The sequence below is a fragment of the Paracoccus hibiscisoli genome, from assembly GCF_005048265.1.
Classification (GTDB): Bacteria; Pseudomonadota; Alphaproteobacteria; order Rhodobacterales; family Rhodobacteraceae; genus Paracoccus; species Paracoccus hibiscisoli.
In genome coordinates this window covers 1-55,336 of the sequence record NZ_SUNH01000002.1, presented here as the reverse complement: position 1 = coordinate 55,336, position 55,336 = coordinate 1, and the positions used below count along the sequence as shown (strand labels likewise).

The window sequence follows — 55,336 nt, the reverse complement described above, 5'->3', positions numbered from 1 at the left end:
GCCGAGGCGCGGCGTCTTGTCACCGTCGGCACCAAGGCGCTGTCGCAATATGGTGACCGGGCCGGGAACTTGCACGACCTTGCGCGTTTCGTTATCGAGCGCGACACCTGAACGCCCGCCCCGGAGGAGGGCCAGCCATGACCGATCGACCCAAGACGCCGATACTGGACCGCGTGACCCTGCCGTCCGACCTGAAATCCCTCACCGATGCCGAGCTGCGCCAGCTGGCCGATGATGTGCGGGCCGAGACGATCAGCGCCGTCAGCGTGACCGGCGGCCATCTGGGCGCGGGCCTGGGTGTGGTCGAGCTGACCGTGGCGCTGCATGCGGTGTTCGACACGCCGCGCGACAAGCTGATCTGGGACGTGGGCCATCAGTGCTATCCGCACAAGATCCTGACCGGGCGGCGCGACCGCATCCGCACCCTGCGCATGGGCGGCGGTCTGGCGGGCTTTACCAAGCGCGCCGAGAGCCCCTATGACCCGTTCGGGGCGGGACATTCCTCGACCTCGATCAGCGCGGCCCTGGGGTTCGCGATGGCGCGAGAGCTGGGCGGCGATCCGGGCGACGCGATCGCGGTCATCGGCGACGGCGCCATGAGCGCGGGCATGGCCTATGAGGCGCTGAACAATGCGGGCCACGAGGGCAAGCGCCTGTTCGTGATCCTGAACGACAACGAGATGTCGATCGCGCCCCCGGTCGGCGCGATGTCCTCGTATCTGACGCGGCTTTATGCGGGCGGTCCCTTTCAGGAGCTGAAGGCGGTCGCAAAGGGCGCGGTCGGCATGCTGCCCGACGCCCTGCAGGAGGGCGCGCGCCGGGCCAAGGAGATGCTCAAGGGCATGACCGTCGGAGGCACCCTGTTCGAGGAGCTGGGGTTTTCCTATATCGGTCCGGTCGACGGCCATGACATGGAACAGCTGCTGCCCTTGCTGCGCACGGTGCGGGCGCGGGCCGACGGGCCGGTGCTGATCCATGTGGTGACAAAAAAGGGCAAGGGCTATGCCCCCGCCGAAACCGCCGCCGACAAGGGCCATGCCACGGGCAAGTTCGACGTCATCACCGGCGTGCAGGCCAAGGCGAAGTCCAACGCGCCCAGCTATACGGCGGTGTTCGCGCAGGCGCTGATCGATCAGGCCGGGCGCGACGACCGCATTCTGGGGGTTACGGCCGCCATGCCGGATGGGACCGGCCTGAAGCAGTTCGCGCAGCGGTTCCCGCGCCGCTGCTTCGACGTGGGCATCGCCGAACAGCATGCCGTGACCTTTGCGGCCGGTCTGGCGGCGGGGGGCATGAAGCCGTTCGTCGCGATCTATTCGACCTTCCTTCAGCGCGGCTACGACCAGATCGTCCATGATGTGGCGGTGCAGGGGTTGCCCGTGCGCTTTGCCATCGACCGCGCCGGGCTGGTGGGCCAGGACGGGCCGACCCATTCGGGCGCCTATGACATCGGCTTTCTGGCGAACCTCCCCGGCTTCGTGGTCATGGCCGCCGCTGACGAGGCCGAGCTGGTCCATATGGTCGCCACCGCCGCGGCCCATGACAGCGGCCCCATCGCCTTCCGCTTTCCGCGCGGCGAGGGCACCGGGGTCGAGATGCCCGAGCGTGGCCAGGTCCTGCCCATCGGCAAGGGCCGCATGATCGCCGAGGGCAAGGGCGTCGCGATCCTGTCCTTCGGCACCCGCCTGTCCGAGGTCATGACCGCCCGCGAGGCGCTGATGGCGCGTGGCATCACGCCCACGGTCGCCGATGCCCGCTTTGCCAAGCCGCTGGACCGCGACCTGATCCTGGCGCTGGCGCGCGACCACGATGCGCTGATCACCATCGAGGAGGGCGCGGTCGGCGGGTTCGGCAGCCATGTCGCCCATCTGCTGGCCGAGGAGGGCGCCTTTGACACCGGGCTGCGGTTCCGGTCCATGGTGCTGCCGGACGCCTTCGTGGACCATGACGCGCCGCGGGCGATGTATGACAGCTCGGCCCTGAACGCTCAGCATATCGAGGAAAAGGTCCTGTCCGTCATGGGCATCGACGATCTGGCCGCGCGCCGCTCCGACCGGGCCTGAGGGCGCGGTCGGAGGTCACCCCCCGGTATAGTTACGCACCAGCGCGCCGGCGATCATGCCCCATCCGTCGACCACGACGAAAAACGCCAGCTTGAACGGCAGCGACACCACCACCGGGGGCAGCATCATCATGCCCATCGACATCAGCACCGCCGCCACCACCAGGTCGATGATCAGGAAAGGCAGGGCGATCAGGAACCCGATCTCGAAGGCGCGCTGAATCTCGGATAGCATGAAGGACGGGATCTGGACCGACAACCGGTTTTCGGGGCCGGTGCCGGGGGCGATGTCGGACAGGTTGGCCAGGGTGTCGGGGTCGGTGCGCGCCTCCATGAAACCCTGGAAGGGTACGATGCCGCGCTGGAACGCCTCGGCGATGCCGATCTGACCTTGCTGCAGGGGCAGGCCTGCGACCGTCCATGCCTCGCGCAGGACCGGGTCCATGATGAACCAGGTCAGAAAGATCGCCAAGCTGACGATCAGCATGTTGGGCGGCGATTGCTGCAGGCCGATGGACTGGCGCAGGATGGACAGTACCGTCACGATGAACGGAAAAGCGGTGACCATGATCGCGATACCCGGCGCCAGGGACAGCGCCGTCAGCAGCAGCACCAGCATGACCGCGTTTTCGCCCAGGCCCGCGCCAAGCGCGTCGCCCAGACCCTGCGCCATCACCGCAGATGGCAGCAGGGTCAGGACCAGGGCCGATGTCAGGATGCGCGTCACGATGCCTCTGTCGCCCCCAGGACGCGGACGCACAGCCGGTCCTCGGCGGTGCCGTCGCCGGTCAGCTCGCCGCGGGCGATGACCTTGTCGCCGACGCAGATCTCGACCCCGTCCTCGATCGACTGGTCCAGCATCAGCACGTCGTCGGGGCGCAGCGACGACAGCTGGGCCACGGTCTGGCGCGTCCGGCCAAGGCGGATGGTCACCTCGACCTGGATGGTGTCGGTGTCGATCAGATGCTTCAATGCGTCCATGTGCTGTCCTCCTGGGTGATTTCCGCGATCAGCGCGCGGATGTCGCCGGCGATGCTGTCGGGTGTGAAGTCGATCCGGCCGCCTTGCAGCGTCACGGTGATGATGTCCTCGGCGCGGTCGGACAGGTCGATCCCCTGCAGGCCCGCCTCGGCCAGGCAGCGCGCAACCATATCGCGCAGACGCGCGCTGCATGCGATCTGGACCCCCACGGGGCTGGCGCGTTGGGCCAGATGGGTCAGCTCGGAGCGCAGCGCCTCCTCAAGGCGGCGCGAGGTTAGCGGGGGCGCCATCAGGTCCAGGATCTGATGCAGGATCGGTGAGAGGGCATCCACCGCCTCCTGCCGCAACTGCTTGCGCCGGGCCTCGTCCGCCGCCAGGCTGGCGGCGATCTCCTCCAGGCTGGATTGCAGCTGGCCCAGCTGCTGATCCTCCAGTTCGGCGCGGGCCTGCGCCCTCCCGTCCGCATGGGCCTGGTCAAGATCCGCCTGGGTGAAGGTCGCCTCGACCGGGCGGGCGGCCACCGCATTAGAGAAAGATTCCAGTTTGAACATGGCTAGGCTCAATTCACCTTCTCCTTGTTGTCGATCCAGCCGGACAGGATCTTGACGCTTTCCTCATGCCGCTCCTTCATCATGGCCTTCAGGCGCTCCACGGGGTCTGCGGGCGGCAGCGACAGCTGCTCCAGGCCCGGGAACTCGATCGGGACGATGCGCGGGCTGTCGGGAGACGGTTCGTCGTCGATAAAGCCGTTCAGGCCCGACATCATCGGCGGCATCGGCGGCAGGCTGGTATCCAGGGCCGGGACCGCGGGGGCGGCGGCACGGTTGCGCATCATCGGGCGCAGCACCATCAGGATCACGGCGATCGCGAACAGCCCGATCAGGGCGATCCGCGCCAGATCGTTCAGCGCCAGCCTGTCCATGAAGCCGGGGGTCGCCAGCGTCCCGTTCTCACCCAGCAGGGCGAAGGGCAGGGATTTGACCGTCAGCTGGTCGCCCCGCGCCTCGTCAAAGCCCACGGCCGAGGCGACCAGCTCGCGCAGCGTCTGCAATTCGGCTTCGGACCGGGGGGCCAGGGTGGTGGTGCCGTCGGCGCCTGCCTGCGGCACGCCGTTGACCAGCACGGCCACGGTCAGGCGGCGGGTGGCGCCCGGCTGGCGCTGGACCTCGCGGGTCACGCGGCTGACCTCGTAGTTGGACTGGCTGCGGTTCTCGGCGCGGTTGCTCTGGCTGGTGTCGCCGGGCTGCTCCTGCGCGTCGGGCAGGTTCGAGGCGGCAGTCACCGCACCCGTCCCGGTCGAGTTGCTCTGATCGGTGGTCTCCTCGGTGACGGTCGAAATCAGCGCCCTCTGCTCGGGGTCGAACCGCTGTTCGGTAAACAGCTCTGTTTCGGTCAGCAGGTCCAGGTTCAGCTCGACGATGGCGTTGCCCACGCCGACATGCGGCTCCAGGATGCGTTCGACGTTGCGCTTCATCTCTGCGGCGCGATCGGCGCCGGTCTGATCCTCGGTTGCCGCGATGATGCCGCGCTGCGTGTCGATGACGGTGACCCGCTCCGGCTGCATGCCGGGCACGCCGGAGGAGACCAGGTATTTCAGCGCCGCCGCCTGATCCCGGGTGATCACCCCGCCATTCGTGGTCAACGTCACCGAGGCGGTGCCGTTCTGATCGCGCCGATAGCCGCGCCCCGTCTCGATCGCCAGGTGGACGCGGGCGGTCTGGACATTGGGCAGCGCCAGGATGGTGCGGGCCAGCTCGCCCTCCTTGGCGCGCCAATAGGCGGCGTCGAACATCTGCGATGTCGTGCCGAAGCCCGACATCCCGTCCAGCAGTTCATAGCCGGTGCTGGTGGCGGCAGGCAGCCCCTGCGCCGCCAGGTCCATCCGCAGCCGGTCGCGCTGATCGGAGGCGACCCAGATGGCGTCGCCCCGCACCTCGTAGGGAATGCCCGCGCGCTCAATCCCGGCGATGACCTCGCCGGCCTGCGCGCTGTCCAGTCCGCCATAGATCAGGGCCATGCTGGGCCGGCTGGCCAGCCAGCCGAACCCCGCGATCACCAGGAAGGTCCCAAGGAAAGCCGCCCCCAGGATCATCCGCTGTTGAGAGCTTCGCTCGTTCCAGTAGTCCTGCAGTTTTTGCAAAACCGTTCCCCTTCGAATCATCGCGTCATGGTCGTCTAACCCTGAAATGACATGGGCGATGTTAAGATTTGGTTAGTCGCAAGCTGATATTTCGGTCTGGTCAGGACGGAGAATCACGATGACCGACATAGTTGCAGCAGCCCCCGAAAAGGCATCCCGCAAGAAGGGCCTGCTGGTGCCACTGGTGGCGACGCTTGTGCTGGGCGGGGGCGGTTTCGCGTCCAGCTATCTTGGGTTCTGGTCGCCCTCGGGGCTGTTCGCCGGTGGCGAGAAGGCCCCCGTCTCGACCGAGCATATGAGCGTCGAGTTCATCGACATCCCCACGATCGAGATCGTGATTCCCGGAGGACGATCCCGCTCTCTGGTCCTGTCCGCCACGATCGAGACCGACACCGCGCACAAGGGCGAGGTGACTCACCTGATGCCGCGGGTGTCGGATGCCTTCACGACCTTCCTCTCGGGCGTCGATCCGGCGGCCTATGACAAGCGCGGCGTCCTTGAGGTGATCCGCGCCGAACTGGTCACGCGCACCCGCTTCGTCCTGGGCGAGGAGCCGGTCAAGGACCTTCTGATCACGGAGTTTCGATTCAAATGACCCTGGAACAACTGATGCAGATCCTGCTGCTGGTGGCCTGCGTCGGGCTGGGCGTCTTCTGCCTGACCCTGGCGCGCCGCCTGCGCAAGATGAACAACCTCGAAAGCGGTCTGGGCGGCGCGATTGCCGTGATGGCCGCCGAGGTCGACCGCCTGGAGCGCGCCATCCGCGCCGCCCGCGACGAGGCGACGGCTGCCAGCGAACGTCTGGCCGACGAGATCGAGACCGCCCGCCGCGAGCGCGCCATCTGGGATCTGCGCCAGCGGATCGGGGCCGCCGCCGCCGAGGCCCCGCAACCCTCCGGCGTGTCGCGCCGTCTGCGCAAGCGCGAGGTCAATCATGGCTAAGCACCTGTTGCCCGCGCTGACGCTGCTTTTCGCCCTGCCGGCGGGGGCGATGCTGTGGCAGGGCCAGGACCTGTCGCGCATCTTTGCCGCCGTGGCGGCGCCCGCCGATCTGCTGGACGGGTGCGGCGACGTCCCCGAGGCCGTCGCCCTGGCAGAGGAGCTGCGCGACCGCGCCCTGCGGATCGAGCGCTACATGGAATCGATCGACGCCCGCAAGGTGGCGCTGGAGCAGGCCGAAAGCACGCTGCGCGAACGCCTGGCCGAGCTGCGCGCCCGTCAGGGCAGCATCACCGCCCGCCAGAACGGGTCGACCGAGGCCGTGCGCACCGACATCGAACGCCTGATCGCGCTTTACGACCAGATGAAGCCGGCCGAGGCCGCCGCCATCCTGACCAACCTTCCCGCCGATTTCGCGGCCGAGATCCTGATGCGCGTCAAACCCGAGACCGGCGCCAAGATCATCGCCGCAGTCGAACCCCGCCAGGCCGCATTGCTGACCGCCCAGATGGGCGCGCGCAGTGTCCGCAACCCATAAGGACCCAACGCAATGTTCGGATTCGTCGGAATTATTCTTACGCTGGTCATGGTCTTCGGCGGCTATCTTCTGGCCGGGGGCAAGATGGGTGTCATCCTGCACGCCCTGCCGTTCGAGATGATGATGATCATGGGCGCCGCTGTCGGTGCCTATCTGCTGGGCAATGACACCCATGTCCTCAAGGCCACGGTGGGCGGGCTGGTCCGCGCCTTCAAGGGCCCGAAATGGACGGCCCAGGATCACCAGGACGTCCTGTGCCTGATGTTCCAGCTGCTGAAGATCGCGCGCGAGAACCCCGTCGCGCTGGAACAGCATATCGAGAACCCGTCGGAATCGCCGATCTTCACGGCCTATCCCCGGCTGGCGGCCGATCACAACGTGGTCTCGCTGATCTCGGATACGCTGCGCTCGGCCAGTCTGAACTATGACGATCCCTATCAGGTCGAGGACATGCTCTCGCGCCGCATCGCCGTGATGCGCGAGGAGGAGATGCACGTCCCCCACGCGCTCCAGACCATGGCCGACGCGCTGCCGGCCCTGGGCATCGTCGCCGCCGTGCTGGGGATCATCAAGACCATGAGCTCAATCGATCAGCCGCCGGTCATCCTGGGCAAGATGATCGGCGGCGCGCTGGTCGGGACCTTTCTGGGCGTGTTCCTGTCCTATGGCTTCGTCGCGCCGCTGGCCAACAGGCTGGGCGCGGTGGTCAAGCAGGACCTGGGCTTTTACGAAGTGGTGAAATCGGTCCTGGTCGCCGGGTTGCATCAGCACGCGACGACGCTTTGCGTCGAGGTGGGCCGCCAGACGGTGCCGGAACATGTGCGCCCCAGCTTTGACACGCTGGAAGGCGCGCTGCGCGAGCTGAAGAAGGCCGCCTGATGACCCGGCTTGGCCTTGTGATCGCGATGGCGGTGATGGCGGGGCCAGTCGCGGCCCAGGACGCGGCGGGCTCTGATCTGGACAGGTTCAGGCAGACGGCCTCGGACTGGCTGCTGTCGGGGCAGGGTCTGCCCCGCGATTACCGTGTGATGCTGATGCAGATGGACAGTGCCGACCGGCTGCACGCCATCGCCTATCTGCGCCGCCTTGGCCTGCTGACTGAACGACCCTGGTCGCTTGACGACCTTCTGCGCCCCGCGGCCACCAGAACGGAGATCCGCGAATGACACCCATCGCCGGCCTGTCGGGCAAGTCCAACAAATATCTGGATGCGCCCCTGCTTGTCACGGGCGGTCTTGTGCTTGTGGTCATCTCTCTGGTGATTCCTCTGCCCGCGGGGGTGCTGGATTTCGGCATCGCCATCTCGATCGCGTCGGCGGTGCTGGTGCTGGTCATGGCCTCTCTGGTCGAGAAACCGACCGATTTTCAGGCCTTTCCCGTCCTGCTGCTGATCAGCCTGGTGATCCGCCTGTCGCTGAACGTGTCCTCCACCCGGCTGATCCTGACCGAAGGCCAGAGCGGCAAGGAGGCGGCGGGCAAGGTCATCAACGGCTTTGCCGATTTCGTCGCGGGGGGGTCGATCCTGGTCGGCATCACCATCTTTGCGGTGATCTCGGTCGTGAACTTCATGGTCATCACCAAGGGCTCGGGCCGGATGGCCGAGGTCGCCGCACGCTTTGCCCTGGATTCGCTGCCGGGCAAGCAGCTGGCCATCGACGGCGATCTGAACGCGGGCGCCATCGACCATCAGGAGGCCAAGCGCCGCCGCATCCAGGAACAACGCGAGATAAGCTTTTTCGGCTCGCTGGACGGCGCCTCCAAGTTCGTCAAGGGCGACGCGGTCGCGGGCATCGTGATCACGCTGATCAACCTGTGCATCGGTCTGGCGGTAGGCATCACCGTCCACGGCATGCCGATGAGCGAGGCCGTGTCGACCTATTCGCACCTGACCATCGGCGACGGGCTGGTCAGCCAGATCCCCTCGCTGATCACGTCGATGGCGGCCGCGCTGCTGCTGTCGCGGGGCGGCGCGACCGAGACCACCGCCAGCCTGATGTCCAGCGAATTCACCCGCAGCTGGCAGCCCGCCGCGATGGTTGCCGCGGCCATGGTCATGATCTCGCTGGTACCGGGGATGCCCCGGATGCTGTTCTTTGCAATCGCCGGGTCCATGGCCCTGTTGTCCTGGAGCATCGCCCGACGACAGCGCCGCGCCGAGGAGGCTCTGCCCGATCTGCCCGCAGCCGAGGCCGGAACCAAGCCCGCCGCGCGCATCGGCGATGTTCTGGACACCGATGACATCAGCGTCGAGATCGGGTCGGATCTGATCGTCACGGCGCTGGATCAGGCGCGCGGTCTGGGCAGCCGCATCAGCAACCTGCGCATCCATATCGCGCGCAGCTTTGGCCTGATCCTGCCCGATGTGCGCATCACCGATACCGACGATCTGCCGCCGGGCGACTATCAGATCCGCATCCACGGCGTGATCCGCGGTCGCGGAACCCTGCGCCCCTCCGAGATCCTTGCCCTGGGGCCCGAGGGGATGCTGGCCGAGCTGCGCGGCATCGCGGTCCGCGAACCGGTCTATTCCAGCCCGGCACGGTGGATTCTGCCCGCCGATCAGGAGGATGCGGCCACCATGGGGGCCACCGTCGTCACCCCGATGGAAGTCCTGTCCACCCACCTGATGGAGGTGGTCAAGGCCAACCTGCCCTCGCTGCTGACCCTGGGCGCCATGCAGCGCCAGATCGAGGAGCTGAAGACGCTGTCGGATACCGGCCGCGCCGAACGCTATCGCAAATATTTCGACGCGATGATGCCCGACAAGGTCACGCCAGAGACGCTGCTGGCGATCCTGCGCGCCCTGTTGGAGGAGCGGATCTCGATCCGCAACCTGCCGCTGATCGTCGATGCGATCTGCGAGTTCCGCAGCATCGAGCAGCCCGAGATGATCTATGAACTGGTGCGCAAGCGCCTGCGCGGCCAGATCACCCAGCAATATTCCGACGAGGCCGGTCGCATCGCCGCCCTGCAGCTGCACCCCGCATGGGAGGCAGAGTTCGTGCGCGCCGACGCGGAGACCGGTCGCGCAGGCGGCGGCGCCATGACGCCCGCCCTGTCCAAGAAACTGATCGATGCCGTCCGCAGCGCGCTTGCGCTGGCCGAACCGGTGGCCCGGACGGTGCTGGTCGCCCCCGATCACCGCCGGCGCATGGTGCGGGCGGTTCTGGGCGCAAACGGCATGGCCGTTCCCGTCCTGGGCCTGGAGGAGATCGACCCCGCGGCTGAGCTGCGCCTGCTGGGCACCGTCGAGGCCGCATGATGTGGGACCAGCTTCAGGCCATCTATCCGGGTGCCGACTGGGCGCTGGTGCTGGTCTATATCCGCATCCAGGCCTGCGTCCTGGCCCTGCCCGGACTGGGTGAGCGGGTGATCTCGGCGCGGGTCAAGGTCTCACTGGCGCTGGCGCTGACGCCGCTGCTGGCGGGGGTCGCGCCCGGCCCGGACATGCCGACGGACAGCCTGGCCATGGCCGGTCAGGTGGCGGTCGAGATGGTGCTGGGTTTCACCACCGGGATCATGCTGCGTCTGCTGACCCTGGCCATCGACATCGCGACCACCGCGATCGCCGCGACAGCGTCCCTGTCGCAGATCATGGGCATCCAGAACGAGATGTCGCCCCATCCGATCGGCAACATGCTGCATCTTGCGGGACTGGCAATCCTGATGGCGATGGGCCTGCCGATCATGCTGGTCGAGCTGATGGCCGACAGCCTGCGCCTGTGGCCGCCCGCGGCACTGCCTCAGGTCGAGGGGTTGGCGATGGCCGTCGTGCGCATCGTGGCCGACAGCTTCTGGCTGGCGATGATGCTGGCGGCGCCCTTCACGCTTGGCGGGTTTCTGTATCAGGCGCTGTCCGGGGTCATCAACCGGGTGATGCCGGCGCTGCCGGTCATCTTCATCGGGGCGCCCGCCTCGATCCTTCTGGCGCTGATGGGGCTGGCGATCCTGGCGCCGCTGCTGGTCGGGATCTGGGCGAATGCCGTCCTGTCCTTCATGCTGCCCGCGATTCCGTAGGTCAGGCAGATGAGCGAGGACAGCACCGACAAGCAATTCGAGGCCACCGACCAAAAGCTTCAGCGGGCGCGGGAAAAGGGGGATATTCCCCGCTCGACCGAGCTGAACGTGACGATGATGTATCTGGCGGCCTTCCTGGCCTTCGTGGTGCTGTCGGGCTATGCGGCGCGCCACTGGATGGCCATGGCCACCCGCGCCCTGGGCTCCGAGGGGTGGAGTCCGGAGGGGATCGCCCCAGTGGCCCGCGCCATGGGCGCATTTGCCGGGTTCATGACGGTCGGGCTGGCGGCGATTTTGGTCGTGGCGATTCTGGTGGGCCTGATCGCCACGCGCAGCCTGATCTTTTCCCCACAGAAGCTGGCCTTCGATTTCAAGCGCATCAACCCGGTCAAGAATGCCGGGCAGAAATTCGGGTCGGATGGCCTGGTCACCTTCGCCTTTTCCGTGGGCAAGGCGACGCTGGTCTGTCTGGGGGGGTGGTTTCTCTATGTCTCTCTGCTGGACCGGATCGCGGCCTCGGCCATGGCGGACGGGCAGTGGATCACCGCGCTGGTCGTGATTCTGGGGCAGGTGCTGATGCTTGGCCTTGCGGTGTCGGTCCTGTTCACGGTGCCCGACATGCTGTGGAAATGGTTCAGCCACCGCCGCAAGAACCGCATGAGCCGCAAGGAGATGCAGGACGAGTTCAAGGATTCCGAGGGCGATCCGCATCTCAAGGCGGCGCGGCGCCAGCGGGCGGTCGATATCGCGATGAAGCAGATGCTGACCGATGTCCCCAAGGCGGATGTGATCATCGTGAACCCCACGCATTACGCCGTCGCGCTGCAATGGTCGCGGGGGTCGGGGCGGGCGCCGGTCTGCGTGGCCAAGGGCACCGACGAGGTCGCCGCCCGCATCCGCGCCAAGGCGACCGAGGCGGGCGTGCCGATCTGGTCCGATCCGCCCTGTGCCCGCGCGATCCATGCCCAGGTCAAGATTGGTGAGGAAATCGACCGAACCCATTTCGCCGCGGTGGCCGCCGCCATCCGCTTTGCCGAAAAGATGCGACAGAAGGCCAAGGCAGGATGGTAGACCGGATCAAGCAGTTGCAGCAGCTGGAACAGATCGCGCGGTTGAAGGCCGAACGCCAGCTCAAGACCTTTGCGGCCTTCAACGCGCATATGACGGTGGCGCGCCAGCGAGTCGATTCGCTGCAGGCGGCGCTGGCGCAGAGCTATGACAGCACGGCGCCGCTGTCGCTGCCCGAGGCGCGGGTCGCCAACGCCCAGGCCGGCCGCGCCGCGCGGGAGCTGCGCCATGCCGGTGACGAATTGCAGCGCATGACCCCCCGGTTCGAGATTGCCCGCCAGAAGGCCGCGCGCGAGTTCGGACGCGCCGAGGCTCTGCTGGGGCTGGGTCAGCAGGAGGACGCGCGCCGTCGCAAGGACCGGTTCTGACCGTCGCGCGGGATTGGACAGCCCGCAGCCGGGATGCTAGGCAACCCTCAAGCCAAGGGGGAAGCCATGCTGCACAGCGATCCGAACATCGACGGCCACCGCCAGATCTGGACCGCCGAGGCGGCACGCGCGCTGTTCGATCAGCCGTTGATGGACCTGCTGTTTCAGGCCCAGACCGTGCATCGCCAGCATTTCGACCCCAACCGCGTGCAGCTGAGCCGCCTGCTGTCGATCAAGACCGGCGGCTGCCCCGAGGATTGCAGCTATTGCAGCCAGTCCGCGCGCCATGATTCCGGCCTGTCCGCATCCAAGCTGATGGAGGTTCAGCGCGTCCTGGCCGAGGCCCGCCGCGCCCGCGACGCGGGGGCCACGCGCTATTGTATGGGGGCCGCCTGGCGCAGTCCCAAGGCGCGCGACATGCCGCAGATCGTCGCCATGATCGAGGGGGTGAAGGCCTTGGGGATGGAGACCTGCATGACGCTTGGCATGCTGGATGCTGACCAGTCCGCGCAGCTGGCGGAGGCGGGGCTGGATTACTACAACCACAACATCGACACGTCCGAAGCGCATTATTCCAATGTGATCACGACCCGGACCTTTGCCGAGCGCATCGACACGCTGGAGGCGGTGCGCCAGGCCGGGATCAAGGTCTGTTCCGGGGGCATCCTGGGGCTGGGCGAGGGGCGGCAGGACCGCGTGGACATGCTGGTGACGCTGGCGAACCTGCCCTCGCCGCCCGACAGCGTGCCGATCAACATGCTGATCCCGGTCGAGGGCACGCCGCTGGAAAATGCCGCGCCGGTCGATCCGATCGAATTCGTCCGCATGATCGCTACCGCGCGGATCATGATGCCGCAGAGCCATGTCCGCCTGTCCGCAGGACGCACCGCCATGTCGGACGAGATGCAGGCGATGTGCTTTTTCGCCGGGGCCAATTCGATCTTTGTGGGCGACACGCTGCTGACCAAGGACAACCCCGAAGAGGAGAGCGACATGCGTCTGTTCGCCAAGCTGGGCCTGCAGCCGATGGTCGCGCATGAGCACGCCCCGGACGAGGCCCGTCGTGCCGCGTTGCTGGCGGATGATCCGGCGATTCCGATCCTGCGCTGACGGCCGGGGGTTTCACCCCCGGACCCCCAGGATATTTGCATGAAGAAGAAGGGGCACGGCTTGGATCGGCTGGCGGTGTATCGGCGGGATCTGGCGGTTCTGGAGGGGGACGCGCGGTTGCGGTCGCTGTCGGGGCGTCGCGGGATTGATTTTTCGTCGAATGACTACATTGGCTTGGCGCAGGCGCCGCGGATGGTGTCGGCGATGCGACGGGCGCTGGAGCACGGGGTTCCCGTGGGGGCGGCGGGGTCGCGGCTGTTGCGCGGCGAGACTGAGATGCAGGCGCGGTTCGAGGCCGAGGCCGCGCGCTTTTTTGGGGCCGAAGCCTGTCTGGGGTTCGGCGGCGGTTATGTAGCGAATTTCGCTGTGATCACAACGCTGCCGCAGCGGGGGGACCTGCTGCTGATGGATGCGCTGGCGCATGCCAGCACGCATGAGGGGGCACGGGCCGGGCGGGCGGAGGTCGCGACATTTCGGCATGGCGATGTGGGGCACGCCGAGGACGTGATCACAGGATGGCGGGCGCGGGGTGGGCGCGGCGCCGTGTGGATCGCGGTCGAGAGCCTGTACAGCATGGACGGGGACCGCGCGCCGCTGGAGGATCTGATGGTGCTGGCGGATGCACATGGGTTCCTGTTGGTGGACGAGGCGCATGCGACGGGGGTCTATGGGCCGCAGGGGCGGGGTCTGACGCATCATCTGGAGGGGCGCGAGAATGTCGTGACTCTGCATACCTTGGGCAAGGCCCTGGGCGGGTCGGGGGCGCTGATTTGCGGGGCGCGGGTGCTGGTGGATTTCCTGATCAATCGGTGCCGGCCGTTCATCTTTGCCACGGCGCCTTCGCCGCTGATGGCGGCTGTGGGATTGGAATCGCTGGCGATTCTGCGCGATGAGCCGTGGCGGCAGGCGGTTCTGGCGGGGCATGTCGCGGCCTTCGGGGCCGAGATGAGGCGGCGGCTGCCGCAGGTTTCGCTGAGCGGCAGTCAGATCGTCCCGCTGATCGTCGGGCCGAATGCCGGGACGATGGATCTGGCCGCCGCGGTGCAGGCGCGGGGGTTCGATGTGCGCGGGATCAGGCCGCCGACGGTGCCCGAGGGGACGGCGCGGCTGCGGGTGTCGCTGACGCTGAATGCCACGCGGGCGGAGGTGATCCGCCTGGCCGAGACGCTGGAGGAGCTATGGCCCGATTTGTGATCACAAGCACCGGAACCGATGTCGGCAAGACGGTCTTTGCGGCCGGGCTGTGCGGGCTGATCGGGGCCGACTATTGGAAGCCGGTGCAGTCCGGGCTGGCGGGGAATGTCGCGAATGAGGCCCTCACCACCGATGCACCGGGGGGGCACAGCCCGTGCACAGGGCGTACACCGACAACGCACGGTACTGTTGCGCAGCCCGGCACCGACCGCGCCGAGGTCGAGCGGCTGTCGGTCGCGCGCACCCATCCCGAGGCGGTTCTGCTGCGCGACCCTCTATCGCCGCATCGGGCGGCCGAGCTGCAGGGCGTCACGCTGGACCCGGCGTCCTGGGCGATTCCCGAGGCCCGCGATCTGGTGATCGAGGGGGCGGGCGGGGCGCTGGTGCCGGTCACGCGGCAGGTGCTGTTCGCGGATGTCTTTGCGCGCTGGCAGGTGCCGGTGATCGTGGTCTGCGCCACCGGGCTGGGCACGATCAGTCACAGCCTGACCGCGTTGGAGAGCCTGCGCGCGCGGGGCGTGCCGGTGCATGGGGTGGCCTTTGTCGGTCCCGCCAATGACGACAACATGGCGACCATCGGGCAGATCGGTGGGGTCAGGGTGCTGGGGCGGCTGCCGATGCTGGAGCGGCTGGACCGGGACAGTCTGGCCGCCGCCATGCAGGCCGCGTTCCGGGTGGAGGATTTCACATGAGTGCAGTGTGGCATCCCTTCTTTCAGCACGGGACCGAGCCTGCGCCGCCGCGCGCGATCTCCAGCGCGGGGGCGTATGTCCAGACGGATCGCGGGCCGCTTCTGGACGGGATCAGCAGTTGGTGGGTGGTCACGCATGGCCACAACCAGCCCGAGATCGTCGAGGCGATCCGCGAGACCGCCGGGCGGCTGGACCAGGTGATCTTTGCGGGCCTGACCCATGCGCCCGCCGAGGAACTGGCCGAGGCGCTGGTCACGATGACGCCCAAGGGGCTGGACCATGTGTTCTTCAGCGACAGCGGGTCCACGGCGGTCGAGGTCGCGCTGAAGATGGCCCTGGGCTATTGGCGCCACGAGGGCGACGGCCGCCACCGGATCGCGGTGATCGAGGACAGCTATCACGGCGACACCATCGGCACGATGAGCGTGGGCGAGCGCGGCGTGTTCAACGCCGCCTATGACCCGCTGATGTTCGGGGTGGACCGGCTGCCCTTTCCCGAGGGGGGCGGGGCGGCGACGCTGGCGGCGTTCGAGGCGCTGGCCGCGTCAGGCCGCATGGCGGCGATCATCCTGGAGCCGCTGGTGCTGGGCGCGGGGGGGATGCGGATGTATCCGCCCGAGGTTCTGGCCGGGCTGCGGGCGATCTGCGACCGGCATGACGTGCTGATGATCGCGGATGAGGTGATGACCGGTTGGGGGCGGACGGGTCGGCTGTGGGCCTGCGATCATGCAGGCGTCGCGCCGGATATCCTGTGCACCTCCAAGGGGTTGACCGGGGGGGTGGTGCCTCTGGCGGCGACGCTGGCCAGCGGGCGGATCTTTGAGGCGCACCGGTCGACGGACCGGCGGCGAACGTTCTATCACTCCAGCAGCTATACCGCGAACCCGATCGCCTGCGCGGCGGCGCTGGCGCAGGTGCGGCTGTGGCAGGCCAGCCCCATGCAGGCGCGGCTGGATGCGCTGGCCGCGATGCAGGCGGACCGGCTGGCGCGGCTGGACGGGCGCTTCACCAATATCCGGCAATGTGGGACGATTGCGGCGGCGGATCTGGTCGTGCCCGAGGGCGGCTATCTGTCAGAGGTCGGGCCGCGGATGCGGGCGCATTGCCTGGATCAGGGCGTGCTGCTGCGGCCTTTGGGGAACACCGTCTATGTCCTGCCGCCCTATTGCGTGGGGGCCGAGGATCTGGACGCGGCCTGGGGGGCGGTCACCTCATTCGAGGTCTAGATCGACCCAGACCAGCTTGCGATGCGACGCCAGCGCCACGGAGTCCGCCAACGGATCGTCGGTCGCGGGCCACAGCACGCCCGCATCGGTGACGCGCAGCGCGGTCGCGGGCAGGATATAGTCCAGCCGCAGGTTCCCCGGCGCGCGGTCGTATTCGGCGGTGTCCAGCGCCGGGTCTCCGTTTTGGTTCGCATTGGGGCCGGTCTGGGGCGGCTGGAACGCGCCGCGCGGCTGCGGGTCCTGGGTGACGGTCAGCAGCGCCTGCAGCGTGGCGGGGTCGCCGTCGCCGTCCTGGGGGTCGATGTTCAGGTTCCCGATGATCGCGAAGGGGGCGTCGGGCAGGTTCTGCAGCCAGAAGGTCGCCTCGTCACGGTTGCGGGCGGCGTTGCGGGGCTCAAAGGCGGGGGGCGTCGCGGCGAAGGCCAGCAGGTGCAGGGGGCCGTCGGGCGTGGTCAGGGCGACGTCCCAATGGGCGCTGCTGGACAGGCGCTGGATGTCGGCATGGGGGCTTTCGGGCATGCGGTTGCCGGGCAGGTCGCGCCAGAGCGTCGCCGTGTGGTCGGTCACCCCCGCGATGGGCAGGCGCGACAACAGCGCCAGGCCCTTCTGCCCGGTGAAATCGCCATAGCCCTGCGCGTCGCGGGGGCGGCCCGGACGGCCGTCTCCGTCCAGGTCCAGGCCGGTCTGCAAGCCGCGATTGGGCTGGCTGGCGTGGTGGTGGGGCATGGGGTGGCCTTGCGCCTCCAGCAGGTCGGCGAAGGCGGTCAGGGCGCGGTGATCCAGGTCCCAGTCAAAGCCGGTCAGCAGGATCGCGTCAGGCGCCGCATGGGCGATGACGCGGGCCGCGGCCAGCACTTGCGGATCGTCCCGCGCGATGTCGTGCAGCAAAAGCCCCGGCCCGTTTCGCGACAGGCCGGAATCCCAGGTGGCCAGGCGCAGGGTGTCGGCCCCCGCCGGTGTGGCGAGGGCGATCAGGGCAAGTGCCCTCAGATCCAAGGGCGGGCCTGGGCCATGTGCTGTTCGAACGTGTCGATGGCGGGGGCCTTTTCCATCGTCAGGCCGATATCGTCCAACCCGTTCATCAGGCAGTGCTTGCGGAACGGGTCCATGTCGAAGGCATAGGCCGTGCCGTCCGCGCCGGTGACGGTCTGGCTGTCCAGATCGACGGTGATGCGGGCATTGGCGCCCTTTTCGGCGTCGCGCATCAGCGCGTCGACCGCGTCCTGGGGCAGGACCACGGGCAGGATGCCGTTCTTGAAGCAGTTGTTGAAGAAGATGTCGGCAAAGCTGGTCGAGATCACGCAGCGGATGCCGAAATCCAGCAGCGCCCAGGGCGCGTGTTCGCGCGAGCTGCCGCAGCCGAAATTGTCGCCCGCGATCAGGATCTGGGCGTCGCGATAGGCGGGCCGGTTCAGGACGAAATCGGGGATCTCGTTTCCGTCGCGGTCATAGCGCATCTCGTCGAACAGGTTCACGCCCAGGCCGGACCGTTTGATGGTCTTCAGGAACTGCTTGGGGATGATCATGTCGGTGTCGATATTGACCAAGGGCATGGGGGCTGCGATGCCGGTCAGAGTTGTGAACTTGTCCATAGGTGTCGATGCCTTCAGGTCTGGCGCCGGGCGGTCTAGGATGCGACCTGACCTTTGCGCGGAGTGATGTTTTGAGGCTGATGGAACTGCAAGAATGCGTGGCCGGCCGCTGGTCGCCCCAAATCGGTGATCCGGATGTGACGGGCTGGTTGACCGTATTGGCTTATGTGCTCACGGCCATCCTGTCGATTGCGGTCTGGCGCAGGCTGGCCGGGCGCGCCGGTCGGGTCTTCTGGGCCGTTCTGGTCGTCGTGCTGGCCTTTCTGGCCGTCAACAAGCAGTTGGATCTGCAAAGCGCGCTGACCGCCGCGGGAAAATGCCTGGCCACCGCGCAAGGCTGGTATGCCGAGCGCAGAGCCATCCAGGCGGGTTTCATCGCGACGCTTTTGGCCACCGTGGTGTTGGGGCTGGTCGCCACGATGCTGATGCTGCGGAACAGCCTGGGCCGCGACCTGCTGGCGCTGCTGGGACTGGGCATCGTGCTGGCCTTCGTCATGGTCCGGGCGGTCAGCATCCATCGTTTCGACTATCTGATCGGGGCGCAGAGCCTTGGCGTCTCGAACAATTTCCTGTTCGAGAATGCCGGTCTGCTGCTTATCGCCCTGAACGCGGTCCTGCTGCTGCGCCGTTACCGCGGATCGGGCCCGGGCGCCAACAGGCCCTGAGCCCCCTCCGGCATGGGCCATCTGCTTCATGCCGGCTGAGCCGCGAATTCGCGGATGTCCGTCAGGCGGCCGGTGACGCCCGCCGCCGCCGCCATCGCGGGGCTCATCAGATGGGTGCGGCCCTTGTAGCCCTGACGCCCCTCGAAGTTGCGGTTCGAGGTCGCGGCGCAACGCTCGCCCGGCTTCAGCTGGTCGGGGTTCATGCCGAGGCACATCGAACACCCCGCCAGACGCCATTCGAAACCGGCATTGGTGAAGATGACGTCCAGCCCCTCCTCCTCGGCCATGGCGCGCACCAGGCCCGATCCGGGCACGACCATGCCGCGCACGCCAGGCGCCAGTTTGCGGCCGCGCAGCACGTCGGCGGCGGCGCGCAGATCCTCGATCCGGCCATTGGTGCACGATCCGATGAAGACGGCGTCGATGGTGATCTCGGTCAGCGGCGTGCCGGCGGTCAGGCCCATGTAGTCCAGCGACCGGCGCGCGGCATCGACCTTGCCGCCGGTAAAGCTCTCTGGCGCGGGGACGGATGCCGTGATGGGCAGGGCGTCCTCGGGGGATGTGCCCCAGGTGACGGTGGGGGCGATGTCCTCGGCGCGGATTGTCAGGACCTTGTCGAAATGCGCGTCGGGGTCGGAAAACAGCGTCCTCCACCAGGCGACGGCGGCCTCCCACTGCGCACCTTTGGGCGCATGGGGGCGGCCCTTGACGTAATTGAACGTGACCTCGTCCGGGGCGATCAGACCGGCGCGGGCGCCGCCCTCGATCGCCATGTTGCAGATGGTCATGCGGCCTTCCATCGACAGGTTGCGGATCGCCTCGCCGCAATATTCGATGACATGGCCGGTGCCGCCCGCGGTGCCGGTCTCGGCGATGATGCGCAACACGATGTCCTTGGCGGTTACGCCGGGGGCCAGGCGGCCGGTGATCTCGACCTTCATGTTCTTGGACTTGCCCTGGATCAGGGTCTGGGTGGCCAGGACATGTTCGACCTCACTGGTGCCGATGCCGTGGGCCAGCGCGCCGAAGGCGCCGTGGGTCGCCGTGTGGCTGTCGCCGCAGACGACGGTCATGCCGGGCAGGGTCCAGCCCTGCTCGGGGCCGACGATATGCACGATGCCCTGGCGGATGTCGGTCACCGGATAGTAATGCACCCCGAATTCGCGGGCGTTGCGGTCCAGCGCATCGACCTGGATGCGCGATTCCTCGTTGTCGATGCCCTGCTGGCGGTCCAGCGTGGTGGGCACGTTGTGATCGGGCACGGCGATGGTGCGTTCGGGGGCGCGGACCGTGCGGCCGGTCATGCGCAGCCCCTCGAAGGCCTGCGGGCTGGTCACCTCATGGACCAGATGGCGGTCGATATACAGAAGGCAGGTGCCGTCGTCCTGACGATCCACCACATGGGCGTTCCAGATCTTGTCGTAAAGCGTGCGTGCAGAGGTCATGGCTGAGGTCTTTCGGCTGTGATGCAGGGGGGCAGGGACGGACAGCCGTCAGCCCTGCGCGGTCACGCCCAGCATCTCGCCGTAGAAGCGGCCCGGCAGGCGCGCGCGGTCATGAATGTCGAAATAACGCATCATTCGGCCAGATTAGGCCAGCATCCGCCCGCTGGCAAGCGCGTCCGCCTTAAGGAAAATGCCGCGAGAGATTGAGACGGGCCGAAAAGATGCTATGTTGGGGGAACCCCTGCGCCGGGGGTCATCGGCGCGCGGACCGGAGGACTACACCCTGTCACAAGACGCCCCGTCGGCCGGTCGGCCGACTTCGACCCAGCATTCCAGCCAGCACAGCAGCGATGACATGCTGGCTTTGGTGCTGAATTCCCTTGATGACGACAAGGCCGAGGAGGTCATCACCATCGACCTGCGCGGCCGCACGGCCATTGCCGACCACATGGTCATCGCCTCGGGGCGCAGCTCGCGCCAGGTGGGCGCCATCGCGGAAAAGCTGGCCGAGCGCGTGAAGCAGGTCACCGGCCGCAGCCCCCGGATCGAGGGCAAGGATGCCGGCGATTGGGTGCTGATCGACACCGATGACGTGATCGTGCATGTCTTCCGCCCGGAGGTCCGCGATTTCTATCAGCTGGAAAAGATGTGGCTGCCCGCCGATGCGCTGGCCCGCAGCCGCGAACCGGCCGAGCCGTCGACCTATCAGCCGCTGGTCTGATCCGCGCCGATGCGCATCGACATCGCCGCCGTGGGGCGGCTGAAGACCGGCCCCGAGGCGGCGCTGGTCGCAGACTACCTTGACCGTTTCGCCAAGACCGGCCGCAGCCTGGGGCTGCCGGCCGTGTCGGTCCATGAGGTCGAGGACCGCCGCGCCGGCACCATGGCCGCCGAGGCCGCCCTGCTGTCTCGCGCCATCCCGCCCGGCGCGGCGGTGGTGATGATGGACGAACGCGGCGATCAGCCGACCTCGCCCGAATTCGCGGCGCGGCTTGCGGGCTGGCGGGACCAGGCGCGTGATGTGTGCTTCGTGATCGGCGGCGCGGACGGGCTGGACCCCGACCTGCGGACGCGCGCCGATTGGCAGATCAGCCTGGGCCGGATGGTCTGGCCGCATCTGCTGGTCCGCGTCATGCTGGCCGAACAGCTCTATCGCGCCGCCACGATCCTCGCGGGCTCCCCCTACCACCGCGCCTGATCCGGGCCGCCCCTTCTTCTTCACGCAAATATCCCGGGGGTCCGGGGGCTGGCCCCCGGTCGCGTGGTTGCCGCGCGCGCCCGGCGGCGATAGACAGGGTCAAAACCGCGAGGCTCCGATGACCAAACCCGTGATCCTGTGCATCCTTGACGGCTGGGGCCTGTCCGACCGCCCGGACCAAAGCGCGCCCGACCGCGCCGCCACCCCGCATTTCGACCGGCTGATGCGCCAGCATCCGCATGCCACGCTGGTCACGCACGGCCCCGATGTCGGCCTGCCGCGCGGCCAGATGGGCAATTCCGAGGTCGGCCACACCAATATCGGCGCGGGCCGCGTGGTCGCCATGGATCTGGGCGCGATCGACCTGGCGATCGAGGAGGGCAGCTTTGGCCGGAACCCGGCGCTCTTGGCCTTCATCGACCGGCTGAAGGCCACGGGCGGGACGGCGCATCTGCTAGGGGTCATCTCGGATGGCGGCGTGCATGGGCATCTGGTGCATGTGCTGGCCGCCGCGCGGGCCGTGGCGGGCGCGGGCGTGCCGGTGGTGATCCACGCGATCACCGACGGCCGCGACGTGGCCCCCGATTCGGCACCCGCCTTCCTCGGGACGCTGCAGGCCGGCCTGCCCGAGGGCGCGCGCATCGGCACGCTGATCGGGCGCTATTACGCGATGGATCGCGACACCCGGTGGGAGCGGGTCCAGCGTGCCTTTGCCGCCATCGTCGCAGCTCAGGGAGAGGCCGCGCCGGACGTGGCCCAGGCCATCGCCACCGCCCATGCGCGGGGCGAGATGGACGAATTCGTCAGCCCCTTCGTCATCGACGGCTATGCGGGCGCGCGGGACGGGGACGGGGTGTTCTGCCTCAATTTCCGCGCCGACCGCGCGCGCGAGATCCTGTCGGCCCTGGGCGATCCGGAGTTCAACGGCTTTGACGCCGGCGCGCGCCCCGATTGGGCGGCGATGTTGGGCATGGTCGATTATTCGACGCGGCATGACCGCTTCATGCAGGCGGCCTATCCCAAGCGCCAGGTCGAGAACACCCTGGGGGCCTGGGTCGCGGCCCACGGCCTGCGCCAGTTCCGCCTGGCCGAGACCGAGAAATATCCGCATGTGACCTTCTTCCTGAACGGTGGCAAGGAGACCCCCGAACCGGGCGAGGACCGCCACATGCCTCAAAGCCCCAAGGTCGCGACCTATGACCTGGCCCCCGAGATGGCCTCGGCCGAGGTGACCGACACGCTGGTCCGGGTCATCGGCGAGGGGTATGACCTGATCGTCGTGAACTATGCCAATCCCGACATGGTGGGCCATACCGGCGACATCGCCGCCGCCGCCCGCGCCTGCGAGGCGGTGGACCGCGGCCTGGGCCGCATGCTGGAGGCGCTGGATGCCGTGGGCGGGGCGGCGGTGATCTGCGCCGATCACGGCAATTGCGAACAGATGATCGACCCGGTGACCGGCGGGCCGCATACCGCCCATACGCTGAACCCGGTGCCGGTGATCGTCTATGGCGCCCCCGGCGTCACCGCCTTGCGCGACGGGCGGCTGGCCGATCTGGCGCCGACCGTGCTGGACCTGATGGGGCTGCCGCAGCCCGCCGAGATGACCGGGGAAAGCCTGATCGCACGATGAAAATGCGCCTTGCCCTGATGCTGTGTGCCGCGCTGGCGGCGCCCGCCTGGTCGCAGCCCAGCCCCGCCAACCAGGCCGTTGCCGAGGCCGAGGCCGCCGCCGCCCTGCTGCGCGCGGCCATCGGCCAGCTGGCCGATGCGGTGGCGGCCGACGATCAGGTCACCGCCCTGACCGAGGTGATCCGCGGCTATGAGCTGGGCCTGTCGGCGCTGCGCGACGGTCTGCGCCAGGCCACCGCCCGCGAGGCCGAGCTGCGCACCCGGTTCGAGGCGCAGCGCGGCCAGCTGTCGCGCGTGCTGGGCGCGATGACCGCCCTGCAGCAAAGCCCCGAATCGACCATGCTGCTGCATCCGGCGGGGGGGCTGGCCAATGCGCGGTCCGGCATGATCCTGTCGGGCGTCACGCCGGGCCTGCGCGCCCAAGCCGAGGCCCTGCAGGAGGATCTGGACGAGATCGCCACCGTGCGCCAGCTGCAGGCCAATGCCGCCGGCATGCTGGGCAGTGGGCTGGACAGCGTGCAGGAGGCGCGGCGCCTGCTGGCCAGCGCGGTCACCGACCGCAGCTCGATGCCGCTGCGCTATGACGAGGACCCGGCCGAGCTGCAGGCGCTGCGCGACGCGGCCGACAGCCTGGAGGCCTTTGCCACCGGCATCGCGCGGATGGAAAAGGACGTGGGCGCGCCCATGGACGATTTCGAGGGCGCGCAGGGCAGCCTGCCGCTGCCGGTGGTGGGCACCGTGCTGCGCCCCTATGCCGAACCCGACGCCGCCGGGGTCAGCCGGCCTGGATGGGTGATCGCCACCGCGCCCGCCGCCCTGGTCCAGACGCCCTGGCCTGCGACGATCCGCTATCGCGGGCCCTTCCTGGATTACGGCAATGTGATGATCACCGAGCCCGCGCGCGGTTATCTTATGATTTTCGCAGGCCTCAGCCAGGTCTTCGGAGAGGTGGGCGACGTGCTGAAGGCGGGCGATCCGGTGGGCCTGATGGGGGGCGCAGAGGCCCCCGCGCAGGAATTCGGCGCGCAGTTCGTCCTGGATGCCGCCCGCGGGGCCGAGGCCGGGCGCAGCGAATCGCTGTATCTGGAATTGCGCCGCGGCAATGAAACGCTGGACCCCGCCGACTGGTTCGTGCTGAATCCCGTCGTCGACCCGCAACAGGACTGAGGCAGGAAAGACCGCCATGAAACATTATCTGATCGCAGGCCTGGGGGGCGTTCTGGCCGGGGCGCTGGCCACAACCCAGATCGCGGGCCCGCTGCTGGCGCAGGAGGCCGACCGCAGCAACACCTCGATCTATCAGCAGCTGGAGCTGTTCGGGAACATCTTCGAGCGTATCCGCACCGATTATGTCGAGGCGCCCGACGACAAGGAGCTGATCGAGGCGGCCATCAACGGCATGCTGACATCGCTGGACCCGCATTCGGGTTTCCTGTCGGCGGACGATTATTCCGACATGCAGACCCAGACCCGCGGCAGTTTCGGCGGCCTGGGCATCGAGGTCAGCCAGGAGGACGGGCTGGTCAAGGTCGTGGCCCCCATCGACGACACGCCCGCCGCCAATGCGGGCGTAGAGCCGGGCGATTTCATCACCCATGTGAACGGCGAATCGCTGCTGGGCCTGCCGCTGGACAGCGCGGTCGACATGATGCGCGGCCCCATCGGGTCCGAGATCACCATCACCATCCTGCGCGAGGGCGAGAGCGAGCCGTTCGACCTGACCATGGCGCGCGACACGATCAAGCTGACCGTGGTGCGGTCGCGCGTGGAGGGGCATGCGGTCGTGCTGCGCGTGTCGACCTTCAACGACGAGACCTATGACACGCTGCGCGCCGAGCTGGACAAGGCCGTCGAGGAGGCGGGTGGAATCGACCGGGTGACCGGTTTCGTTCTGGATCTGCGCAACAATCCGGGCGGGTTGCTGAACCAGGCGATCAGCGTCTCGGACGCGTTCCTGGACGCCGGAGAGATCGTCAGCACCCGGGGCCGCAACCCCGAAGAGAGCGAGCGCTGGAACGCCGAGACCGGCGATCTGGCCCAGGGCAAGCCGATGGTCGTGCTGATCAACGGCGGTTCGGCCAGCGCGTCGGAAATCGTCGCGGGCGCGTTGCAGGACCACCGCCGCGCCATCGTTGTTGGCGAGAAGTCCTTCGGCAAGGGATCGGTCCAGACCGTGATGCCGGTCACCGCCGACAGTGCCATCCGACTGACCACGGCGCGCTATTTCACGCCGTCGGGGCGGTCGATCCAGGCCTTGGGCGTGCAGCCCGACATCCTGGTGGCCCAGCCCCGGCCCGCGCCGACCTCGGAGGAGGACGAGGCGCGCAGCTCCAGCAACTTCAGCCGCTCGGAGGCCGGTCTGCGCGGTGCCTTGGGCAATGAGGTCAGCGACGAGGAGCGCGAGCAGATGGACCGCGAGGCCGCCGAGCTGGAGGCCACCGCAGCGCTGCGCGACGAGGATTACCAGCTGGCCTATGCGGTCGATGTGCTGAAGGGCCTGGCGGCGGTGAATTTCCGCGCCGATCAGGTGCCTGCCACCGCCACCCCCGCCGTCACCGGCGAGGGTGCGGGCGGCACCGATGCGCCCGATCAGGGATGAGCGAGCGGACCGGGCCGGGCGGCTTGCCCTATCGCCCCTGCGCGGGGGTCGTGCTGATCAACCGCGCGGGGCTGATCTTTGCGGGCGCGCGCATCGACATGCCGGGCGCCTGGCAGATGCCGCAGGGCGGGATCGACGCGGGCGAGACCCCGCGCGAGGCCGCCCTGCGCGAGCTGACCGAGGAGACCGGCGTGCCCGCCGACCGGGTCGAAGTTCTGGCCGAGAGCCTGGACTGGGTGTTCTATGACCTGCCGCCGGACATGGTGGGCCGGATCTGGAAGGGCCGATTCGGCGGGCAGCGGCAGAAATGGCTGCTGCTGCGGTTTCTGGGCGAGGATGCCGAGATCCGGATCGACACCGATCACCCCGAGTTCGACCAGTGGCAATGGATGCAGGCGGACGCCCTGCTGGAGGGGATCGTGCCCTTCAAGCGTGCCGTCTATGCCGAGGTGCTGGAGGCGTTCCGCCCGCATCTGGCCTGACGGTCAGGAGGGCGGCGTGCCCCATGCGTCCTGAAAGATCAGATCGTCCAGCGGCAGGCGGTCGGCCCAGCCCCGCGCCTGCAATTCCGGCTGCTGATACAGTTCGGTGACATGGCCGATGCACAGATAGGCCACCGGCACGACATGGTCTGGCAGGGCCAGGATGCGGCTGAGATCGTCCAGATCGAAGATGCTGACCCAGCCCACGCCGATGCCTTCGGCCCGCGCGGCCAGCCACAGGTTCTGGACCGCGCAGGCCGTGGAATAGAGGTCGGTGGCCGCGTCATGGGTGCGGCCCAGCACATGCGGCCCGCCGCGCGTGCGATCGCAGGTGATGCACAGGTTCACCGGCGCCTCCAGGATGCCCTGCAGCTTCAGCGAGGAGTAAAGCGCCTTGCGGTCGGGAAAGCGGGTGGCGGCCTGGGCATTGGCGGTCTGGAACGCGTCGTGCAGGCGCTGGCGGGTGCCCGGGTCGCGGATCAGGATGAAGTTCCAGGGCTGCGACAGCCCGACCGAGGGCGCGTCATGCGCGGCCTGCAGCAGGCGGCGCAGGGTGGCCGGGTCCACCGGGTCGGGGCGGAACTGGCCGCGCACGTCGCGGCGCTGGCGGATCGCGCGATAGACGGCCGCGCGTTCCTCTGGCGTGAACGGCCCCGCGGGGGCGAGGCCGTCGGTGTCCTCCGTCACCGGCGCAGCTGGTCCAGCAGGATCGAGGTCGGATAGCCATCCGGCGTCACCCCGATCGAGCGCTGGAAGGCCGAGACCGATTCCATCGTGGCCGAGCCGAACAGCCCGTCGATCTCTCCCTGATAGAAGCCGCGTTGGGCCAGGCGACGCTGGATCTCTTCGCGTTCGCTGGTGGACAGGGCGCGGTCGCTGCGCGGCCAGGCGCCCTGGATGCCCGGACGGCCCGCGATGCGTTCGGCCAGGAAGGCCACGCCCAGAGCATAGTTGTCCGAGTTGTTGTAGCGCAGGATCGAGCGGAAGTTGTCGCCGATGAAGAAGGCCGGACCCCGCGCCCCCGCCGGCATGATGATCGAGCCGCTGCCCGACGGCATCGCGCCGCCGCCGATGCGGCGCACGCCCATCCCGGACCAGTCGGCGCGCCGGGTGCCCTTGCCGATCAGGCTCATGTTGAAGTTGGCGGGCAGCTGGACCTCGGCGCCCCAGGCCTGACCGCGCTGCCAGCCGTTGCGGGCCAGATAGGCGGCGGTCGATGCCAGCGCGTCGGTCGGGTCCTCGGACCAGATGTCGCGGCGGCCGTCGCCGGTGAAATCGACCGCGTATTCCAGATACGAGGTCGGCATGAACTGGGTATGGCCCATCGCGCCCGCCCAGCTGCCCAGCATGCCGGCCGGGTCGACATCGCCCGCCTGGATGATGCGCAGGGCGGCGATCAGCTGGTTCTGGAACATCTCTCCGCGGCGGCCGTCATAGGCCAGCGTGGCCAGCGAGGGGATGATCTGCATCCGGCCCCGGTTCGCGCCGAAATTCGATTCCATCCCCCAGACGGACAGGACGACCTCGCGCGGGACGCCGTATTGCGCCTCGATCCGGGCCAGGGTCGGGGCCAGCTGCGCCAGCTTCTGGCGGCCGGTGGTGATGCGCACGTCCGACACCGCACTGTCCAGATACAGCCAGACGGGCCGCGAGAATTCGGCCTGGCGGCGGTCCAGACGGATCACGTCGGGGTTGTAGCGGGCCAGCGCCATGGCGCGGTCATAGGTCGCGGGCGACACGCCCGAGGAGACGGCACGGGCGCGGAACTGCTGGACGAAGCGCTGCAGCCCGGCCTCGTCGCCGGGGGCGGCGGGCGGGATGGGCGTGACGGTGACATTGGCCGGGATCGAGGGGCCGCCCGTGCTGGGCATGCGCGACACGGGCGACGCGCAGGCCGCCAGCGCGCCGATCAGGGTGGTGGACAGGAAGATGCGGGAAATGGACATGAAGGAATCGCCTGTTCTGGACTGCCGAAGTTTTCTTGACCCGGATCTGTGGCCCGGATTTGGTTCATTCCGGTCAGTCTAGCCGAAGGATTCCCCCTTGGGTAGGGCGTGGTGCCGGCTTTTCCCGCCCCTCAGTGCAGCAGCGATTCCGGGTCGGGCGCATCGCCGAACCAGGGGGTCATCTGCGCGATGATCACCGAATTTTCGGCCAGGGCGCGGTCCATCAGCGCGCGTTCGGCCTCGTCGATCTCGTGGCCGTCGGCCAGGCGTTCCTCCAGCGTGCCGTATCCGGTGACGTCCAGCGGCGCCATGTCGGCCTGTTTCAGGATGGCCACGGTCTCGCGCACGGCCTCGGGTTCGTCATGGCCGGCGGCATAGCAGACAAGGCCCGCGCCGGTGGCGCCCTTGGGCAGGCCGTCGCCCGCGCGGCGGCCCAGTTCGACGACCAGCGTAAAGACCTTCATCGGTCACTCCATCGGTTTGGCGCCGCCGGGGGCGGGCGCGGCCCCTTCGGGCCATTCGGGGGCCAGCCACGCCCGCCCACCGCATTCGGGGCAGGGCGCGCGGGTGGCGATGATCTGCGCCCCGCTGAGGGCGCCGCAGAGGCAACAGCATGTCTGCCCGTCCATCGCAAGCGGCTTGTCCGGCAGCGGGTCGGCGTTCACCAGGTGATCGGGCGGCAGCAGCGACAGGCCGGGCTGCGCGCTGGCGCGGCGAAAGACCGACAGCCCGCCCCCCGCCTCCAGATACGCGGCGCGCAATTCGCCCAGGTTGGCGATGCCCGCCAGGCGCAGCATGGCCTTGATCTCGGAGACGCCCAGGTCGCGATGGGACAGCGCGCCTGGCAGGATGCGCCCGTCCAGCACCAGCGCCACGGGGCGGCCGTCGATGATGCGCTTGGCCCGGTCAAAGCGTACGATCAGCCGGTCGAGGATCTTGTTCAGCCCCACGACGATGGTGATGACCGCGATGGCCGCCAGCAGCGGCACGTCGGGATAGAACATCGCGTCCCCCACCGCCGAGCCGAGCGCGATGACCAGCAGGAACTCGACCATCGACAGCTGCGCCACGCCGCGCCCGCCGATCCATCGGATCATCAGCAGGGCATAGACATAGATCAGCAGGGTGCGGAACAGGATCTCGGCATAGAACAGGGGCGGGTGGTCGCCCAGAAACATCCGGGAGAGGTCGAAGGGAATGACCTGGGGGTCCATTGGGGGGCCTTTCGCGACGGGTATGGCGCGCGGCACAACCGCCGCCGGGGGCGCGGGGTTCCGGATGGATGAACCGCAGGCAGGTCCGGGCGTTGGGGCGGGCATGAGCCAAAGGATGACGCGATGACCCAACCGATGATGACATTGAACGACGGACGGACGATGCCCCAGCTGGGCACCGGAATCTGGCAGGTGGAGGATGCCGCGACCCCCGCCGTCGTGGCCGAGGCGCTGCGCATCGGATACCGGCTGATCGACGGTGCGGCCGCCTACAAGAACGAGGCCGGGATGGGGCAGGGCATCCGCGACAGCGGCGTGGCGCGCGACGAGATCTTTGTCACCTCCAAGCTGTGGAACGATGCGCAGGGTCATGACGCGGCGCTGCGGGCCTTTGACGCGACGATGGATCGCTGTGGGCTGGATTATCTGGACCTGTATCTGATCCACTGGCCGCTGCCCGCGATGGACGCCTATGTCGAGACCTGGAAGGCGCTGATCCGCCTGCGGGACGAAGGCCGGGTCCGGTCCATCGGCGTCGCCAACTTCCACGAGCCGCATCTGCGCCGCCTGATCGACGAGACGGGCGTCGCGCCCGTGCTGAACCAGATCGAGCTGCACCCCTCACTGGTGCAGGCGCCGCTGCGGGCGGTGAACAAGCAGCTGGGCATCGTCACGCAAAGCTGGACCCCCCTTGGTCGCGGCGACAGCTTTGATGCGCCCGCGATCCGCGATGCCGCTGCGCGCACGGGGCGGACGGTGGCGCAGGTGATCCTGCGCTGGCACATCCAGCACGGCCTGTCGGTCATTCCGAAATCCGAGCGGCCCGAGCGTCTGGCCGAGAATTTCGACGTGCTGGATTTCACCCTGACGCCCGAGGAGATGGCGGCCATCGACGCGCTGGACCGGGGGCACCGCACCGGGCCGGACCCCGACGAGTTCGACTATCGCAAGCCGCTCTGATCCAGCAGGCGGCGCATCAGGGGGCTGGCGGGGTCCGCCAGCGCCTCGATCACGTCGAAATGGTGGCGGCCGGGGTCGATGACGCATTCGGTCGCCGCCCCCAGCCCCGCCCAGACATCCGCCAGAAGCCGCGCCTGGCGGATGAATTCCGGACGCTCGGCCCCGCCGACCCAAGAGGTGACCGGGATGCCCGCGCGGGGTTCCAGCAGGGCAGGGCTTTCCGCGACGGATTCCGCCGCATCCAGGCGCAGCGTGTCGTTCATCGCCGTGCGCATCAGCAGGCGCAGGTCGCTTAGCGGAGAGATCGGCACGCAGGCGGTCACGCGCGCCGCCACCGCATCGGGCAGGACGCCCGGACAGATCATCCGCGCGGCCAGATGGCCGCCCGCCGAATGGCCGGTCAGCGCCACCGGCCCCGCCACGCGGCCCGCCGCCTGCGCGATCTGGTCGGCCACGATGCGGGTCATGTCAGCGATGCGCGCATCGGGTGCCAGCGGATAGCCGGGCATGGCGCAGGCCCAGCCCGCCGCCAGCGCCCCCGCCGCCAGATGCGACCACAGCGTCGGGTCGAACCGCATCCAGTAGCCGCCATGGATGAACACCATCAACCCACGCGGCGCGCCCTCGGGCAGGAACAGATGCCCGCGGCCCAGATCCTGCGGCGGATGGGCGGCGCGAAAGGCCGCCGCCGCGTCGGTCCAGCGGGGGACATAGGCATCGGCATTCGGGATATGCGCGCCATTGGCATAGGCTTCGTCCCAATCGGTGATCTGGTACAGCATCGGTTCCCCCTCTTTCGGGCAGCCAATCGCGGCGCTATCGTCGCGTCAAGAGGGAGCCCACGATGACCGATTTCACCAAGACCCGCGCCGCATTCCACCTGCCGGACGGCATGACCTATCTGGACGGCAATTCCCTGGGGCCGATGCCCCGTGCCGCCGCCGACCGGGTGGCCGCGATGATGGCGGATGAATGGTCCCAGATGCTGATCACCGGCTGGAACAAGGCCGGATGGTATGTCCAGCCGCGCAAGGTCGGAGACCGCATCGCGCGGCTGATCGGCGCGGGTGACGGTCAGGTCGTCATGGGCGACACGCTGTCCATCAAGGTGTTCCAGGCGCTGAGCGCGGCGCTGGCCCTGCGGCCCGACCGCCGGGTGATCCTGTCGGACAGCGGCAACTTTCCGTCGGACCTGTACGTGGCCGAGGGGATCGCGCGCGCCTTGGGCGCGACCCTGCGCGTGGTGGCCCCCGAGGCGGTCGAGGCCGCCATCGGCCCCGATCTGGCCGTCCTGATGCTGACCGAGGTCGATTACCGCACCGGGCGCCGCCACGACATGCCCGCCCTGACCGCCCGCGCGCATGAGGCCGGCGCGCTGGCCATCTGGGACCTGGCCCATTCGGCGGGGGCGGTGGATGTGGACCTGCTGGGGGCGGATGCCGATTTCGCGGTGGGCTGCACCTATAAATACCTGAACGGCGGGCCCGGGGCGCCGGCCTTCATCTGGACCCATCCGCGCCATGCCGAGGTGGCGGAACCGATCCTGCAAGGCTGGATGGGCCATGCCGCGCCCTTTGCCTTTGACCAGGAATATCGCCCCGCGCCGGGGATCGAGCGGATGCGCGTGGGCACGCCCCCCGTCATCGCGCTGAGCGCGCTGGAGGCGTCGCTGGACATCTGGGACCACGTCGACATGGGGGCCCTGCGCGCGCGGTCCATCGCGCTGACCGAGGCCTTCATCGCAGGGGTCGAGGCCCAGTGCCCCGATCTGGTCCTGAACAGCCCGCGCGACCCGGCCATGCGCGGATCGCAGGTGGGGTTCTGCCATCCGCAGGGCTATGCGGTGATGCAGGCGCTGATCGCGGCAGGGGTGGTGGGCGATTTCCGCGCGCCCGACGTGCTGCGGTTCGGGTTCGCGCCGCTGTATAACGATCTGGACGATGTGTCGCGGGCCGTCGAGGTTTTGGCCCGCATCCTGCGCGATGCCAGCTGGGATCAGGAGGAATTTCATCGAAAGGCCGACGTGACCTAGGGAAAGGGGGCTTTCCAAGTCGCGGGAAAGCGCCGAAAGCTGTGGCGACACCAGTCGTGGACTCCGCCCCCCATGTTCAGATCGTTCCCCCTTGTCCTGTTGCTGTCCGGGCTGCCCGCCCATGCGCAGACCGCCCCGCCCGACATCCGCGTCACCATCGTGACCGCGCGGATGCAGCCGCTGGATCTGGACATGCAGCTGACCGGCCAGATCGAGGCCATCGACACGCTGGAGCTGGGCTTTCGCCAGGGTGGCCGCGTGACCGCGCTGCTGGTGGCCGAGGGCGACCGGGTCACGCAGGGCCAGCCCCTGGCGCGGCTGAACGCGGTCCAGCAGGATCAGGCGCTGAACGTGGCCGAGGCCGGGCTGTCGGCCGCCCGCGCGGGTGTCGAGCAGGCCCGCCAGGCCCAGGACCGTGCCGCGGCCCTGCTGGCACGCGGCGTGGGCACGCGGGCGGCCGCCGATCAGGCCGAACAGGCGCTGTCCCAGGCCCAGGGCGCGCTGGAACGGGCCGAGTCGGCAACCGATCAGGCGCGCCGGGCGCTGGACGATACCGTCCTGCGCGCGCCCGCCGATGCGGTCGTGACCGCCAAGACGCTGGCCCCCGGCCAGGTGGTCGCCGCCGCGCAGCCGGTGCTGACGCTGGCCGCGCTGTCGGGCCTGGAGGCGGTGTTCCAGGCCCCCGACGACCCGGTCCTGCGCGACATCCTGGGCCGTCAGGTCCGGCTGGAGACCCTGGATATCGACCGCCCCGACATGACCGCCACCGTGTCCGAGGTCGCCCCCTTGGTCGATCCGCGCACCGGCACCGTCGCGGTGCGCGCCCGCATCGACATGGCCCAGGACGGCACCGCCCTGCTGGGCGCATCGGTGCGCGGGCATCTGGACCTGGCGCTGGAGGAGGGGGTGGTGGTCCCCTGGACCGCGCTGATGCGGTCGGGCGACGACCCGGCGGTCTGGATCGTGGGCGATGACGAGCGCGTGGCGCTGACCCCGGTCACGATCAGCCATTTCGGGGACGGGACGATCTATGTCTCGGACGGGCTGGCGGATGGTCAGCAGGTGGTCGGCGACGGGGCGCAGCTGCTGTATCCCGGCCGCCGCGTGCAGCCCGCCGAGGTCCGGCCATGAGGCGCGCGGTCCTGGCCCTTGCGCTGGTGCTGGCCTGCGGACCGGTGGCGGCCCTGTCGCTGCCCGATTGGCTGAGTTTCGGCGGGCAGGCGCAGGAGCCTGCGGGCCCGCCGCGTCCGGTGGTCACCGATATCGTCGCCGATCGCGGCCCGGATGCGCGCTGGATCCCCGGCGTCGTCGTGGCCCGCACGCAGGTCCAGCTGGGCTTTCAGACCCTGGGGCGGATGGTCGAGCGGCCCGTCGATCTGGGCGACCGGGTGGCGGCGGGCGATCTGCTGGCGCGGCTGTCCACCGACGATCTGGCCGCCACCACCCGCGCTGCCCGTGCAGCCCTGGACGCGGCCGAGGTGCAGGACCGCACCGCCCAGGCCACGCTGGAGCGGACCCAGGCCCTGGCCGCGCGCAACGTCGCCCCCGGCGCCCAGCTGGAGCAGGCCCGCCAGGCCGCCAGCGCCGCCCGCGCCGCGGTCGAGCAGGCCCGGTCCGAACTGCTGCGCGCCGAGGATGCCGAGGGGTTCGCCCGCATGACCGCGCCCTTTGCCGGCGTGATCAGCGCCGTCTTCGAGGCGCCAGGCGCGGTGGTGGGGGCGGGCGCGCCCGTCATCCAGCTGTCCGCGCAGGACAGTCCCGAGGTGGTGATCGACCTGCCCGAACAGGCCCTGATCGGGCTGGAGCCCGGCGCGGGCTTTACCGTCTGGCACCGCAGCGATCCGCAGGCCGGGGTGACCGCGCGGCTGGACCGCATCGACCCCGTTGCCGACAGCGCCACGCGCACGCGGCGGCTGTATCTGACCCTGCCGCCCGAGGCGCCCTTTCGCCTTGGGGCGCTGGTCCGCGCGCGCTTTGGCACCGCCGACGCGCCGTCGCTGTCGCTGCCCGCCGAGGCGCTGGTTGCGGGTGATGACGGACCCTTTGTCTGGCGCGTCACCCGCGAGGGCGGGGCGGCGCGCGTCGACCCCGCCCCGGTCGAGGCCGCGGCCCCGTTCCGCGGGCGCGTGTCGATCACGCGGGGCCTGAACGCGGGCGACGAGGTCGTCATTCGCGGCGTGAAATCCCTGGCCCCCGGCCAGCCCGTCGGCCGGAGGCTGCAGCCGTGAGATTCAACCTGTCGGACTGGGCGCTGCGGCATCGCAGCTTTGTGTGGTTCCTGCTGATCGTGTCGATGATCGCGGGCACCATCAGCTATCTGAACCTGGGCCGCGAGGAAGACCCGGATTTCACCATCAAGACGATGATCATCGCAGCCGCCCTGCCCGGCGCCACCATCGACGAGACGCTGACCCAGGTCACCACCCGCATCGAGACCAAGCTGGAGGAGCTGGACGAGCTGGACTTTACCCGCTCGGTCACCGCGCCCGGCCAGGCGGTCGTCTATGTCGAGCTGGACCCCACCATCCGCGGTCCCGCCGTCCCCGAGGTGTGGAAGCGCGTCCGCCAGATGATGGGCGACATCCGCCCCGATTTCCCGCAGGAATTCGCAGGCTTTCAGTTCAACGACAGCTTTGGCGACGTCTATGGCAACATCTATGCCTTCACCGCAGACGGCTTCACCCCGCGCGAGCTGCGCGACCGGGTCGAGGCGATCCGCCGTCAGGTCGCGGCGCTGGATGCGGCGGGCAAGACCGAATTGCTGGGCGTGCAGGACGAACAGGTGTTCCTGGAGTTCTCGGCCGCGCGGCTGGCGGCCTTGGGCCTGAACCAGGCGCAGGTGATCGCTACCCTGGCCCAGCAGAACGCCATCGCGCCCTCGGGCGTGATCGAGGCGGGCCCCGAACGCATCCTGCTGCGCATCGGCGGCCAGTTCGACGGTGCCGCCTCGATCGAGGCCGTGAACCTGCGCGTCGGAGAGCGGTTCTTCAACCTGGGCGACGTGGCGAGTGTCACGCGCGGCTATCGCGACCCGCCGCAATCGCTGTTCCGTTACGACGGCCAGCCCGCCATCGGGCTGCAGATCGGGATGCGTCAGGGCGGCAACATCCTGGAGTTCGGCGCAGAGCTGGACGCCCTGATGGCGGGCATCGCCGCCGACCTGCCCATCGGCATCGAGATGGCCAAGATCGCCGACCAGCCCCATGTCGTCGAGGAGGCCGTGGGCCATTTCGTCACCGCCCTGGCCGAGGCCGTGGCCATCGTGCTGGTCGTCAGCTTCATCAGCCTGGGCCTGCGCGCGGGGCTGGTGGTGACGCTGACCATTCCGCTGTGCCTGGCGATCACCTTCGTGATCCTGGACCTGTACGGCATCACGCTGCAGCGGATCTCTCTGGGCGCGCTGATCATCGCCCTGGGCCTTCTGGTCGATGACGCGATGATCGCCATCGAGACGATGATCTCACGGCTGGAGATCGGGGAATCGCTGACCGATGCGGCCAGCTATGCCTGGACCTCGATCGCGTTCCCGATGCTGACCGGGACGCTGGTGACGGTCGCGGGCTTCATCCCGATCGGGCTGAACAGCTCTGCTGCGGGCGAGTTCACGTTCTCGCTGTTCGTGGTCATCGCGGTGTCGCTGGTCGTGTCCTGGGTCGTGGCGGTGCTGTTCGCGCCGCTCTTGGGCGTGACCTTCCTGAGGGCCGACATGGGGCATGGCCATGCCGGGCCGGGGCGCCTGCGGCGGGGCTTTCGCCGCCTGCTGCGCGTGGCGATGCGGCTGAAATGGCTGACCATCGCGGTGACGCTGGCGATCTTTGCGACATCGGTCTGGGGGATGCGGTTCGTCGAACAGCAGTTCTTCCCGACCTCGGACCGGACCGAGGTTCTGGTCGACATCACCGAACGCCAGAACGCATCCATCGCGCGCACCCGCGCCGACATGGACCGGCTGGAGGCCAGCCTTGCGGGCGATGACGACGTGCTGTTCTGGACCTCCTATGTGGGGCAGGGGGCGCCGCGCTTCGTGCTGTCGATGGACGTGCCGACGGCGGGGCCGCATATGGGCCAGATCGTGATCCAGACCCCCGACCTGGCCGCCCGCGACCGGGTCAAGGCGCGGCTGAACGCGCTGGCGGCGGCGGAATTTCCCGGCGTCGACATCTATGTCAAGAACCTCGAGATCGGCCCGCCCGTGGGCAAGCCGGTGCAGTATCGCGTGACCGCCCCCGATGCCGATGCCGCCCGCGACGCGGCCCAAGGCCTGGCCACGCTGATCGCGTCCGAGCCGCGGCTGCGCGACATCGCCCTGGACTGGAACGAGCCCGCGCGCATGGTCCGCCTGGTGGTCGATCAGGACCAGGCCCGCCAGCTGGGCGTGACCAGCGCGGATATCGCGCAGGCGCTGACCGCGCTGTTCAGCGGGGCGGGGGTCACGCAGCTGCGCGACGACATCTTCCTGATCGACGTGGTGGTCCGTGGCATGGCCGATGACCGCCAGTCGCTGGATTCGATCCGCAGCGTGCAGCTGAACCTGTCGGATGGCCGCACGGTGCCGCTGGCCGCACTGGTGACGCTGGAATACGGGTCGGAACAGCCGCTGATCATGCAGCGCAACGGTCTGCCGACGGTGACGGTCAAGGCCGCCATCGCCACCGCCGACCAGCCCGCGACTCTGGTGACCGCGCTGGCCGGGCAGGTGGCCGAATACCAGGCGACCCTGCCCCCCGATGTCCGCATCGCGGTGGGCGGAAGCGTCGAAAGCTCTGCCGACAGCCAGGCTCCGATCGCGGCGGTGGTGCCGGTGATGCTGCTGATCATGGCGGTGCTGGTCATGGCGCAGATGCAGGGGTTCCGCGCCTCGCTGGTGGTCATTGCCGCAGCACCCCTGGGGCTGATCGGCGTGGTGGCCGTGCTGGTCCCCTTCGGTGTGCCGATGGGCTTCGTGGCGATCCTGGGGATCCTGGCGCTGATCGGCATCCTGATCCGCAACTCGGTCATCCTGGTCCACGAGATCCAGGAACTGCTGCACAAGGGCCGCAGCCAGTGGGACGCCGTGTTTGAGGCCTCGGACAGCCGCGCCCGCCCGATCCTGCTGACCGCGGCGGCAGCGTCGCTGGCGCTGATACCGATCTCGCGGCAGGTGTTCTGGGGGCCGATGGCCTATGCGATGATGGGCGGCATCATCGCGGGCACGCTGGTCACGCTGGTCTTCGTGCCGGCGCTCTATTGCGCGGTGTTCCGGGTCAGGCCGCCCCGGCGCTAGGCTTGTCGGGGCGTGACCGCGGTGGGCGGGGGGTCCGGGGGGCGGCAGCCCCCCGGCCGTCGCGGGACGCAACGGAACGCCCCGGACATCTGTCCGGGGCGCGCGGTCGTCACTCGGCGGCGTCGCGTTTGGGCAGGACCCAATCGGGGCGCGGGAAATGGCAGGTATAGCCGTTGGGGAACCGCTCCAGGTAATCCTGATGCTCGGGCTCCGCCTCCCAGAAATCGCCCACCGGCTCGACCTCGGTCACCACCGGCCCCGGCCAGATCCCCGAGGCATCCACATCCGCGATCGTGTCCAGCGCGACCTGCCTTTGTGCATCATCGGCGTAATAGATCGCCGACCGATAGCCCGGCCCGATATCATTGCCCTGCCGGTTCGGCGTGGACGGATCGTGGATCTGGAAAAAGAACTCCAGCAGCCGACGATAGCTGATCAGGTCCGGGTCAAAGATGATCTCGATCGCCTCGGCATGGGTACCGTGGTTGCGATAGGTGGCGTTCGGCACGTCGCCGCCGCTATAGCCGACCCGCGTGGACACCACCCCCGGCATGCGCCGGATCAGGTCCTGCATGCCCCAGAAACAGCCCCCCGCCAGAACCGCGCGCTCAGTCATGATGCGCCTCCTCGACCTGGGCCAGATAGTCGCCATAGCCCTCGGCCTCCATCCGGTCCTTGGGCACGAACCGCAGCGATGCCGAATTGATGCAGTAGCGCAGCCCGCCCTGATCCTGCGGCCCGTCCGGGAACACATGGCCCAGATGGCTGTCGCCGTGCTTGGAGCGCACCTCGATGCGGACCATGCCGTGGCTGACGTCGCGATGCTCGGTCACGTTGCCCTCGACAGGCTTGGTGAAGGCGGGCCAGCCGCAGCCGGAATTGTATTTGGCGCTGCTGACGAACAGCGGCTCTCCGGACACCACATCGACATAGAGGCCGGCGTCGAAATGGTGGTCGTATTCGCCGGTAAAGGCGCGCTCGGTGCCGTTCTCCTGGGTCACGCGATACTGCTCGGGGGTCAGTCGGGCGATCGCGTCGGGGGTTTTCTCATAGGCCATCGGGTCCTCCACGGATGGGCAGTTCGTCCCTTTATATGGGGACCGGACCGCCCATCCGCAAAGGTCACAGGCGCGAAACGGCCTCTTTCGCGGCGTGATATTCCGTCGCAAGCCGGTCGATGCGCACGCCTGCCGGTTCCACCGCGCGCACCGCGCCGATGCCCTGGCCCGCGCCCCAGATCGTGCTCCACGCCTTGGGTTTGCTTGACCCATCGCTGAAATTCATCGCGCTTGCATCCGCCGCCGCCAGATTGTCCGGGTCCAGCCCCGCCTTGCGGATCGACGGCGCCAGATAGTTGCCCGACACCCCCGTGAACAGCGACGAGGTCACGATGTCGGCCGCCGTGCTGTCCACGATCATCTGCTTGTAATCGGGTTGGGCATTCGCCTCCTCGGTCGCGATGAAGGGGCTGCCGATATAGGCCAGATCCGCCCCCATCACCTGCGCCGCCAGCACCGCGCGCCCTGTGGCGATGGACCCCGATAGCAGCAGCGGCCCGTCGAACCATTCGCGGATCTCCTGGATCAGGGCAAAGGGCGATTGCGGACCGGCATGCCCGCCTGCGCCCGCCGCCACCGCGATCAGCCCGTCTGCGCCCTTTTCCACGGCCTTCTTCGCGAACATGTTGTTGATCACGTCATGCAGCGCGATGCCGCCGCAATCATGGGCGGCCTGGTTGACCTCGACCCGCGCGCCAAGCGAGGTGATCCAGATCGGCACCTTGTGGCGGTGGCAGATCTCGATGTCGCGTTCCAGCCGCGCATTGCTGCGATGCACGATCTGGTTGACGGCGAAGGGGGCGGCGGGGCGGTCCGGGTTCGCCTGGTTGTGGCGGTCCAGTTCCTCCTCGATCCGGGTCAGCCAGGCGTCCAGCATCGACGGCTCGCCCTCACCCTCGCGCGCGTTCAGCGCCGGAAAGCTGCCGACGATGCCCGCCTTGCATTGCGCGATCACCAGATCGGGCCCCGAGACGATGAACATGGGCGAGGCGACGACCGGAATGCGCAGGCCCTGCAGGATCGGTGGCAGCATGGATAACCTCCCTAGGATTTGTGCCACGATGCCCGCCTGTTGGGCAGTGGGCAAGCCGTGACGCGGCGACAGGGCGCAGCCTCTGGCCATCGCGGGCGGGGCGGCCTAAGCCGGGGCGGAATTGCATATCGTGAAAGGCCCGTCCCATGATCCGTCCCGCCCTTGCCTTGATGCTGTCTGCCGCGCCCCTGGCCGCCCAGACCGCGGACGACACGCCCCGCATCGCCGTCATGTCGGCCTTTCAGCCGGAATGGATCAGCCTGCAGGCCGACCTTGAGGGCGCGGAGACGCAGACCATCAACGGCACCGAGTTCATCACGGGCACCCTGTCGGGGCAGGAGGTCGTGTTGTTCCTGTCGGGCGTGTCGATGGTGAACGCGGCCATGACCACCCAGATGGCGCTGGAGCGGTTCGACATCGAGGCGATCGTGTTCTCGGGTATCGCGGGCGGCATCGATCCGGCGCTGAACATCGGCGACGTGGTCGTGGCCGATCAGTGGGGCCAGTGGCTGGAAACAGTCATGGCGCGGCAGGTCGGCGACGGGTTCGAACTGCCCGGCTTTCTGGCATCGCCCTTTCCGAACGAAGGCATGATCTTTACCCGCGAAACGACCGTGGCCTCCGACCGGGGCGAACCCGAAACGCGGTTCTGGTTCCCCGCCGATCCGGCCCTGCTGGAGGTCGCAGCCCGCGTGGCCGAGGCGACCGACCTGGCCGATTGCAATGCCGACAACGATTGCCTGACCGAACCGCCGCAGATCCGCGTCGGCGGGAACGGCGTGTCGGGGTCGTCCTTCATGGACAATGCGGGCCTGCGCGACTGGCTGTCCACGACCTTCGAGGCGCAGGTGGTGGACATGGAATCGGCCGCCGTGGCGCAGGTGGCCTGGGCGAACCAGGTGCCGTTCATCGCCTTCCGGTCGCTGTCCGACCTGGCAGGCGGCGGCGAGGGCGAGAACGAGATGGGCGTCTTCATGTCGCTAGCCTCCGAGAATTCGGCGGCGCTGGTCAAGGCCTTCCTGGCCGAGATGCCCTGAACGGAAAACGGCCCCCGGATCGCTCCGGGGGCCGTTGTTTCAGTGGACCTTTGGGCGCGGGCCTTCGCCGATCGCGCCAAGCCGCGGCCCGGCATGGCCCACGCGGTCGCCCACCAGCAGGCCTTCGGGGCTGGCGCTGACCGTGACCGTCGCGCCGTCCATGACCTCTCCGGACAGCAGCAGTTCCGCCAGCGGATCCTGCAGCGCGCGCTGGATCACCCGCTTCAGCGGGCGCGCCCCGAAGACCGGGTCATAACCCTGGTCGGCCAGCCACATCCGCGCGGCGTCGTCCACGTCCAGCGTGATCTTGCGACCCGCCAGACGTTTCTCCAGCCGGGCCATCTGCACTTTGACGATCCCGTCCATGTTCGTCCGCGACAGGCGGCGGAAGATGATGATCTCGTCCAGGCGGTTCAGGAATTCGGGGCGGAAATGACCGCGCACCGCATCCATGACCTGATGGCGGGCGTCCGACGCATCGGCCTCCTCGGGCAGGTGCGACAGCGCCTGAGAGCCGAGGTTCGAGGTCAGGATGATCAGCGTCTGCTTGAAGTCCACCGTCCGGCCCTGACCGTCGGTCAGCACCCCGTCATCCAGCACCTGCAGCAGCACGTTGAAGACGTCCGGATGCGCCTTTTCGACCTCGTCGAACAGGATCACCTGATAGGGACGCCGCCGCACGGCCTCGGTCAGCACGCCGCCCTCGTCATAGCCGACATAGCCCGGAGGCGCGCCGATCAGCCGGGCCACGGAATGTTTTTCCATGAACTCGGACATGTCGATGCGGACCATCGCGCTGTCATCGTCGAACATGTATTCGGCAAGCGCCTTGGTCAGCTCGGTCTTGCCGACGCCCGTGGGCCCCAGGAACAGGAAGCTGCCAAGCGGCCGGTTTTCGTCATTCAAACCGGCGCGGGCGCGGCGAACGGCGTTCGAAACCGCGGTCACGGCCTCCTGCTGGCCGATGACGCGGCGGCCCAGCTGCTCCTCCATCTTCAGCAGCTTGTCGCGCTGGCCCTCCAGCATTTTGGCGGTGGGGATGCCGGTCCAGCGTTCGACGACCTCGGCGATCTGTTCGGGGCGGACGGCTTCCTCGACCATCAACCCGTCGGCGCCGCCGTTCTCGGCCTCGGCCAGCTGCTTTTCAAGGCCGGGAATGACGCCATAGGACAGCTCTCCGGCGCGGGCCAGGTTGCCCTCGCGCTTGGCCTGGTCCAGGTCGGCGCGGGCGCGGTCCAGCTGTTCCTTGAGGTTGCGCGACCCCTGCAGCTTGTCGCGTTCCGCCTGCCAGCGGGCGGTCATCTCGGCGCTGCGCTCCTGCAGGGCGGACAGGTCCTTCTCCAGTCGCTCCAGCCGGTCCTTGGAGGCCGCGTCGTCCTCCTTCTTCAGCGCCTCGGCCTCGATCTGCAGCTGCAGGATCTGGCGATCCAGCTGGTCCAGCTCCTCGGGCTTGCTGTCGACCTCCATGCGCAGGCGGGATGCGGCCTCGTCCATCAGGTCGATGGCCTTGTCGGGCAGGAAGCGGTCGGTGATGTAGCGATGCGATAGCGTCGCCGCCGCGACCAGGGCCGCGTCGCTGATCCGCACGCCGTGGTGCAGTTCATACTTTTCCTTGATGCCGCGCAGGATGCTGATCGTGTCCTCGACGGTGGGCTCCTCGACCAGCACGGGCTGGAAGCGCCGGGCCAGGGCCGCGTCCTTTTCGATATACTTGCGGTATTCGTCCAGCGTGGTGGCGCCGACGCAATGCAGCTCTCCGCGCGCAAGCGCAGGCTTGATCAGGTTGGCGGCATCCATCGCACCATCGCCCTTGCCCGCGCCGACCAGCGTGTGCAGCTCGTCGATGAAGAGGATGATTTCCCCGGCGGCGGTCTCGATCTCCTTCAGAATGGCCTTCAGCCGCTCCTCGAAATCGCCGCGATACTTCGCGCCCGCGATCAGCGCGCCCATGTCCAGCGCCATCAGCCGCTTGTTGCGCAGAGATTCCGGCACGTCGCCGTCGATGATGCGTAGGGCCAGCCCTTCGGCGATGGCGGTCTTGCCGACGCCGGGTTCGCCGATCAGGACGGGGTTGTTCTTGGTGCGTCGCGACAGGACCTGCATGGCGCGGCGGATCTCCTCGTCGCGGCCGATGATCGGGTCGATCTTGCCATCGCGGGCGGCCTGGGTCAGGTCGCGGGCGTATTTCTCCAGCGCCTCATAGCTGTCCTCGGCGGATGCCGTGTCGGCGGTGCGGCCCTTGCGGATGTCCGTGATGGCGGTGTTCAGCGCCTGCGCGTTGACCTTGCCGGCGGTCAGCGCGTCGCGGGCGTTGGTGTTGACCATCGCCAGCGCCATCAGCACCCGTTCGGCGGGGACAAAGCTGTCGCCGGCCTTCTTGGCCACGGATTCCGCCTCGTCCAGCACGCGGACCAGCGACGGGTCGACATAGACCTGCCCGCTGCCCGAACCGCTGACCTTGGGCTGTTTCGCCACGGCGGCATCCACCGCCTCGCGCACGCGCTTGGCGTCGCCGCCCGCGCGGGTGATCAGGTTCGAGGCCAGGCCCTGATCGTCATCCATCAGCGCCTTGAGCAGATGCTCGGGCATCACGCGCTGCTGATTCTCTCGGATCGCGATGGTCTGGGCGGATTGCAGAAAGCCGCGCGACCGTTCCGTGAACTTGTCCATGTTCATCGGCAGTACTCCTTTTGCAAAGCCCCCGTGCTGGTGGCGCCCTGTTGCGGCACGCCCCGGTCCGGGTCTGGTGGATCAGATTTGGGGGGGTCGCGGGGTGGTTTCAAGCGTGCCATAAGCAGGCCGGAACAAAGAAGGGGACTGGGCGATGGATGACCGGCTGATCGTGGCGCTGGATGTGCCGAACGTGCTGGACGGGCTGGCCCTGGCAGAGACGCTGGGCGACGCTGTGGGGTTCTACAAGATCGGTCTGGGCATGCTGACCGGCGGCGGCCTGGCGCTGGCCAGTGAGCTGAAGCAGGACCACGGCAAGCGCATCTTTCTGGACATGAAGCTGTTCGACATCGGCGCCACGGTCGAGGCCGCGGTGCGGGGTCTGGCGCAGTTCGACCTGGATTTCCTGACCGTGCATGGCGACCCGCATGTGGTGGCGGCGGCGAAACAGGGGGCTGCGGGGTCCGACATGAAGATCCTGGCGGTCACCATCCTGACCTCGCTGGACCGGGCCGATCTGGATGCGGGGATGATGCGGCCGGGCGACCTGCACCAGATCACCGTGGAGCGCGCCGCCCGGGCCTTTGAGGCCGGGGCCGACGGCATCATCTGTTCCCCGCGCGAGGCCGCCGACATCCGCGCCCTGCCCGGATCGCGCCTGATCGTGACGCCGGGCGTTCGGCCCGCAGGGGCCGCCCTGGGCGATCAGAAGCGGGTCGAGACCCCGGCATCGGCCATCGCCGCCGGCGCGGACCACATCGTCGTCGGTCGCCCGATCTGGCAGGCCACGGACCCCCGCGCCGCCGCGCAGGCCATCCTGGCCGAGCTGGCCTAACCCGCGCCCATCGCGGCGATCCAGCGGCAGAAATGCGGGATCGCCCGCGGATGGCCCAGGTATTCAGCCACGGGCATCATCCGCCAGCACTGCCCCTCGTCGCCGAATCGGATCGCGGCGATCTGGTCGGCGCTGATCGGCCCTGTGAACAGCCAGGACACCATCCGCGGGTCGGCATGCGACACGAAGGGGCGCCCGGTCAGGCCGCCCGGGTCCAGCTGCAGGCCGAATTCCTCGGCCATCTCGCGCAGGGCGCAGGACAGGGGCGATTCGTCCCCCTCGCGGCCGCCCCCGGGCAGGTCCCAATGCGCCGCAAAGGGCAGGCCGGGCCGGTCGTCGCGCAAATAGACCAGCATCCGGTCGGCCTGCGTCAGCCACAGCTTGGCGCCGTGAAACGCCTCCATGCCTATTCCGCGGCGATCCGGCCGCCCGCGCGGTCCGCGCCAAGCGTGGCCAGCCCCGCGATCACGCGGGTCATCCGGGCGGCGAAATCGTCGAAATCGGGGCGTGGGGTGATGGTCGGTTCGTCCATATAGAGCGAGCGGTCGATCTCCAGCTGGACGACATGGACGTTCTGGGCCGGGCGGCCATAGGCCGCGCAGATATAGGCGCCGGAAAAGGGCGTGTTGCGGCGGATGGTCCAGCCTTCGGCCTCGACTGCGGCGCAGACGGCATCGGACACGCGGGCGGCGGCGGACAGCCCGTGCCGGTTGCCCAGCACCATGTCGGGCCGCGCGCCCTGCAGATGCGACAGCGCGTCATGGGGCATGGAATGCATGTCGATCAGGACGGCCTGCCCGAATCGGGCGCGGGCCTGGGCGATCAGCCCGGCCAACGCGATATGATAGGGCCGCCAGCAGGCGGCGATTCGGCGGTCGGCCTCGGCCCGGTCGATCTGGCGGTCGTGAATCACCCGGCCCTGGCTGACGACGCGGGGAATCACCCCCAGCCCGGCCAGGGTGCGCTGGTTCAGCGGATGGCGGGGCACGCCGCGCACGACCAGGGGGTCGATCTCGTCGGGGCCACGGTTGAGGTCCACGATGCAGCGCGGCACGCGGGCGGCCAGCGTCACCGCGCCCAGGGCCTGCGCCGGGGCGATCAGGCGGTCGACAAAGGCATCCTCGGACGAGCGCAGGACGGGCACGGGCAGGCGCGTGCCCTCCAGGAACCAGTCCGGATAGTCGCAGCCCGAATGGGGCGATGCGAAGATCACGCCCGACAGCCAGGTGTCGGGGCGGTGCAGCACATAGGGCAGGTCAGACTGTGACAAGGGCAGACCCCGGCATCCGGCGCAACGGTGCCATATAAACCCGAAAAATACCGGTCGGATAGGCCTTGAATACCCCGAAGACCCCCGGTATAGGCATTCCGACCGAGGGGGTTGCACCGGATTTTCGCAAGAAGACGGGGCCGCACCCAAGGACGGGCGGTTAGCTCAGCGGTAGAGCACTACGTTGACATCGTAGTGGCCACTGGTTCGATCCCAGTACCGCCCACCATTATTTCGCCGCCCCCGGCCACAACCGGGGGCATTTCGTTTTCCTGGCGGCAGCGCTGCGCCGCGATGATGGAGAAGACCGATGAAGGTTCGCAATTCGCTCCGCTCGCTCAAGAGCCGGCACCGCGACTGTCAGGTGGTGCGCCGCAAGGGCCGCATCTACGTGATCAACAAGACCAACCGCCGCTTCAAGGCCCGCCAGGGCTGATCGGCGCGCGTCCTGGCCGGGCATCCGGCAGGTCACGATCGAAACGACGAGACAACCCGCCCCGCAAGGCGGGTTTTTTCATCTTCGCGCAGGCCCTTTTGCCGCCGGTCCATTTGAGGTCCTGAGGGGCGGGCCGTGTTAAGGTTGTATCAACTTTTCCGTTCGGGGGCAGTTCCGACTGCGGTATTGTCGGGTCTGCGGCATGGGGCCGGTCAAAGGCGGGATCTGGGACGATGGTGATTCTGGGCGGAATTCTGGGAATGATGCTGGCCGGCCTGATGATCGATGTCGGCGGCATGTCTTCGTCGCAGCGAGAGCACGATGAGGACCAGGACGACCTGGACGGCCGCGACGACGACTCCGAGGCCCTGTCGCCGCTGACCCCCGAGCCCGCACCCGAGCCCGAGGCGCCGGATGAGGGGGATGTCGATTCGATCATCGAGGGGTTGGACGATCTGGACATCCTGATGGGCACGACGGGTCACGACCTGATACGCGGCGGGGGTGGCGGCGACGACCTTCGCGGTGGTCTGAGCCACGATACGATCCACTGCGGGGATGGCGACGACTGGATTCAGGGCGACGCCGCCTATGGGCCGGGCGGGAATGACGTGCTCCACGGCGGGGATGGCGACGATCTGCTGGCCGGGCAGGGCGGTGACGACCTGCTGTTCGGCGATGACGGCGACGACACGCTGATGGGCGGGGAGGGCGACGACACCTTGTTCGGGGGGGCGGGCGACGACATCCTGTCGGGCCATGACGGCGACGATCTGCTGGTCTCGACTGCCGGGTCGGACGACCTGGACGGGGGGCGGGGCAACGACGTGCTGATCGGCCATGACGGTCCCGAAACCGTCTGGATGAACGGCGGAGAGGGCGACGACACGCTGATGCCGGGGGCGAACGACTTTGCCTCGGGGAATGCCGGGTCGGATCTGTTCGTGCTGCGCCATACGGGGCAAGGCCTTGCCACCATTGCCGATTTCGACAGCACCGAGGATCGGCTGGTGCTGCATCTGGATGCCGGGATCGCCGCCGATGCGCAGGTGACCCTGCGCGAGGACCAGGACGGGACCTTCCTGCTGGAGGTCAATGGCGATCCGGTCGGGCGGTTGCTGCAGTCGGGCGGGCTGCGCGCCGAGGACGTGCAGATCGTGGCGGTTCGGGCCTGATGGGGCTTTCCTTTCGGGGCGGTTTCGGTTAGACGCGCCCATCCGCCGGGCATCCGGCCCTGCGGTGTTTCATGGACCTTGCTGGACGACATCCCGGCCTGCGCCCTCACCCTTCATCCGAAAGGAGATCCCGATGTCGATCACCGTCGAAGAAAAAGCCCGCGTCATCGCAGAATTCGGCACCAAGGAAGGCGACACCGGTTCGCCCGAGGTCCAGGTCGCGATCCTGACCTCGCGCATCGCCACCCTGACCGAGCACTTCAAGTCGCACAAGAAAGACAACCACTCGCGTCGTGGTCTGCTGATGATGGTCGCACAGCGCCGCAAGCTGCTGGACTATCTGAAGAAGAAGGAAGAGGCGCGCTATACCGCCCTGATCGGCAAGCTGGGCCTGCGTCGCTGAGGCGACGCCCCACCCGAACCGATGCCGGAACGCCCGCGACCCAGGTCGCGGGCGTTTTGCGTTAACGCAACGGCGCGCGTTGCCTGTTGCGCGGGATGGTGCCAGGATCGGGCGGGGTGCCGTCGGGGCCAGCGGGGGCTGGGATTTGGGCCGCACCGGGCATGCACCGCCAAGGCACAGGGCGTGCACAGCGCGTACACCGCTTGCGCGCGCCCCGTTAACCGGGTGTTGCGCCGGGCCGGGCCGTTAAAATTAGAGGCAATGTGGATTTGGTCTCTGTTTAATCAAAGGTTAAGGCTGCGGGATCACAACCCCCGGAGACCATCATGTTGATCAGCGGATTGACCGGCGGCTGGGGCGGCACACGCACCGCAGCCCCAACCGAGACCAAGACCACCGAACCCACGCCGACCCAGACGGCGCCCGCCGCGCAGGGAGAGACCGCCCCCGCCCAGCAGGTCGCCCCGGCCGAGGACAGCTGGGCCGCGGCCCCCGCCCCTGCGGACGAGGCGCCCGCCGCCCAGACCGCCCAGCAGGGCCAGGCGCAACCCGCCGCCAGCGACCCCGAGCGGATGGCCCGCGCGGTCGAGCGGGCCGAGCGTGAGGCGGCCCCGGCCTCGGTGTCGGTGACCACCGGCGCCCCGGCCCCCGCGTCGCGCAGCGCCGTGGACCAGGCCTCGGAGGAGGCGCAGGCCCGCAGCTTTGCCGAAGGCAAGCTGCAGCAGGAGCGTCTGACCAGCCTGGCGGCACGCAACTATGCCGCGATCCGCGACCTGTTCCGGGCCGAGGATACCCGCACCGCCGACCGCGTGGCGGCACCGGACGGGGGCCGCACCGCCGCCCCGGCCCTGAACCTGAAGGCCGCATGACGCGGCGGGGCTGACGGCCGCGCCGTCGCCCCGGCAGGACCCCGCCCGGATCGGGCGGGGTCGGTCACGCCACTTTCCAAACAGGGGAATTTCCTGTAAACGCCGAACATCTGCGACGTGAGGCCCGGCCCCGGGGCACATGCAAAGGATAGGGGCGGCGGCAATGGGGCCGCCATATGACATGGGTGGCCGGAGGGCCGGTGCACCCCTTGAGGACATCAGATGTTTGACGAAGTGAAGAAAACGATCCAGTGGGGTCAGGAAACCCTGACGCTGGAAACGGGCAAGGTTGCCCGCCAGGCAGACGGCAGCGTCATCGCCACCCTGGGCGAGACCAGCGTCATGGCCAACGTCACCTTTGCAAAAGCGCCGAAGCCCGGTCAGGACTTCTTCCCGCTGACGGTGCATTACCAGGAAAAATACTATGCCGCCGGCAAGGTCCCGGGCGGCTTCTTCAAGCGCGAGGCGCGTCCGTCGGAGAAGGAGACGCTGACCGCGCGCCTGATCGACCGTCCGATCCGCCCGCTGTTCGCCCCCGGCTTCAAGCATGAAGTGCTGGTGATGTGCACCGTGCTGTCGCACGACCTGGTCAACGATCCCGACATCGTCGCGATGATCGCCGCCAGCGCCGCGCTGACCATCTCGGGCGTGCCCTTCATGGGGCCGATCGCGGGTGCCCGCGTCGGGTTCTCGAACGGCGAATACGTGCTGAACCCCGAGGTCCAGGACATGGACCAGCTGCGCAACAACCCCGAACAGCGCCTGGACCTGGTCATCGCCGGCACCGCCGACGCGGTGATGATGGTCGAATCGGAAGCCTATGAGCTGACCGAGGAAGAGATGCTGGGCGCGGTCAAGTTCGGCCATGACGCGATCAAGCCGGTGATCGACCTGATCATCGACCTGGCCGAGGATGCCGCCAAGGAGCCGTTCGATTTCCAGTCGCCGGATTACAGCGCGCTGTACAACCGCGTGAAGTCGCTGGGCGAGGCCGACATGCGCGCCGCCTATGCGATCCGCGACAAGTCCGAGCGTCAGGAGGCGATCACCGCCGCCAAGGCATCGGTCAAGGACGCCCTGACCGAGGAAGAGCTGGCCGATGCCAACCTGGGTTCGGCGCTGAAGAAGCTGGAATCGGGCATCCTGCGCGGTGACATCATCAGCGGCGGCGCCCGCATCGACGGCCGCGACACCAAGACCGTCCGTCCGATCGTGTCCGAGGTCGGCATCCTGCCGCGCACCCACGGATCGTCGCTGTTCACCCGCGGCGAGACGCAGGCGCTGGTCGTGACCACGCTGGGCACCGGCGACGATGAGCAGATCATCGACGCGCTGCACGGCAACTCGCGCTCGAACTTCCTGCTGCATTACAACTTCCCGCCCTATTCGGTCGGCGAAGTGGGTCGTGTGGGCAGCCCCGGCCGCCGCGAGATCGGCCATGGCAAGCTGGCATGGCGCGCGCTGCAGGCGGTTCTGCCCGCGGCGACGGACTTCCCCTACACCATCCGCGTCGTGTCCGAGATCACCGAATCGAACGGGTCGTCCTCGATGGCGTCGGTCTGCGGCGGTTCGCTGTCGATGATGGATGCGGGCGTGCCGCTCAAGGCGCCGGTCGCCGGCGTGGCGATGGGCCTGATCCTGGAGGATGACGGCCGCTTCGCGGTGCTGACCGACATTCTGGGCGATGAGGATCACCTGGGCGACATGGACTTCAAGGTGGCGGGGACCGAGAACGGGATCACGTCGCTGCAGATGGACATCAAGGTCGCGGGCATCACCCCCGAGATCATGGAGCAGGCTTTGGCACAGGCCAAGGACGGCCGTCTGCACATCCTGCGCGAGATGGGCAACGCCCTGACCGAAGGCCGTCGCGAATTCAGCGAGCACGCGCCGCGCATCGAGACGATGCAGATCCCGACCGACAAGATCCGTGAAGTGATCGGTTCGGGCGGCAAGGTCATCCGCGAGATCGTCGAGGTTTCGGGCGCCAAGGTCGACATCAACGACGACGGCGTGATCAAGATCGCCTCGGCCAATGCCGATTCGATCAAGAAGGCCTACGACATGATCTATTCGATCGTGGCCGAGCCCGAAGAGGGCAAGGTCTATGTCGGCAAGGTCGTCAAGCTGGTCGATTTCGGCGCCTTCGTGAACTTCTTCGGCAAGCGGGACGGGCTGGTGCATGTCAGCCAGATCGCCAACCGCCGTCTGGGTCACCCCAACGAGATCCTGAAGGAGGGCCAGGAGGTCCGCGTCAAGCTGCTAGGCTTTGACGATCGCGGCAAGGTCCGTCTGGGCATGAAGATGGTCGACCAGGAGACCGGTGCCGAGATCGACGAGACGATGCAGGAATCGGCCGAGTGATCGACTGATCCCAAGCCGGCCCCGGTGCGTCCGGGGCCGGCTTTTTCATGCGAGGATGCTTGATGGTTGACTGGCCCGTTTTCGTGCTGACCCTGCCGGGCGACGATGCGCGACGCGCACCGCTCATGGCGCAACTGGACGCGTCGGGGGTGAGGGCCCAGCTGATCTTCGGCGTGGACGGGCGCCGCGGACTGCCCGCCGGATGCGAGGCGGAGATCGACCGCGATGCGGCCCGCATTCACATGGGTCGAAACATGACCGACGGGGAGTTTGCCTGCGCCCTGTCCCATCGTGCGATCTACCGGCGTGTCCTGGACGAGGGGCTGCCCGGCGCGATCATCCTTGAAGACGACGCGATCCTGCAGCCCGGCTTTGACACCGTGGTTCGCGAACCGCGCCTGGCCGAAATGCCGTTGGTCCTGATGGATTACGCCTATGGCCGCGCCCTGCCCCTGACGGGCCGTCCAGTCGGCAGCGTCACGGCGCATCGGGTGGCACTGTCCTGCACCATGGCCAATGCCTATTTCATCAGCGCCACGGGTGCGGCGGCCCTGCTGCGTGCCAGCACACCGGTGACGCGATGCGCCGATTGGCCGTGCTGTCTGTATGGCGTGAAGGCCTGGATGCTGTCGCCGCGTCTGGTCGGGCACCAGCCCCCCGGTGATGGCCGGGTGTCGCATCTGGATGCGGGACGTGATGCGGTGGCGTCCAATCGGGTTCGACCGGGTCGGCCTGCTGGGTCTGGCGCCGTGTCGGAATGGGTCCGACGCAGGATTTCCGTCCGGGTCGGCCGCGAAAAGGGACAGCGATGATGACTTTGCCGCTTTTGATCCTGACGATGAAATGGGGCACGCTCTATTCCAGCGATGACGTGAACCGGCTGGCGGAACAGGTGCGCCGGCATCTGGACCGGCAGCACCGCTTCATCTGCTTTACCGACGATGCCTCGGGGCTGGACCCGCGCATCGAGGCGCTGCCCCTGCCCGAACTGGGCCTGCCTGAGGGGCATGGCGACACGCGCTGGCGCAAGCTGGCGCTGTTCCGGCGCGATCTGGGGGGGCCGGAGGCCGCCCTGTCCGGGACGGCGCTGTTTCTGGACATCGACCTGGTGGTGGTGGACGATCTGGGGCCGTTCTTCGATTTGCCGGGCGATTTCTTCATCATCCGCGACGACGACCTGTTCCGCGCCAAGCCCCTGCGCCGCGTCAATCCGGCCCGCGACCGGTTCCTGCACAGCGTCGGCAATTCCAGCGTGTTCCGTTATCAGGTGGGTGCGCATGGCTATGTGCTGGACGCCTATCTGGCCGATCCGGCGGCGGCCACGCGGGACTACGAGATCAGCCAGCAGTTCCAGTCGGCGCAGCTGGCCGCGCACGGGCATCTGCACTATTGGCCCAAGGGCTGGTGCGTCAGCTTCAAGAACGACTGTGTGCCGCGCAATCTGGTCAGCTATCTGCGCGACCCGTCGTTGCCCGAAGGCGCGAAGATCGTGCTGTTCGCAGGCGCGCCCAAGATGGAGGACGTCTTTTCCGGGCGCGGGCACAAATGGTACCGGCGCATCGGTGATATCGGCTGGCTGCGCAAGGCCTGGGAAAACCCGTGATCTCTGACGCGTTCCGCCGGTTCAAGCGGCGCCGCCGCCAGGCCCGCGCCCTGGCCGAAATCGCCGCGCGGCCCGACCGGCCAGGCCGCCCGCACGGTTTGTCCGGCCCGCTGATCGTGTCGCTGACCAGCCATGCCGCGCGTTTCGCCACGCTGGCGCCGACATTGCGCGCGCTGACCCGCCAGACTGTGCAGCCCGACCGTCTGATCCTATGGCTGGACGAGGGCGATCAGCACCGCCTGCCGCCGGAGGTCGCGGCGATGCCGGGGCTGGAGATCCGCATCTGTCCCGACTGGCGGTCCTACAAGAAGATCATCCCGACGCTGATGGCGCATCCCGATGCCTTTGTCGCCACCGCGGATGACGATCTGTTCTATCCCGCCGATTGGCTGGAGCGGCTGGTGGCGGTGGTGGCCGGGGGCGCGGGCATCGCCTGCCTGCGCGCGCATCGGGTGGTGATGGCCGGCACGGCCCCTGCCGGATACGAGGATTGGGATCACAACATCGCAGTGCCCGAAGCGGGACCGCTGGTCTTTCCGACCGGCGTGTCGGGTGTGATCTATGCGCCCGGCGTGTTTCATGCGGATGTGACCCGGGACGATCTGTTCATGCGCCTGGCGCCGGGGGCGGATGACATCTGGCTTTACTGGATGCACCGGCTGGCCGGATCGCGGCCCGCCAAGACCGGCGGACGGGCACGCATTCTGGAATGGCAAGGCAGCCAGGCCGTCAGCCTGCGGTCGGTGAACCGCCCCGCGGCCGGGCAGGGCGGCAATGACCGGGCCATCGCCGCCCTGATGGGCAATTACGGCTGGCCGTGATCAGGCCGGGTCCTTGGCAAAGCGCAGATAGGGCAGCTTGATGTCCAGGGGGCCGTATTTCGCCTCGGCCGCCTTGTCGTCCAGCGACAGGGCCACGATCACGTCCTGGCCGGGCACCCAGTTCGCGGGGGTGGCGATGGGCTGGCCGTCGGTCTTGATGATCGCGTCCAGCGCGCGCAGGATCTCGGCGAAGTTGCGGCCGATGGTCATGGGATAGATCATCATCAGCTTGATCTTCTTGTCGGGGCCTACGATGAACACCGTGCGCACGGTGGCGCTGTCGGCGGGGGTGCGGCCGTCGGGCAGATAGGCCTCGGCGGGCAGCATGTCATAGGCCTTGGCGACCGTCAGCGAGGTGTCGTCGATGATCGCGAAATTGGCCGGGGTGCCGGCGAACTGCGCGATGTCGCGTTTCCATTTCACGTGCTCCTCGACCGTGTCGACGGACACGCCCAGGACCTTGGTGTTGCGCTTTTCGAACTCTCCGGCCAGCTGGGCCACGGCGCCGAATTCGGTGGTGCAGACGGGGGTGAAGTCCTTGGGGTGGCTGAACAGGATCGCGTAGCTGTCGCCCAGCCAGTCGTGAAAGCGGATCTGGCCCTCGGTCGAATCGGTGGTGAAGTCGGGGGCGATGTCATTGATGCGCAGTCCCATGGGGATGTCCTTTCAGCCGGTTGCGGTTCGCCCATAGATAAGCGCTGCGGCGGCAAATGGAAGGCCGTGGCGGCGCGACATATTCGCGTTCCTGCATGCGTCCGGCTGCGGGGTTGCGGCGGGCGCGGCGCGGTGACAGGCTTTGCGCATGATGCATGAGGAGTGCGAGATGTCCCAGATTTTGGACCAGCGGAAATTCTATATCGCCGGGGCCTGGGTGGCCCCGGCACAGGCGCGCGACCTGGAGGTGATCGACCCCTCGACCGAGGAGGCGGTGGCGGTGATCTCTCTCGGCGGGCAGGCGGATACGGATGCCGCGGTGGCCGCGGCCAAGCGCGCCTTTCCGGCCTGGGCCGCGACGCCGCCCGCCGAGCGTCTGGCCGTGGTCGAGCGTATCCTGGAGGTGTACGAGCGCCGCATGCCCGATATCGCCCGCGCGATCAGCCTGGAGATGGGCGCGCCCCAGGACATGTCGCTGGCCGATCAGGCCGAGGCCGGGGCCTGGCACACGCGCAATTTCATCACCGCCTTCAAGGAGTTCCAGTTCGTGCGTCCCCTGGGCCCGCATGCGCCGACCAGCATGGTCGCATGGGAGCCGGTGGGCGTGGTCGGGCTGATCACGCCCTGGAACTGGCCGATGAACCAGGTGACGCTGAAGGTGATCCCGGCGCTGCTGGCGGGCGATACCTGCGTGCTGAAACCGTCCGAGATCGCGCCCCTGTCGTCGATGGTCTTTGCCGAGGTGCTGCACGAGGCGGGCGTGCCCGCGGGCGTTTTCAACCTGGTGAACGGCGACGGGGCGGGCGTGGGCAGCCAGCTGTCGGTGCATCCCGACGTCGAGATGATCAGCTTTACCGGGTCGACCCGCGCAGGCATCGCGATCAGCAAGGCGGCGGCGGACAGCCTGAAGAAGGTCGTGCTGGAGCTGGGCGGCAAGGGCGCCAACATCGTCTTTGCCGATGCCGACGACAAGGCGGTGGTGCGGGGCGCGCGGCATTGCTTCTACAATACCGGCCAGTCCTGCAACGCGCCGACGCGGATGCTGGTCGAGCGGTCGGTCTATGATCGCGCCGTCGAGGTCGCCGCCCGGGTGGCCGAGGAGACCGCCGTGGCGACCGCCCATCAGCCGGGCAAGCATATCGGCCCGGTGGTCAGCCGCCAGCAATGGGACAAGATCCAGGGCCTGATCCAGGCGGGCATCGACGAAGGCGCGCGCCTGGTCGCGGGCGGCACCGGCCTGCCCGAGGGGGTGAACCGCGGCTATTTCGTGCGGCCGACGGTCTTCGCGGATGTGTCCAACGACATGACCGTGGCGCAGCAGGAGATCTTTGGCCCGGTGCTGTCGATCATCCCCTTCGATACCGAGGAGGAGGCCGTGGCCATCGCCAATGACACGCCCTACGGCCTGACGAACTATGTCCAGAGCCAGGACGGCGCGCGCCGCAACCGCGTGGCGCGGCAGCTGCGGTCGGGCATGGTCGAGATGAACGGCGAATCGCGCGGGGCCGGGTCGGCCTTTGGCGGCGTCAAGAAATCGGGCCGCGCCCGCGAAGGCGGGGTGATGGGGCTGGAGGAGTTCATGGACAGCAAGGCCATCAGCGGATGGGACCGCGACGCCTGACCCTTGGCGCGGGTATGCGTCCCGCGCCGCGGGGGGGGGGGGGGGGGGGGGGGGGGGGGGGGGGGGGGGGGGGGGGGGGGGGGGGGGGGGCGGGGGGGGGCGGGGGGGGGGGGGGGCGCGCGGG

57 protein-coding genes and 1 tRNA gene (1 of these 58 cut by a window edge) are annotated in these 55,336 nt (G+C 68.4%); 39 read left to right on the top strand and 19 right to left on the bottom strand.

Annotated features, from left to right (window positions below; translation table 11 throughout):
* Together FA740_RS00710 and dxs are read left to right on the top strand one after the other, a co-directional pair.
* On the top strand, nt 1-111 hold the 3' portion of the coding sequence (locus FA740_RS00710; protein ID WP_136854860.1) for a polyprenyl synthetase family protein. The gene continues 753 nt to the left of window position 1, outside the view; 111 of the gene's 864 nt are visible here — the last part of the coding sequence; its start codon lies beyond the left edge, outside the window; it ends in the stop codon at nt 109-111.
* Between the two features lie 26 nt (nt 112-137).
* On the top strand, nt 138-2,063 hold the full coding sequence (gene dxs, locus FA740_RS00705) for a 1-deoxy-D-xylulose-5-phosphate synthase (protein ID WP_136854859.1): 1,926 nt from the start codon (nt 138-140) through the stop codon (nt 2,061-2,063).
* A gap of 15 nt (nt 2,064-2,078) precedes the next feature.
* On the opposite strand, the gene fliP is transcribed toward dxs, so the two are convergent.
* From fliP to fliF, 4 genes are read right to left on the bottom strand one after another with little or no spacing between them, the layout of a single operon-like run.
* Nucleotides 2,079-2,735, bottom strand: a complete 657-nt coding sequence (gene fliP / locus FA740_RS00700; protein ID WP_136854913.1) for a flagellar type III secretion system pore protein FliP — start codon at nt 2,733-2,735, stop codon at nt 2,079-2,081.
* Nucleotides 2,736-2,785: 50 nt separating this feature from the next.
* Nucleotides 2,786-3,043, bottom strand: coding sequence for a FliM/FliN family flagellar motor C-terminal domain-containing protein (locus FA740_RS00695; RefSeq protein ID WP_136854858.1), 258 nt, complete (start codon nt 3,041-3,043; stop codon nt 2,786-2,788).
* The gene (locus FA740_RS00690; RefSeq protein WP_136854857.1) at nt 3,031-3,594 is read right to left on the bottom strand and encodes a hypothetical protein; all 564 of its coding nucleotides are present in this window, start codon (nt 3,592-3,594) and stop codon (nt 3,031-3,033) included. Before FA740_RS00690 ends, FA740_RS00695 begins: the two co-directional genes overlap by 13 nt.
* Before the next feature lie 8 nt (nt 3,595-3,602).
* Nucleotides 3,603-5,183: a flagellar basal-body MS-ring/collar protein FliF gene (gene fliF / locus FA740_RS00685; RefSeq protein WP_246053365.1), complete on the bottom strand. Its 1,581-nt coding sequence runs from the start codon at nt 5,181-5,183 to the stop codon at nt 3,603-3,605.
* A gap of 118 nt (nt 5,184-5,301) precedes the next feature.
* Between fliF and FA740_RS00680 the strand changes: the two genes are divergently transcribed.
* The 13 genes from FA740_RS00680 to FA740_RS00620 all read left to right on the top strand — a co-directional run bounded on the left by FA740_RS00680 (nt 5,302) and on the right by FA740_RS00620 (nt 16,335).
* The gene (locus FA740_RS00680) at nt 5,302-5,778 is read left to right on the top strand and encodes a flagellar basal body-associated FliL family protein (protein ID WP_136854855.1); all 477 of its coding nucleotides are present in this window, start codon (nt 5,302-5,304) and stop codon (nt 5,776-5,778) included.
* The gene (locus FA740_RS00675; protein ID WP_136854854.1) at nt 5,775-6,125 is read left to right on the top strand and encodes a hypothetical protein; all 351 of its coding nucleotides are present in this window, start codon (nt 5,775-5,777) and stop codon (nt 6,123-6,125) included. The genes FA740_RS00680 and FA740_RS00675 overlap by 4 nt, the downstream gene beginning before the upstream one ends.
* Nucleotides 6,118-6,660, top strand: a complete 543-nt coding sequence (locus FA740_RS00670; protein WP_136854853.1) for a MotE family protein — start codon at nt 6,118-6,120, stop codon at nt 6,658-6,660. The genes FA740_RS00675 and FA740_RS00670 overlap by 8 nt, the downstream gene beginning before the upstream one ends.
* A gap of 12 nt (nt 6,661-6,672) precedes the next feature.
* The gene (motA, locus tag FA740_RS00665; protein WP_136854852.1) at nt 6,673-7,539 is read left to right on the top strand and encodes a flagellar motor stator protein MotA; all 867 of its coding nucleotides are present in this window, start codon (nt 6,673-6,675) and stop codon (nt 7,537-7,539) included.
* Nucleotides 7,539-7,826 carry a hypothetical protein gene (locus FA740_RS00660; protein ID WP_136854851.1) on the top strand — a complete coding sequence of 96 codons (288 nt, stop codon included), beginning with the start codon at nt 7,539-7,541 and terminating at the stop codon, nt 7,824-7,826. The genes motA and FA740_RS00660 overlap by 1 nt, the downstream gene beginning before the upstream one ends.
* Nucleotides 7,823-9,922 carry a flagellar biosynthesis protein FlhA gene (locus tag FA740_RS00655; RefSeq protein ID WP_136854850.1) on the top strand — a complete coding sequence of 700 codons (2,100 nt, stop codon included), beginning with the start codon at nt 7,823-7,825 and terminating at the stop codon, nt 9,920-9,922. Before FA740_RS00660 ends, FA740_RS00655 begins: the two co-directional genes overlap by 4 nt.
* Complete coding sequence (locus tag FA740_RS00650) at nt 9,922-10,677, top strand: flagellar biosynthetic protein FliR (protein ID WP_246053363.1); 756 nt, start codon at nt 9,922-9,924, stop codon at nt 10,675-10,677. The genes FA740_RS00655 and FA740_RS00650 overlap by 1 nt, the downstream gene beginning before the upstream one ends.
* Nucleotides 10,678-10,686: 9 nt before the next feature.
* The gene (gene flhB, locus FA740_RS00645; protein WP_136854848.1) at nt 10,687-11,748 is read left to right on the top strand and encodes a flagellar type III secretion system protein FlhB; all 1,062 of its coding nucleotides are present in this window, start codon (nt 10,687-10,689) and stop codon (nt 11,746-11,748) included.
* Nucleotides 11,742-12,113, top strand: coding sequence for a hypothetical protein (locus FA740_RS00640; protein WP_136854847.1), 372 nt, complete (start codon nt 11,742-11,744; stop codon nt 12,111-12,113). Before flhB ends, FA740_RS00640 begins: the two co-directional genes overlap by 7 nt.
* A gap of 66 nt (nt 12,114-12,179) precedes the next feature.
* Nucleotides 12,180-13,223: a biotin synthase BioB gene (gene bioB, locus FA740_RS00635; RefSeq protein WP_136854846.1), complete on the top strand. Its 1,044-nt coding sequence runs from the start codon at nt 12,180-12,182 to the stop codon at nt 13,221-13,223.
* A gap of 39 nt (nt 13,224-13,262) precedes the next feature.
* Entirely contained in the window at nt 13,263-14,417 is a 1,155-nt protein-coding gene (locus FA740_RS00630) for an 8-amino-7-oxononanoate synthase (protein WP_136854845.1), read from the top strand.
* On the top strand, nt 14,402-15,109 hold the full coding sequence (gene bioD, locus FA740_RS00625) for an ATP-dependent dethiobiotin synthetase BioD (RefSeq protein WP_136854844.1): 708 nt from the start codon (nt 14,402-14,404) through the stop codon (nt 15,107-15,109). The genes FA740_RS00630 and bioD overlap by 16 nt, the downstream gene beginning before the upstream one ends.
* Nucleotides 15,106-16,335: an adenosylmethionine--8-amino-7-oxononanoate transaminase gene (locus FA740_RS00620; protein WP_136854843.1), complete on the top strand. Its 1,230-nt coding sequence runs from the start codon at nt 15,106-15,108 to the stop codon at nt 16,333-16,335. The genes bioD and FA740_RS00620 overlap by 4 nt, the downstream gene beginning before the upstream one ends.
* Here FA740_RS00620 and FA740_RS00615 read toward each other — a convergent pair.
* On the bottom strand, nt 16,321-17,331 hold the full coding sequence (locus FA740_RS00615; RefSeq protein ID WP_136854842.1) for an endonuclease/exonuclease/phosphatase family protein: 1,011 nt from the start codon (nt 17,329-17,331) through the stop codon (nt 16,321-16,323). The two genes, FA740_RS00620 and FA740_RS00615, sit on opposite strands and share 15 nt — an antisense overlap.
* Nucleotides 17,322-17,927, bottom strand: a complete 606-nt coding sequence (leuD, locus tag FA740_RS00610) for a 3-isopropylmalate dehydratase small subunit (protein ID WP_136854841.1) — start codon at nt 17,925-17,927, stop codon at nt 17,322-17,324. The genes FA740_RS00615 and leuD overlap by 10 nt, the downstream gene beginning before the upstream one ends.
* Before the next feature lie 167 nt (nt 17,928-18,094).
* On the opposite strand from leuD, the gene FA740_RS00605 reads away from it, so the two are divergent.
* Complete coding sequence (locus tag FA740_RS00605) at nt 18,095-18,592, top strand: hypothetical protein (protein WP_246053362.1); 498 nt, start codon at nt 18,095-18,097, stop codon at nt 18,590-18,592.
* A gap of 26 nt (nt 18,593-18,618) precedes the next feature.
* Here the strand turns inward: FA740_RS00605 and leuC are convergent, their stop codons facing one another.
* Nucleotides 18,619-20,037: a 3-isopropylmalate dehydratase large subunit gene (leuC, locus tag FA740_RS00600; RefSeq protein WP_136854839.1), complete on the bottom strand. Its 1,419-nt coding sequence runs from the start codon at nt 20,035-20,037 to the stop codon at nt 18,619-18,621.
* A 355-nt stretch (nt 20,038-20,392) separates the two neighbouring features.
* Between leuC and rsfS the strand changes: the two genes are divergently transcribed.
* The 6 genes from rsfS (at nt 20,393) to FA740_RS00570 (ending at nt 25,948) form a co-directional block, all read left to right on the top strand.
* Entirely contained in the window at nt 20,393-20,758 is a 366-nt protein-coding gene (gene rsfS, locus FA740_RS00595) for a ribosome silencing factor (protein ID WP_246053360.1), read from the top strand.
* 9 nt (nt 20,759-20,767) lie between these two features.
* Entirely contained in the window at nt 20,768-21,235 is a 468-nt protein-coding gene (gene rlmH, locus FA740_RS00590; RefSeq protein ID WP_136854837.1) for a 23S rRNA (pseudouridine(1915)-N(3))-methyltransferase RlmH, read from the top strand.
* Between the two features lie 118 nt (nt 21,236-21,353).
* Complete coding sequence (gene gpmI, locus FA740_RS00585) at nt 21,354-22,868, top strand: 2,3-bisphosphoglycerate-independent phosphoglycerate mutase (RefSeq protein ID WP_136854836.1); 1,515 nt, start codon at nt 21,354-21,356, stop codon at nt 22,866-22,868.
* Nucleotides 22,865-24,034 (top strand): murein hydrolase activator EnvC family protein, encoded by a 1,170-nt coding sequence (locus tag FA740_RS00580; RefSeq protein WP_246053358.1) that lies wholly within the window; start codon nt 22,865-22,867, stop codon nt 24,032-24,034. The genes gpmI and FA740_RS00580 overlap by 4 nt, the downstream gene beginning before the upstream one ends.
* 16 nt (nt 24,035-24,050) lie before the next feature.
* The gene (locus FA740_RS00575; protein WP_136854834.1) at nt 24,051-25,466 is read left to right on the top strand and encodes a S41 family peptidase; all 1,416 of its coding nucleotides are present in this window, start codon (nt 24,051-24,053) and stop codon (nt 25,464-25,466) included.
* On the top strand, nt 25,463-25,948 hold the full coding sequence (locus FA740_RS00570) for an RNA pyrophosphohydrolase (protein WP_136854833.1): 486 nt from the start codon (nt 25,463-25,465) through the stop codon (nt 25,946-25,948). The genes FA740_RS00575 and FA740_RS00570 overlap by 4 nt, the downstream gene beginning before the upstream one ends.
* A 3-nt stretch (nt 25,949-25,951) precedes the next feature.
* Here FA740_RS00570 and bluB read toward each other — a convergent pair whose 3' ends face one another.
* The 4 genes from bluB to FA740_RS00550 form a co-directional block, all read right to left on the bottom strand.
* Nucleotides 25,952-26,635, bottom strand: coding sequence for a 5,6-dimethylbenzimidazole synthase (gene bluB / locus FA740_RS00565; protein WP_136854832.1), 684 nt, complete (start codon nt 26,633-26,635; stop codon nt 25,952-25,954).
* Nucleotides 26,632-27,894: a lytic murein transglycosylase gene (locus FA740_RS00560; RefSeq protein ID WP_136854831.1), complete on the bottom strand. Its 1,263-nt coding sequence runs from the start codon at nt 27,892-27,894 to the stop codon at nt 26,632-26,634. The genes bluB and FA740_RS00560 overlap by 4 nt, the downstream gene beginning before the upstream one ends.
* Nucleotides 27,895-28,025: 131 nt before the next feature.
* The gene (locus tag FA740_RS00555; protein WP_136854830.1) at nt 28,026-28,358 is read right to left on the bottom strand and encodes a hypothetical protein; all 333 of its coding nucleotides are present in this window, start codon (nt 28,356-28,358) and stop codon (nt 28,026-28,028) included.
* A gap of 3 nt (nt 28,359-28,361) precedes the next feature.
* Entirely contained in the window at nt 28,362-29,108 is a 747-nt protein-coding gene (locus FA740_RS00550) for a DUF421 domain-containing protein (RefSeq protein ID WP_169306181.1), read from the bottom strand.
* Nucleotides 29,109-29,231: 123 nt separating this feature from the next.
* On the opposite strand from FA740_RS00550, the gene FA740_RS00545 reads away from it, so the two are divergent.
* The gene (locus FA740_RS00545) at nt 29,232-30,068 is read left to right on the top strand and encodes an aldo/keto reductase (RefSeq protein ID WP_136854828.1); all 837 of its coding nucleotides are present in this window, start codon (nt 29,232-29,234) and stop codon (nt 30,066-30,068) included.
* On the opposite strand, the gene FA740_RS00540 is transcribed toward FA740_RS00545, so the two are convergent.
* Nucleotides 30,050-30,850, bottom strand: a complete 801-nt coding sequence (locus tag FA740_RS00540; protein ID WP_136854827.1) for an alpha/beta hydrolase — start codon at nt 30,848-30,850, stop codon at nt 30,050-30,052. The genes FA740_RS00545 and FA740_RS00540 overlap by 19 nt on opposite strands.
* A gap of 62 nt (nt 30,851-30,912) precedes the next feature.
* Between FA740_RS00540 and kynU the strand changes: the two genes are divergently transcribed.
* From kynU to FA740_RS00520, 4 genes are all read left to right on the top strand, one after another.
* Entirely contained in the window at nt 30,913-32,100 is a 1,188-nt protein-coding gene (gene kynU, locus FA740_RS00535; RefSeq protein ID WP_136854826.1) for a kynureninase, read from the top strand.
* A 72-nt stretch (nt 32,101-32,172) separates the two neighbouring features.
* A complete protein-coding gene (locus FA740_RS00530) occupies nt 32,173-33,231 on the top strand; it encodes an efflux RND transporter periplasmic adaptor subunit (protein WP_136854825.1) in 1,059 nt (352 codons plus the stop codon).
* The gene (locus FA740_RS00525; RefSeq protein ID WP_136854824.1) at nt 33,228-34,328 is read left to right on the top strand and encodes an efflux RND transporter periplasmic adaptor subunit; all 1,101 of its coding nucleotides are present in this window, start codon (nt 33,228-33,230) and stop codon (nt 34,326-34,328) included. Before FA740_RS00530 ends, FA740_RS00525 begins: the two co-directional genes overlap by 4 nt.
* Nucleotides 34,325-37,363, top strand: a complete 3,039-nt coding sequence (locus FA740_RS00520) for an efflux RND transporter permease subunit (protein ID WP_136854823.1) — start codon at nt 34,325-34,327, stop codon at nt 37,361-37,363. Before FA740_RS00525 ends, FA740_RS00520 begins: the two co-directional genes overlap by 4 nt.
* Nucleotides 37,364-37,472: 109 nt before the next feature.
* On the opposite strand, the gene msrA is transcribed toward FA740_RS00520, so the two are convergent.
* The 3 genes from msrA to FA740_RS00505 all read right to left on the bottom strand — a co-directional run bounded on the left by msrA (nt 37,473) and on the right by FA740_RS00505 (nt 39,454).
* Entirely contained in the window at nt 37,473-37,979 is a 507-nt protein-coding gene (gene msrA / locus FA740_RS00515; protein WP_136854822.1) for a peptide-methionine (S)-S-oxide reductase MsrA, read from the bottom strand.
* Nucleotides 37,972-38,421: a peptide-methionine (R)-S-oxide reductase MsrB gene (gene msrB / locus FA740_RS00510; RefSeq protein ID WP_136854821.1), complete on the bottom strand. Its 450-nt coding sequence runs from the start codon at nt 38,419-38,421 to the stop codon at nt 37,972-37,974. The genes msrA and msrB overlap by 8 nt, the downstream gene beginning before the upstream one ends.
* Nucleotides 38,422-38,485: 64 nt before the next feature.
* Nucleotides 38,486-39,454 (bottom strand): NAD(P)H-dependent flavin oxidoreductase, encoded by a 969-nt coding sequence (locus tag FA740_RS00505; RefSeq protein WP_136854820.1) that lies wholly within the window; start codon nt 39,452-39,454, stop codon nt 38,486-38,488.
* 146 nt (nt 39,455-39,600) lie between these two features.
* On the opposite strand from FA740_RS00505, the gene FA740_RS00500 reads away from it, so the two are divergent.
* On the top strand, nt 39,601-40,491 hold the full coding sequence (locus FA740_RS00500; RefSeq protein WP_136854819.1) for a 5'-methylthioadenosine/S-adenosylhomocysteine nucleosidase: 891 nt from the start codon (nt 39,601-39,603) through the stop codon (nt 40,489-40,491).
* A gap of 39 nt (nt 40,492-40,530) precedes the next feature.
* On the opposite strand, the gene clpB is transcribed toward FA740_RS00500, so the two are convergent.
* On the bottom strand, nt 40,531-43,167 hold the full coding sequence (gene clpB, locus FA740_RS00495; protein WP_136854818.1) for an ATP-dependent chaperone ClpB: 2,637 nt from the start codon (nt 43,165-43,167) through the stop codon (nt 40,531-40,533).
* Between the two features lie 148 nt (nt 43,168-43,315).
* Between clpB and pyrF the strand changes: the two genes are divergently transcribed.
* Complete coding sequence (pyrF, locus tag FA740_RS00490; protein ID WP_136854817.1) at nt 43,316-43,996, top strand: orotidine-5'-phosphate decarboxylase; 681 nt, start codon at nt 43,316-43,318, stop codon at nt 43,994-43,996.
* On the opposite strand, the gene FA740_RS00485 is transcribed toward pyrF, so the two are convergent.
* Entirely contained in the window at nt 43,993-44,400 is a 408-nt protein-coding gene (locus FA740_RS00485) for an NUDIX hydrolase (RefSeq protein ID WP_136854816.1), read from the bottom strand. The genes pyrF and FA740_RS00485 overlap by 4 nt on opposite strands.
* 2 nt (nt 44,401-44,402) lie before the next feature.
* Nucleotides 44,403-45,266, bottom strand: coding sequence for an N-formylglutamate amidohydrolase (locus FA740_RS00480; RefSeq protein ID WP_136854815.1), 864 nt, complete (start codon nt 45,264-45,266; stop codon nt 44,403-44,405).
* A gap of 154 nt (nt 45,267-45,420) precedes the next feature.
* Here FA740_RS00480 and FA740_RS00475 point away from each other — a divergent pair.
* The 9 genes from FA740_RS00475 to FA740_RS00435 all read left to right on the top strand — a co-directional run bounded on the left by FA740_RS00475 (nt 45,421) and on the right by FA740_RS00435 (nt 52,937).
* Nucleotides 45,421-45,495: transfer RNA gene (locus tag FA740_RS00475), tRNA-Val, on the top strand.
* Between the two features lie 81 nt (nt 45,496-45,576).
* Nucleotides 45,577-45,702: a type B 50S ribosomal protein L36 gene (gene ykgO / locus FA740_RS00470; protein ID WP_042245282.1), complete on the top strand. Its 126-nt coding sequence runs from the start codon at nt 45,577-45,579 to the stop codon at nt 45,700-45,702.
* 233 nt (nt 45,703-45,935) lie between these two features.
* Nucleotides 45,936-46,877: a calcium-binding protein gene (locus FA740_RS00465; protein ID WP_136854814.1), complete on the top strand. Its 942-nt coding sequence runs from the start codon at nt 45,936-45,938 to the stop codon at nt 46,875-46,877.
* Nucleotides 46,878-47,010: 133 nt separating this feature from the next.
* Nucleotides 47,011-47,280, top strand: a complete 270-nt coding sequence (rpsO, locus tag FA740_RS00460; protein ID WP_136854813.1) for a 30S ribosomal protein S15 — start codon at nt 47,011-47,013, stop codon at nt 47,278-47,280.
* A 326-nt stretch (nt 47,281-47,606) separates the two neighbouring features.
* The gene (locus FA740_RS00455; protein ID WP_136854812.1) at nt 47,607-48,149 is read left to right on the top strand and encodes a hypothetical protein; all 543 of its coding nucleotides are present in this window, start codon (nt 47,607-47,609) and stop codon (nt 48,147-48,149) included.
* A gap of 222 nt (nt 48,150-48,371) precedes the next feature.
* Complete coding sequence (gene pnp / locus FA740_RS00450) at nt 48,372-50,513, top strand: polyribonucleotide nucleotidyltransferase (protein WP_136854811.1); 2,142 nt, start codon at nt 48,372-48,374, stop codon at nt 50,511-50,513.
* 62 nt (nt 50,514-50,575) lie between these two features.
* A complete protein-coding gene (locus FA740_RS00445) occupies nt 50,576-51,325 on the top strand; it encodes a glycosyltransferase family 25 protein (RefSeq protein ID WP_169306180.1) in 750 nt (249 codons plus the stop codon).
* Nucleotides 51,322-52,116: a hypothetical protein gene (locus FA740_RS00440; RefSeq protein ID WP_246053356.1), complete on the top strand. Its 795-nt coding sequence runs from the start codon at nt 51,322-51,324 to the stop codon at nt 52,114-52,116. The genes FA740_RS00445 and FA740_RS00440 overlap by 4 nt, the downstream gene beginning before the upstream one ends.
* Nucleotides 52,113-52,937, top strand: coding sequence for a glycosyltransferase family A protein (locus FA740_RS00435; RefSeq protein ID WP_136854808.1), 825 nt, complete (start codon nt 52,113-52,115; stop codon nt 52,935-52,937). Before FA740_RS00440 ends, FA740_RS00435 begins: the two co-directional genes overlap by 4 nt.
* Here FA740_RS00435 and FA740_RS00430 read toward each other — a convergent pair whose 3' ends face one another.
* Nucleotides 52,938-53,591 (bottom strand): peroxiredoxin, encoded by a 654-nt coding sequence (locus tag FA740_RS00430; protein WP_136854807.1) that lies wholly within the window; start codon nt 53,589-53,591, stop codon nt 52,938-52,940.
* A gap of 169 nt (nt 53,592-53,760) precedes the next feature.
* On the opposite strand from FA740_RS00430, the gene FA740_RS00425 reads away from it, so the two are divergent.
* Nucleotides 53,761-55,212, top strand: coding sequence for an aldehyde dehydrogenase family protein (locus tag FA740_RS00425; protein ID WP_136854806.1), 1,452 nt, complete (start codon nt 53,761-53,763; stop codon nt 55,210-55,212).
* Nucleotides 55,213-55,336 lie beyond the last annotated feature (124 nt).

Coding starts and splice junctions, on each gene's coding strand:
- motA (WP_136854852.1), top strand. CDS start 6,673: ATGTTCGGATTCGTCGGAATTATTCTTACGCTGGTCATGGTCTTCGGC.
- FA740_RS00425 (WP_136854806.1), top strand. CDS start 53,761: ATGTCCCAGATTTTGGACCAGCGGAAATTCTATATCGCCGGGGCCTGG.
- FA740_RS00680 (WP_136854855.1), top strand. CDS start 5,302: ATGACCGACATAGTTGCAGCAGCCCCCGAAAAGGCATCCCGCAAGAAG.
- FA740_RS00500 (WP_136854819.1), top strand. CDS start 39,601: ATGATCCGTCCCGCCCTTGCCTTGATGCTGTCTGCCGCGCCCCTGGCC.
- msrB (WP_136854821.1), bottom strand. CDS start 38,421: ATGGCCTATGAGAAAACCCCCGACGCGATCGCCCGACTGACCCCCGAG.
- pyrF (WP_136854817.1), top strand. CDS start 43,316: ATGGATGACCGGCTGATCGTGGCGCTGGATGTGCCGAACGTGCTGGAC.
- kynU (WP_136854826.1), top strand. CDS start 30,913: ATGACCGATTTCACCAAGACCCGCGCCGCATTCCACCTGCCGGACGGC.
- FA740_RS00580 (WP_246053358.1), top strand. CDS start 22,865: ATGAAAATGCGCCTTGCCCTGATGCTGTGTGCCGCGCTGGCGGCGCCC.
- FA740_RS00620 (WP_136854843.1), top strand. CDS start 15,106: ATGAGTGCAGTGTGGCATCCCTTCTTTCAGCACGGGACCGAGCCTGCG.
- ykgO (WP_042245282.1), top strand. CDS start 45,577: ATGAAGGTTCGCAATTCGCTCCGCTCGCTCAAGAGCCGGCACCGCGAC.
- FA740_RS00660 (WP_136854851.1), top strand. CDS start 7,539: ATGACCCGGCTTGGCCTTGTGATCGCGATGGCGGTGATGGCGGGGCCA.
- FA740_RS00690 (WP_136854857.1), bottom strand. CDS start 3,594: ATGTTCAAACTGGAATCTTTCTCTAATGCGGTGGCCGCCCGCCCGGTC.
- pnp (WP_136854811.1), top strand. CDS start 48,372: ATGTTTGACGAAGTGAAGAAAACGATCCAGTGGGGTCAGGAAACCCTG.
- leuC (WP_136854839.1), bottom strand. CDS start 20,037: ATGACCTCTGCACGCACGCTTTACGACAAGATCTGGAACGCCCATGTG.
- fliP (WP_136854913.1), bottom strand. CDS start 2,735: ATGGCGCAGGGTCTGGGCGACGCGCTTGGCGCGGGCCTGGGCGAAAAC.
- FA740_RS00455 (WP_136854812.1), top strand. CDS start 47,607: ATGTTGATCAGCGGATTGACCGGCGGCTGGGGCGGCACACGCACCGCA.
- bioD (WP_136854844.1), top strand. CDS start 14,402: ATGGCCCGATTTGTGATCACAAGCACCGGAACCGATGTCGGCAAGACG.
- FA740_RS00430 (WP_136854807.1), bottom strand. CDS start 53,591: ATGGGACTGCGCATCAATGACATCGCCCCCGACTTCACCACCGATTCG.
- FA740_RS00530 (WP_136854825.1), top strand. CDS start 32,173: ATGTTCAGATCGTTCCCCCTTGTCCTGTTGCTGTCCGGGCTGCCCGCC.
- dxs (WP_136854859.1), top strand. CDS start 138: ATGACCGATCGACCCAAGACGCCGATACTGGACCGCGTGACCCTGCCG.
- FA740_RS00540 (WP_136854827.1), bottom strand. CDS start 30,850: ATGCTGTACCAGATCACCGATTGGGACGAAGCCTATGCCAATGGCGCG.
- FA740_RS00555 (WP_136854830.1), bottom strand. CDS start 28,358: ATGAAGGTCTTTACGCTGGTCGTCGAACTGGGCCGCCGCGCGGGCGAC.
- FA740_RS00640 (WP_136854847.1), top strand. CDS start 11,742: ATGGTAGACCGGATCAAGCAGTTGCAGCAGCTGGAACAGATCGCGCGG.
- FA740_RS00560 (WP_136854831.1), bottom strand. CDS start 27,894: ATGTCCATTTCCCGCATCTTCCTGTCCACCACCCTGATCGGCGCGCTG.
- FA740_RS00675 (WP_136854854.1), top strand. CDS start 5,775: ATGACCCTGGAACAACTGATGCAGATCCTGCTGCTGGTGGCCTGCGTC.
- clpB (WP_136854818.1), bottom strand. CDS start 43,167: ATGAACATGGACAAGTTCACGGAACGGTCGCGCGGCTTTCTGCAATCC.
- FA740_RS00655 (WP_136854850.1), top strand. CDS start 7,823: ATGACACCCATCGCCGGCCTGTCGGGCAAGTCCAACAAATATCTGGAT.
- FA740_RS00485 (WP_136854816.1), bottom strand. CDS start 44,400: ATGGAGGCGTTTCACGGCGCCAAGCTGTGGCTGACGCAGGCCGACCGG.
- gpmI (WP_136854836.1), top strand. CDS start 21,354: ATGACCAAACCCGTGATCCTGTGCATCCTTGACGGCTGGGGCCTGTCC.
- FA740_RS00650 (WP_246053363.1), top strand. CDS start 9,922: ATGTGGGACCAGCTTCAGGCCATCTATCCGGGTGCCGACTGGGCGCTG.
- FA740_RS00465 (WP_136854814.1), top strand. CDS start 45,936: ATGGTGATTCTGGGCGGAATTCTGGGAATGATGCTGGCCGGCCTGATG.
- rlmH (WP_136854837.1), top strand. CDS start 20,768: ATGCGCATCGACATCGCCGCCGTGGGGCGGCTGAAGACCGGCCCCGAG.
- FA740_RS00695 (WP_136854858.1), bottom strand. CDS start 3,043: ATGGACGCATTGAAGCATCTGATCGACACCGACACCATCCAGGTCGAG.
- flhB (WP_136854848.1), top strand. CDS start 10,687: ATGAGCGAGGACAGCACCGACAAGCAATTCGAGGCCACCGACCAAAAG.
- FA740_RS00575 (WP_136854834.1), top strand. CDS start 24,051: ATGAAACATTATCTGATCGCAGGCCTGGGGGGCGTTCTGGCCGGGGCG.
- bioB (WP_136854846.1), top strand. CDS start 12,180: ATGCTGCACAGCGATCCGAACATCGACGGCCACCGCCAGATCTGGACC.
- rsfS (WP_246053360.1), top strand. CDS start 20,393: ATGCTGGCTTTGGTGCTGAATTCCCTTGATGACGACAAGGCCGAGGAG.
- FA740_RS00550 (WP_169306181.1), bottom strand. CDS start 29,108: ATGGACCCCCAGGTCATTCCCTTCGACCTCTCCCGGATGTTTCTGGGC.
- FA740_RS00525 (WP_136854824.1), top strand. CDS start 33,228: ATGAGGCGCGCGGTCCTGGCCCTTGCGCTGGTGCTGGCCTGCGGACCG.
- FA740_RS00440 (WP_246053356.1), top strand. CDS start 51,322: ATGATGACTTTGCCGCTTTTGATCCTGACGATGAAATGGGGCACGCTC.
- leuD (WP_136854841.1), bottom strand. CDS start 17,927: ATGGACAAGTTCACAACTCTGACCGGCATCGCAGCCCCCATGCCCTTG.
- msrA (WP_136854822.1), bottom strand. CDS start 37,979: ATGACTGAGCGCGCGGTTCTGGCGGGGGGCTGTTTCTGGGGCATGCAG.
- FA740_RS00505 (WP_136854820.1), bottom strand. CDS start 39,454: ATGCTGCCACCGATCCTGCAGGGCCTGCGCATTCCGGTCGTCGCCTCG.
- rpsO (WP_136854813.1), top strand. CDS start 47,011: ATGTCGATCACCGTCGAAGAAAAAGCCCGCGTCATCGCAGAATTCGGC.
- FA740_RS00545 (WP_136854828.1), top strand. CDS start 29,232: ATGACCCAACCGATGATGACATTGAACGACGGACGGACGATGCCCCAG.
- FA740_RS00630 (WP_136854845.1), top strand. CDS start 13,263: ATGAAGAAGAAGGGGCACGGCTTGGATCGGCTGGCGGTGTATCGGCGG.
- FA740_RS00445 (WP_169306180.1), top strand. CDS start 50,576: ATGGTTGACTGGCCCGTTTTCGTGCTGACCCTGCCGGGCGACGATGCG.
- FA740_RS00570 (WP_136854833.1), top strand. CDS start 25,463: ATGAGCGAGCGGACCGGGCCGGGCGGCTTGCCCTATCGCCCCTGCGCG.
- FA740_RS00670 (WP_136854853.1), top strand. CDS start 6,118: ATGGCTAAGCACCTGTTGCCCGCGCTGACGCTGCTTTTCGCCCTGCCG.